We start from the raw sequence: 57,671 nt of genomic DNA, 5'->3' as shown, positions 1-57,671 counted from the left end.
ATAGAGAGAGTTGAGTCCAAGTAGGATTTGATGGTACGATTTCTATGAAAGCCAGATAGATGGCAAAGGAGAGTGGCAACCGTTGAACGTGTTAGGTGAGGCACTCCGTATGATAGGCGGGGCTTTAGGGGCGCTATTAACACAGCCTTTTTATTATATATTTTTAATCGGTGTTTTGTTGCATTACAGACGTCAAGGTATTCTTGAACGTAAATTATTTAATATTCGTATTTATGTCTATGCAGGTCGTGTATTACGTACAGTGATTACAGGAATTATTGTCGGATTACTGGTATCGATTGTGATGGCATTTATAGGTATACATATACAGACAGAAGTTATCTGGTGTATAGGAACAATTTTGATTCTATTATCCGTATTCCGTCTGCGTTATGCTCATATAACGATGGCTTTGGCTGTACTTACGCTCATTTATATGGTGTTGCTCTCTTTACCGTCATGGCAACCTATAGGTTTTATCGGACAAGTGATAGAGAGTATTCGCAATGTAGATTTGCCTGGATTGTTAGCCATCTCGGTATTATTACAATTGATTGAAGCAGTATTATTCCGTATGCAAGCCACTCGTTTTTCTTCTCCAGTTGTCATTGAAGGCAAGCGTGGTAAGCCTGTAGGGGCCTATGCAATAGAAGCATTCTGGCCGATTCCTTTATGGTTATTTATCCCTTCCACCGGTGGTCTTGTTCTGCCATGGACACCGCTTCATGGAGCAGAGTCATGGATAAATGGTGTATCTTTAACAGCATTACCGGTGATGATCGGTTGCAGTATATTAACACAGACCCATTTGCCACAAGTCAAAGTGAATGCGATAGCCAAGCGATTATTACAGAGTAGCTTTATTATGATCGTACTTGCGGCTTTGGCACTGTGGTGGGCGCCTATCGCTATCCCTGCATTAGTGATCGCTGTAATTTTACGTGAATGGATTATGTATGTGAGTAGACGAGAAGAGTCGCAGCAGAGCCCATTATTTATTCGTGGATTACGGGGACTTAAAATACTAGATGTTATCCCAGCTAGCCCGGCGGCAGAGTTAGGTATTACCGCAGGGGAAAGTGTATATAAAGTGAATGGACAGTTGATTCAAGATCCACAATCATTACATGCGGCATTACGAATCAATCCAGCTTTTTGCAAATTGGAAATATTAAATATTCAGGGCGAAAGTAAATTTCTACAACGAGCGATCTATGCAGGAGATCATCATCAGTTAGGCATGATTTTTGCACCGGATGATCAAGCTGTTATCTCTCCAGATATTCAGCGTTTATCGGTCTGGCATCTGGTCACCAAACCTCGTGTACACAAGTTAAACAACAGTTATCAGGAAGCGGATGCGACATTATTGCTAGAAAGCAATCTGGCTACGGAAACAGAAGTGCCTGAAGAGCCGATTGAACTGACTCCCGAGTATATCGAAAAGCATGGATTACCCAAGCGTCCACGACGTAAGTGAGTACTATTCAGTGCTGTAGTGTTAGGACGAGTCATTGCTTTACAACATAAGTAAGTATTTGAATATCAGCTAAAATAAATTATAAAAAAACAAAAAGCACTCAAGTGTATCTGCTCCTCTGTTGATAGAGAGTACACTCGGGTGCTTTTTTGAATTCAAAAATTGATATTCAAGTCTTACATTAAAGCCTACCTATCACATGGTATTGAAAATACGAATGCTATTACTTAATCGCTCCTATTAGTCTTGCAACTGACGTAAAACGATAATTTCTACACGGCGATTTTTTTGACGGCCTGCCGCTGTTGAATTATCTGCGGTTGGACGTGTATCTCCATAACCTGCATATTGAAACTTCGATTTGTCTAATCCTTTAGTATCAATAAAATAACGTAGAACAGACAATGCACGTGCGCCCGACAATTCCCAGTTATCTTGATAACGTGAGGCATTCACAATAGGTAAATTATCGGTATGTCCTTCAATACTGACTGTCGTATCAATAGATTGGAATAAGCTAGATAATTGTGCAAGTGTTGCTAATGAAGGTGATTTGAGATTCGCTTGACCTTCGTTAAATAAAAATTGATCACTGAGTGTAATAGAGATCCCTTGCGGTTTGTCAGCGACAACGACTTGATTGCCTAGATTATTGGTTTTGACATACTTTTGGATCACACTCATTAGATTCGCTAATTCACTTTCTTGCTTACGAAAAGCTTCTTCGCGATTGGTCAGTGTAGTTGCTCCGCTTTGTGTATCTTTACCGCCTGCATTGCCTGCTTGATTACTGGTCGAAGTAGAACCGCCGTTACTTGTATTTTTGCCAGCGGTTCCTGTGATACCTTTACCGCCATCTAGAATCGAATTATCGCTTTGGAAAGTAAGTTGTAATGAATCAGTCAGCACCTGATACTTGGCAGTATCTACATGACTTACTGAATACATCACAACAAAGAAGATCAGTAACAACGTAATTAAATCAGCATAGGTAATCAGCCAACGATCTTGCTGATTATGTCCAGTGCCTTTTTTACCTCGCCGAGAATAACGTGCCATCGTTATTCCTCCCCTGTTCTAGCTTCACGAATAAGATTTCCATTGTTCTCAGGCAAAAACGTTTCTAACTTTTTACGTACCAATTGAGGATTTTCGCCATTTTGGATCGATAACACGCCTTCTAATAACATTTCCATCGTTTGAATATCAAGCTCGCTACGAGAACGGATTTTGGAAGCGATCGGTAAAAAGATGAGGTTGGCACTAGCAACACCATACAAAGTCGCTGTAAAAGCAACAGCAATCGATCCACCTAATCCGGTAGGTTCGCTAAGACTACCTAATACTTGGATAAGACCCATAACGGTACCGATAATCCCCATTGTAGGTGCATACCCACCAGCAGAATCGAACACTTTAGCATATTGTTCATGTTCTAATTCTGTTTTGGTCATTTCCAGTTCAAGAATTTGTTGAATCACTTCACGATCTGTCCCATCGACTACTTGCTGAATACCTTCTCGTAGAAAAGGATTATCATGAGAAGAAGCTTGAGGCTCAAGAGCCAGTACACCCGCCCGGCGTGCATGTGTAGACATATTAACAATATCTTCAATCAATTGCTCATTATCAGTACCACCTGTTGAAAAGGTGAAAGCAATCGCACGCGGAATTTTTTTTAATCGTGCTAATGGAAAGCTGATTACAACAGCCGCGGCTGTTCCTCCAAATACGATCAATGCCGCAGCACCTTGAACTAGCCCGCTCGCATCGCCGCCTTCCCATAAAAAGCCCCCAATCAATGCAGCAAGCCCTGCAATAATCCCGATAATCGTTGTTAAATCCATTCATTCATCTCCTGTTCTGGGTATGGGGAATAACCGTAACTATAACGATTTACATGAAAAAAGTTAAAATTTCAGTCGTGTTTCAATTGCATAAACGCAGTAGGAGGAGTATAATATAAGAACAAACATTCCTATAGCGGTATATTTTTGCTGTGCTATAGAACTGATAATCTACAGACAACTTATTATAGAATAATTAACCAAAAATGAGATTCGTCAATTCATGGTGTGCCACCATCGTACATGTTGGGTAAAGTATAATGTATTCGGCACTTTGATTAACGGTCTCTTTTGTTATTATCGGGCATGTGTAATTTATATTTTAGACGATAGGGTGATGCAGGGCAATGAATGATATTGTTGTCAGCTCCAAGAAATTTGAAATACAGTCGGAATTCTCTCCTCAAGGCGATCAGCCTCAAGCGATAGATGAGTTGGTGAAAGGTATAGAACGAGGAGAAAAGTATCAGACTCTTCTCGGGGCAACCGGAACAGGTAAAACATTTACAATGGCACAAGTGATAGCCAAGTTGCAACGACCTACACTGGTTATTGCACATAACAAAACACTAGCGGCTCAATTAGCAGGGGAATTTAGAGACTTCTTCCCGAACAATTCAGTCGATTATTTTGTAAGTTATTATGATTATTATCAACCGGAAGCGTATATTCCGTCTTCAGATACGTATATTGAGAAAGACTCCAGTATCAATGAAGAGATTGATAAATTACGTCACTCCGCGACCAGTTCATTATTTGAACGTCGTGATGTTATTATCGTAGCGAGTGTATCTTGTATTTATGGTCTAGGTTCACCGCAAGATTACGGTGGATTGTTATTATCACTCCGTGTAGGTATGGAGAAGTCACGTAATGAAATATTATCTCGGTTAGTGGATATTCAGTATCAACGTAACGATATTAACTTTGTACGGGGTACTTTCCGTGTACGTGGTGATGTTATTGAGATATTCCCTGCTTCACGCGGAGAACAAGCAGTTCGTATCGAATTGTTTGGTGATGAGATTGAACGTATCACTGAGATTGATGTATTAACAGGCGAATTAGTCGGTGAACGTGAACATATTGCTATTTTCCCGGCATCTCACTTTGTTACCAAAGAAGAGACACTCAAAGTAGCACTTAAAAATATCGAACGTGAACTCGAAGAGCGACTCAAAGTGTTAAATGAACAAGGTAAGTTGCTAGAAGCACAGCGTTTAGAGCAACGTACTAATTATGATCTTGAAATGATGAGAGAAGTTGGTTTCTGTTCCGGGATTGAGAACTACTCTGGTCCTCTGACTTTCCGTGAACGTGGAGATACTCCTTATACATTAATGGATTATTTTCCAGACGATATGTTGATCGTTGTCGATGAATCTCATGTGACATTACCGCAGATTAGAGCGATGTATAATGGTGACCAGGCACGTAAAAATGTTCTGGTAGATCACGGATTCCGTCTGCCATCTGCGCTTGATAATCGTCCACTGAAATTTGAAGAATTTGAAGATAAAATCAATCAGATTGTGTTCGTATCTGCGACACCAGGTCCTTATGAACTGGAACACTGTCAAGAAATGACACAACAGATTATCCGTCCAACCGGACTACTTGATCCGATCATTGAAGTGCGTCCAACCAAAGGACAGATCGATGATATTATTGGAGAAATTCGGTTACGTATTGAGCGTGATGAACGGGTACTGTTAACGACCCTGACGAAGAAAATGTCAGAAGATTTAACCGATTATCTCAAAGAAATAGGAATCAAAGTCAGGTATCTGCATTCGGATATCAAAACACTGGAACGGATGTCGATCTTACGTGATCTACGTCTAGGTACATTCCATGTGCTTGTCGGAATTAACTTACTCCGGGAAGGACTTGATTTGCCTGAGGTATCTCTGGTAGCGATATTGGATGCAGACAAAGAAGGATTCTTGCGTTCAGAGCGTTCATTGATTCAGACAATTGGTCGTGCCGCACGTAACTCGGATGGTCGAGTCATTATGTATGGTGATCGTATAACTGATTCGATGCAAAAAGCGATTTTTGAAACAGAGCGTCGTCGTAGTATTCAGGTTGCTTATAATGAGGAACATGGCATTACGCCGCAAACGATCCGTAAAAAAATACGTGATGTTATCGAAGCGACCAAAGTGGCTGAAGGTAAAGCAAGTTATATGGAAGAGATCGGCAAAACAAAACTTTCCAAACGCGATCGTCAAGCATTGATTAGTCGTCTTGAACTGGAAATGAAAGAAGCAGCCAAAAATCTACAGTTTGAACGTGCTGCTGAACTTCGAGACGCAGTGCTTGAACTGAAAGCTGAATAACAAATAGTTATAGTTAATAACAGATCGATATCGTTGGCGATCATCAATTATTTAATAGATAAATAATGAAGGTTGTTAAATATCCTGTGCTTGATGCAGTGATGTTTGGCAACCTTTATCATAGCTTGTAGCTAAATTCGATACATGCTCAACTAGAGATGTTGATATACAGAAGTGTAGCAATTACTCCGGAAGCACCGGACTTGGAGGTTGGATTATTTGGCAAACAAATTTATTGAGGTTAAAGGCGCACGAGCGCATAATCTCAAAAATATTGATATTAGTATCCCTCGCGATAGCTTTGTTGTATTAACAGGGTTAAGTGGATCAGGGAAATCTTCACTTGCATTTGATACGATTTATGCAGAAGGTCAACGTCGTTATGTCGAATCATTATCTGCATATGCTCGTCAGTTTTTGGGACAAATGGAGAAACCAGATGTCGATTCGATTGAAGGACTATCCCCTGCAATATCGATTGATCAGAAAACAACCAGTCGTAACCCTCGTTCTACTGTAGGGACAGTTACCGAAATTTATGATTACTTGCGTCTTTTGTTTGCGCGTGTAGGTCATCCTCATTGTCCTGTGCATGGAGTTGAGATCACTTCACAAACGGTAGAGCAAATGGTCGATCGTATTATGGAATATCCTGAGCGTACACGTCTACAGATTTTGGCACCTGTTATTTCTGGACGTAAAGGTGAACATAAAAGCATTTTCTCTGAAATCTCCAAGCAAGGTTTTGTACGTGCTCGTGTCAATGGTGAGATTAGAGATGTATCAGAAGATATTCAACTGGAAAAAAATAAAAAACATACGATCGAAGTGGTAGTTGACCGTATCGTAGTCAAAGAAGATGTAGCAGCTCGTCTAGCAGATTCAATTGAGATGGCTTTGAAAATGTCTGGCGGTCAATTGCTAGTAGATATCATTGATAAAGAAGAACTTCGTTTTAGTTCGAATTTTGCTTGTCCGATCTGTGGATTCAGTATGGAAGAGTTATCTCCACGTATGTTTTCGTTTAACAGCCCGTTTGGAGCTTGTACCGAATGTGATGGGTTAGGTATACGTATGGTAGTCGATCCTGATTTGTTAATTCCAGATAAAAGTAAAACGATCGATCAAGGTGCTTTTCAAGCATGGAGCGGTGGATTATCGAACTATTATCCGCAATTTCTCAAATCAGTCTGTGAACATTACAAAATTCCGATCGATGTACCTGTGTCTGAGTTAACAGAACAGCAGATCAATATTATTTTAAAAGGTTCAGATGGACAAAAGATTCGTTTCCGTTATGAAAGTGACTTTGGACAGAAAAAAGAAGCTCAAGTCTTGTTCGAAGGTATTATTCATAATTTGGAACGTCGTTACAAAGATACATCTTCAGATAGTATGCGCGAATATATCGAAGGATTTATGAGTGCGAAGCCTTGTCCAGTATGTAAAGGCAATCGTTTGAAAAAAGAAATTCTTGCGGTTACTGTCAATAAGGTGAATATTTCTGAAGTAACAGCGATGCCAATTGGTGAAGCAACTACCTTTTTTGAAAATCTAGTGTTGAGCGAAAAAGAGCAAAGTATTGCTCGCTTGATTTTGAAAGAAATCGGCAGTCGTTTAGGATTCTTAGTGAATGTAGGACTAGAGTATTTAACAATGGCACGTGCAGCAGGAACGTTGTCTGGTGGTGAAGCACAGCGTATTCGTCTAGCGACGCAGATCGGTTCCAGTCTGACCGGTGTACTTTATATTCTGGATGAGCCAAGTATTGGATTACATCAACGGGATAACGATCGTCTGATTCACACATTAGAGCATATGCGTGATCTAGGGAATACGTTAATCGTGGTTGAGCATGATGAAGACACCATGATGGCGGCAGATCATATTATTGATATTGGACCAGGAGCAGGAATTCATGGAGGTCATGTGATTGCAGAAGGAACACCTGCTGAGATCATGGCACATCCTGATTCGCTGACAGGTCAATATTTAAGTGGGCGCAAATTTATTCCTGTACCTGCGAAGCGCCGCGAAGCAAGCGATCGTTGGTTAGAGATTCGCGGAGCCAAAGAAAATAACCTTAAAAATGTAAATGTTAAATTTCCAATTGGATTATTTACAGCTGTTACAGGGGTATCCGGTTCTGGTAAATCGACATTAGTAAATGAAATTCTATACAAAACACTAGCTCGCGATCTTAACAAAGCTAGAGTTCGTCCGGGTGAATACCGTGAAATTCGTGGATTAGAGCATGTGGATAAAGTAGTAGATATCGATCAATCTCCTATCGGTCGTACACCACGTTCCAACCCAGCAACGTATACAGGCGTATTTGATGATATTCGTGATCTGTTCGCTCAGACCAATGAAGCCAAAGTACGTGGTTACAAAAAAGGTCGCTTTAGCTTCAACGTTAAAGGTGGACGCTGTGAAGCTTGTCGTGGAGACGGTATTATCAAAATCGAAATGCACTTTTTACCAGACGTGTATGTTCCTTGCGAAATCTGTAAAGGCAAACGTTATAACCGCGAGACACTTGAAGTGAAATATAAAAACAAAAGTATCTCTGATGTGCTTGAAATGACCGTAGAAGACGGCGTAGACTTTTTCCAAAACATCCCGCGTATTCAGCGTAAAATGCAGACGTTGTTTGATGTAGGTCTAGGTTATGTGAAGCTAGGTCAACCGGCAACTACATTATCCGGTGGTGAAGCACAACGTGTGAAATTGGCTTCTGAACTTCATCGTCGTAGCACAGGTAAAACGATCTATATTTTAGATGAGCCAACAACAGGACTACATGTAGACGATATTGATCGTCTATTAACCGTACTTCATCGTCTGGTCGATTCCGGTGATTCCGTACTGGTGATTGAGCATAATCTGGATGTAATCAAAACAGCAGATTACTTGATCGATCTTGGTCCAGAAGGTGGTAGTGGTGGTGGTACGATTCTAGCATCAGGTAGCCCGGAACAACTGGTGAAGGTGAAGAATTCGTATACAGGTCATTATCTCAAACCTATTTTGGAAAGAGATACACAGCGTAGTCGTGAGTTAGAGAGCAGTCAGGTGTAACATTAGCAGTAGCAATAATAGCCAGTACATGTTGAATAGTTCGATGTATTCAGATGTACTGGCTTGTTTTTTGCCTAAATATCCTTATATTTACCAATGAATATGCAAAGATAGTTCTTCATGGCAATTGTGTCATACCTGTGCATATGCTACATTGGAATCAGACTATTTTTCCTACAAAATGACAATTTTACAGGAACGTATACGCAACTATAGAAAGGCTGGATGAATTTGAAATTATCCCGATCCAAATTACCTGCACTTGTATTATTAACTTCTGTGTTGATGTTACCGACACAACAATCGGTATGGGCATCGGATACAAGCGACGCTTCAAGTTATACATATTCCTCTCCAAAGTTTGCAGCTTCTACAACAAGTAATATTTCTAAAATTATTGCTCGTATTTCTCCTTCTGTAGTAGGTATTGTAGGTACCCCTACAGCTGAAGCTATCGCTTCGGAAGGTGGTTCTGAAAGCGAAGAGCCGGGCGGAACAGGCATCGCTTTCGGTTCTGGTGTTATTATTTCATCAGACGGTTGGATTGTAACGAATGCCCATGTGATTGACAGTATGGAACCTGGAGCTAAAGTAATCACATCGGAAGCCAAAGGAAACAGTAAAACGTATCTGGTGAAAGAAATTTACAGCGATACTGTCAGTGACCTAGCTATTATCAAAATCAATGCTACATCGCTAAAAGTTGCTTCTTTTGTATCCAGTAAAGAGCAACCGGTAGTCGGTGAACAAGTAGTGGCTATTGGTACACCGTTATCACTATCCCTACGTAATTCAGCAACATCTGGCATTATTAGCGGTGTGAATCGTGCTGTTGATGCTTCGTACAAATTGCTTCAAACCGATGCAGCGATCAATCCAGGGAACAGTGGCGGCCCATTGGTCAATATGGATGGCAAAGTGATCGGGATTAATACGATGAAATATGAAGCACTAGGCGTAGATAATCTCGGATTTACGATTCCAGCAGATACCGTTCAATACATTATTGGACAGTTATTCAAATATGGAGAAGTTCATCGTGCTTCCTTAGGGTTGGATTTTGAAGAAAGTGAAGATGCACTTAGCGGTATGCCTACTGATGATGCGTTGACAGTAGGGAAAGTGAATTCTAAGATTGCAACCAAAGCAGGCATTAAAAAAGGCGATATTCTATACAGTATAAATGGCAAAAAAGTACACACTGTGGTTGACCTTAACGAAATTCTCAAATCGTATGTACCAGGGCAAACGGTCAAACTGGTCATGCAATCCAATGGCGATATTATTAATCGTCAAATTAAATTAAGTAAAGAATAATCAGCTGTAAGCCTATCGTATGAGGAACATCCCGATAACAGATATAACACTATCAGTCAGAAATCGCTGTTGGAATTTCCAACAAGCTTGTATACAGAAATGAGGAGCTTGAATGAGTAAGTGGTTGCGGATTACCGCTTCAAGTCTACTGGCTATTATGCTTGTGTTGACAACCGTCTATGCAACAACAGGAACAGCATCGGCAGCAGCACTATTGGAATTGAAGATCAAAAAAGGCAGTACATCTGCAACGATCAATGGTCAAAAGCAAAGCATCGTCAAACCTTACGAAAGTAATGGAATCACGATGGTGCAATTAGGGCTATTTACACGTGCATTCAAAGCACAGGTGAAGTTGCAAGAAAATGATTCGATCAAGTTGATATACGGCAAACGTACACTTTCGATGACAATTGGTAGCAAAAAAGCATATTTAAACGGTTCTACATTCACACTTGATGCAGCTCCTGTAATGAAATCAGGTATCTTAATGGTTCCTGTTCGCTCTGTAGCGAAAAGTATCGGTGCGAAGTTCAAAGTGGTATCCGGTCAAATGATTATTACAGCCGCACCTGCAACAACGGATTCGAGTAAAGATAAATCTAGTCATGCTGGTAAAACGAAAGTCGGAAATAGTAAATATCAATGGTCGATCAATTACCCGAGCGATTTGATGTATCTGGGTTCTCAAAGTAGTGAGAGTGCCACTTTTATGGATAGTGAAGGTAACTATTATTTACAAATTTCTGTCGATCCAGAAATTGCTTCCGCAGATGAAGCGAGTGAAAGTGATCCGCAGGATTTGTTAGACGACTTGGTATTGTATGCGCAAGATGCTGGCGAAATGGTAGTTGATCAAAAAGCCGTTTCCAGTAGTAAAGGCAATTATGCTTATATCATTTCCAAAAATTCAGATGGCATTTTGTCAGAAACACGTATTTATACTGGTAATGGACATACGTATTATGTTTTCTATGCTAATTCGGAAGCTTCCAGTTATAAAGATTTTACTGATAAAAAGGTTACTTCTTTACTGAATTCGTTCCAAACTTCTTTCAATAGTGGAGATAAAGCAATCGAAGATCTAGCCAGTGAAGCAGACAGCGCAGGTTCAGAAAATACATTAGAAGCTAGTGAGTATGGCGTCTATATGGAACTTCCATCTGATTTCACAGCTAGTGAAGATACAACCGATGCTTCTGCCAAAGATGGTTCGTATGTGTCTGTTAATGTCTATAGCGCACCGTCAGGAAGCACATTAGCCGATTGGTTACAGAAGATTCAAGGCTGGTTTGTAGACAATTTCAACAGCGATGCTTATCGTGATCTGGGTAGCGAGCAAAAAGAAATTGCAGGACAAACAGCAACTGTCAACAAATTAGAATACAACTTTGGAGATGCTTGGACGACTGAATATGAAGTATTATTCCAAAAAAATGGATATCGCTATTATGTAGAATATAGCACTCCATCGGATAAAGCTTCGAAAGATGCAGATTTCAAAGTGATCACAGATTCCTTGGAACTTGATTTCCCTACATTGGAAGAAAACTTTGGATCGTTACCGATTGATTACTATTCGCAAGATCGTAGCAAAGTAACCACGCACACATCCAAACTTAATCATTACAGTATACAAGTCCCTCGTCATTGGACAAGTACTGATAATGATTATGAATCGTCTTACGTGTATTTTTCTCATACAGGTGGATCATTCAATATTTCAACCAAAACAACAAGTTCTTTGGAAAAAGCAGTGACCCAATGGAAAGCCACATTTGAAGGTTCAGGAGATAACAATGTATATGGCGTAGAATTATCTGAAGGCACACCGACTACATTTGCAGGTGTACCGGCTTATACATTTACAGCCAATTATCCAGATGCGACTCATCCTTATACAGGAACGTATACGTTATTCACTCAAGGCAAAATCACTTATATTTTAAGTGATGAAGTCAATAACGCCAATAATACACCTGTTCATCAAGCAGAGTTAGCTAAGGTATTAGCTTCTTTTCAATTAACAGCTAATTAAATCGGTCTATAAGAACAGAGCTACCTTTACCGGTAGCTTTTTCTTATGAATAAAGATGAAAAAAGATCATGATTTTCATTGAAAATTCAAGCAATAAGGTAGATAGACGCTCTTCGGTCTGTTACACTGGAATTAGAATAAATTTAAATCATCGTATCTGTTGATATACATGATCGCATGATCAATATTAAAAAGTGTTGCCAATGTTATGGCAATCTAGGAGGATATAAACTTTACATGAGTGATACAGGGTTACGAAGAGAAGACGTGGAGCTTTTAGCACCTGCGGGTGACTGGGACTGCATGCGGGCGGCGGTAGCCAATGGGGCAGACGCAGTCTTTTTTGGCGTGGAGAAGTTCAATGCACGAGCGCGTGCCAACAATTTCCGTATGGATGAATTGCCTGAGATTATGTCGTTTTTGCATAGCTATGGAGTCAAAGGGTTTTTAACCTTTAATATACTGGTATTTGAAAATGAATTATCCGATGCTCGTGAATTGATCGATGCTTGCGTTGTGGCAGGTGTAGATGCAGTTATCGTACAGGATTTGGGATTGGTTAAAATGATTCGTGAGATTTCACCAGACTTCCCGATTCATGGTTCGACACAGATGACAATTACATCACCAGAAGCAGTTGAATTTACGAAGCCATTTGATATTGAGCGTGTAGTACTTGGACGTGAAAATAACCTTAAACAAATCAAAAAAATCGGTGAGCAAGCACGTTTGCCAATGGAAGTATTTGTTCATGGAGCACTATGTGTATCGTATTCCGGTCAATGTCTAACTTCTGAAATGTGGGGCGGACGTTCTGCGAACCGCGGAGAATGTGCACAAGCTTGTCGTTTGCCATATGATCTAATGGTGGATGGAACGCAGAAGATTATGGGAGACGTAACGTATTTGCTTTCTCCTAAAGATTTGGCGGCTATCGATATTATGCCTGAGTTAATTGAAGCAGGAGTGACTTCTTTCAAAATTGAAGGTCGTCTCAAAACGCCTGAATATGTAGCCAACGTTGTGAGCAAATACCGTAAAGCGATCGATCGTTATTTTGAAGGTGATCGTGATTCGATTACACGCGAAGATATTCGTGAATTGGAACAAAGTTTTTCTCGTGGATTCACCCATGGTTTCTTAGATGGAACGAACAACAAGAAATTAGTAGACGGTACATTCCCAAAAAGCCGTGGTGTTTATATGGGACGTGTCGAGCAGGTATTACGTGATGGCGTAGTCTGCCGCTTAGAAGCACCGCTCAAACGTGGAGACGGTATTGTATTTGATGCTGGAGATCCTACGCAAAAAGAGCAAGGCGGACGTGTCTATGATCTACGTCGTAAAGGCGTGAAGATCGAAGGCGAAGCTGATGAGACATGGATGGTTGATATTGTTCCAGGTCGTAACGATGTGAATCTACATCGTGTACATGTCGGTGATAAAGTATGGAAAACCAATGATCCTGCGCTCGACAAACGAATGAGACAAAGCTTTGATACCGAGAAGCCTTATCGTGTATTCCCTGTTCATGTCAAAGCTGTAGGGCATGTAGGACAGCCTTTAGTCACATGGTGGACAGATGTACAAAAAGGTGTCACTGTACGTGTCGATTCTGAAATGGAACTAGAGATTGCTGCTAAACGTCCAATGACTTCTGAATTACTGGAAGAACAATTTGGTCGTCTGGGAGGCACTGTTTTCCAATTGGATCAATTAGAAGTGCAATTGCATGGTGATATTATTATCCCGATGCGTGAATTAAATAATATTCGTCGTCAAGCAGTAGAACAGCTTGCTGGAGAGCGTCCGAAGCCACCTGTGTATATTCAACGTGATATCGAAGTGTACGGTGATTCTGTAGCAGCCTCTGCGCCTGTTCAAGGTACAGCAGCAACATTGACAGCATTGTGCCGTAGCGTAGAGCAAGTGGAAGCAGCACTACAAGCTGGAATCGAAATGATCTATGCTGACTTTGAATTTATTAAGCAATTTCCTGCTGCTGTTGCCGCTGTACGTGCAGCCGGTAAAAAGATCGCTTTAGCGACACCGCGTATTCATATGCCTGGTGAAAATGGTTACCATGCGAACATTCTGCGTCTCCAACCGGATGCAGTGCTGGTGCGTAATACAGGAGCATTGTATTATTACTTGAGTCGTCGTCAGACACATCCAGAAGAAAATCATCCAGAATTAATCGGAGATTTCTCTTTGAATGTAGCAAATCACAAAACAGTAGATCTATTTTTAGAAGCAGGTGTTGACCGTATCACACCTTCATACGATCTCAATATTCAACAAATGGTTGATTTGCTCAGTCGTACACAGACTTCTCAGTTAGAAGTCGTTATTCATCAGCATATGCCAATGTTCCATACCGAGCATTGTGTATATTGTACTTTCCTTAGTGAAGGCACAGACTATACGAACTGTGGTCGTCCTTGTGAAGAAAAACGTGTTTCGTTGCAAGACCGGATTGGTATGTCTCATCCGGTACGTGTAGATGAAGGATGTCGTAATACTGTTTATAATGCGATTGAACAATCCGGTGCTGAATACTTAAGTGATTTCCTACAATTGGGAGTGCCTAGTTACCGTATTGAGTTCCTTGAAGAAACGCCAGAGCAAGTCACAGAAGTGATCGAATTGTATACCAAAGCATTACGTGGTGAGATCAACGGTACCCAAGTATGGCGTACTTTGAAAGCTACTAATCAGCTAGGTGTAACCCGCGGACAATTGGTCAAATAATCAGGAATGTATATAGATATAAGAAAAAGAGAATGCGCTAAGCATTCTCTTTTTTTATGTCCTAGTGGACGATCGTTCATCTACAAATAGACTGATAATTTTGCTGATTTTGCAATTATTATTTTTCCACATATATTGCGGATGAAAAGGTTCTCATAATGATTTGTGATCAGCCATGTTGAGTCGTACATATAAATTAAGGGTAATTTGCATAAGCAATGACTTTACTGTCGGTGAAGTCAAATGAAAGAAATGGTCTGATAAATTCAGGCGATTTACACATAATGAAAAGCAAGCCAATCACATAATTATTCAATTATTGTTTAGGAGAGGGGATTCAATGAGTAAAATTATTTTTGTATCCAACCGTTTACCTGTAACTGTAAAAAAAGGTGAAACAGAGATTGAATATAGTAAAAGTATAGGTGGACTGGCTACTGGTCTGAAAAGCTACCACGAACAATCGGATAGTCTATGGGCAGGATGGCCTGGAGTAGCACAAGACGATCTTAACGAAGAAGAAACACAAACGATCAATAGTGAATTGCAAGAATCATATAACTGTTTACCGATCTTTTTGTCAGAACAAGAGATTGAGCAATATTACCATGGATTCTGTAATGAAACGATCTGGCCGTTGTTCCATTATTTTAACGACAAAGCAGAGTACAATACAGAGACATGGGATGCTTACAAAAACGTCAATCAGAAGTTTTTTGATGCGTTAGAGCCTGTGATCGAACCAAATGATACGATCTGGATTCATGATTATCAATTAATGTTACTTCCACAGATGATCAGAGAAAAATATCCCGATACTCGGATTGGGTTTTTTCTGCATATTCCATTCCCTTCATTCGAAATCTATCGCCTGTTAATCTGGCGCGAAGAGATCTTGCAAGGATTATTGGGAGCTAATCTGATCGGATTCCATACTTATGATTATGTACGCCACTTTTTAAGTAGTGTACGTCGTATTTTAGGTAAAGAACATAACTTGTACAAAATCAACGGAGAAACACATACTGTGCAAGTGGATGCTTTCCCGATGGGTATTGATTACGACTACTTTGCAGCACCGAATCAATCTCAAAATTTGTCCTCAGAAGCACAAGAATTTATCGAAAGCACAAAAAGTGTACAAAATATAATCTCGGTCGATCGCTTAGATTACACCAAAGGGATTCCAGACCGTATTAAAGCGTTCAAGCAATTTCTGGCGCAATACCCGGAATACCATGAGAAAGTACGCTTAAACCTTATTGTAGCGCCTTCTCGTGTCGGTGTAGAAGCATATGATTCGCTAAAACGTGAAATCGAAGAACTGGTTAGTGAAGTGAATGGTAAATTCGGTACACTGAGCTGGATGCCAGTCTGGTTCTTTTTCCGTACATTTACGCAAGACGATCTTATCGCTTTCTACCGCAATAGTGATGTGCTCTTAGTAACTCCACTACGCGATGGTATGAACCTTGTAGCCAAAGAATATATCGCTTCTCGTACTGATTACAAAGGTATGATTGTTCTGAGTGAAACAGCAGGAGCAGCGAGTGAGTTGGGCGAAGGCGTTATCGTGAATCCGAACGATTACGGTGAAATTGCAGCAGGTATCAAAACAGCACTTGATATGCCAGATCATGAAAAAATCGAACGTAACAAAATGCTACATGTTCGTCTTTCCCGTTATAATGTGAAATTCTGGGCAGATGAATTCCTGGTAGCTCTTAAAAATACAACTGAAGAGCAGACGCCTACTCGTCCACTTCTGAATCTCAAATCTGGATATTCAGATATGGAAAAAGTGTATAGCGATTCAGAGAAACGATTACTGTTCTTAGATTATGACGGTACATTGGTAGGATTTAAGCCTACGCCAGAACAAGCGAAGCCAGACGAAGAGCTGAAGCAGTTGCTGGCTGATCTATGCAAAGACCCTCGTAATACAGTCGTTATTATTACAGGACGAGATCGCTTTGTAATGGAAAAATGGCTAGGTGATCTGGATCTTCATATTATCGCTTCTCATGGTCTGTGGTTCCGTAAGCCAGGAGCAGACGAAGAGTGGATGATGACTGTCAATGTAGACAACGATTGGAAAGATACGATCCGTCATATTTTAGAGAAGTATACAGATCGTACGCCAGGATCGTTAATTGAAGAAAAAGAATACTCGTTAGCATGGCATTACAGACAGTGCGAACCTGATATGATCGGACTCAAACGCGATGAGCTTAAAGAAGCGTTGTTGTCGATTACCAATTCGATGAGTATCGGTGTACTAGAAGGTAATAAAGTGCTAGAAGTGAAAGATAACCGTATTAACAAAGGACATGGAGCGCATTTGTTGCTTCGTGATCAAGAATATGACTTTATTTTGGGTGTAGGCGATGATACAACAGATGAAGATTTGTTCTCAGCGCTTCCAAAAGATTCATATTCCGTCAAAATCGGAACAGGCAATACACATGCTAATTACCGTTTGAAATCGGTAAAAGATATGCGTTTATTGCTCAAACGATTAGTTACACAAAACAAACAAGAAGTATAATATATAATCTATAGATGCAATCAAGCATAGAAAAAGGAGTTTGAACCATGAAAATTCGTAAAGCCATTATCCCAGCAGCAGGACTAGGAACACGTTTCTTGCCTGCAACCAAAGCAATGCCAAAAGAAATGTTACCAATTGTAGACAAACCAACGATTCAATATATTATCGAAGAAGCTGTAGCTTCTGGCATCGAAGATATTATTATCGTTACAGGTAAAGGCAAACGCGCGATCGAAGATCACTTTGATTACTCGTTTGAATTGGAACAAAATCTAGAAGAAAAAGAAAAATGGAAACTTCTGGATGCTGTACGTGAATCTTCTGAAATGGCGGATATTCATTACATTCGTCAGAAAGAACCTAAAGGGTTAGGACATGCGATCTGGTGTGCTCGTAAGTTTATCGGGGATGAGCCATTTGCAGTGCTTCTAGGCGATGATATTGTCGAATCGGATGTTCCTTGTCTGAAGCAGATGATGGATGTGTATGAGAAGCATGAGTCTTCTGTAGTCGGTGTGAAAGAAGTACCATGGGAGCATGTATCTCGTTATGGCTTGGTCGATGCTGATCCTACGACAGAATCGGATCGTCTATACAAAACCAAAGGTCTAGTAGAGAAACCACCACGCGAAGAAGCACCTTCAAACTTGGCGATCATGGGTCGTTATATTTTGACTCCTGAAATTTTCGATATTTTAGGTAATCAAGATGCTGGCGCAGGTGGCGAAATTCAATTAACCGATGCTATTTCAAAATTAGGCGAAAAACAAGATATCTTTGCTTACCAATTCGAAGGCTTACGTCATGATGTGGGTGAGAAGAGCGGATTCGTACAAACCACGATTCACTACGCATTGCAACATCCTGAATTGCGTGAATCGACATTAGAATATTTGCATGAAATTATGGCAAAAGAAGAAAATAAATAAGCTAAAAGAGGCTTTCTCATTATTAGAGAAAACCTCTTTATTTTATAAGTTGGTCTATCTATAAAGAATGAAGTATATTATATCTATGATTAGATATAGAGGAGAATGAAATTGAAAATCCGTAAAGCGATTATTCCAGCAGCAGGACTAGGAACACGTTTCTTACCTGCCACCAAAGCGATGCCGAAAGAAATGTTACCGATTGTAGACAAACCAACGATTCAATATATTATCGAAGAAGCGGTAGCTTCCGGAATTGAAGATATTATTATCGTTACAGGTAAAGGTAAGCGCGCGATCGAAGATCATTTTGATTCCTCATTTGAACTAGAACATAATCTAGCTGAAAAAGAAAAATGGGATTTACTTGATGCTGTACGCAAACCTTCTGAAATGGCAGATATTCATTATATTCGTCAGAAAGAACCGAAAGGGCTAGGACATGCGATCTGGTGTGCTCGTAAGTTTATCGGTAACGAACCTTTTGCTGTTCTTCTAGGGGATGATATTGTCGAATCCGATGTTCCTTGTCTGAAGCAAATGATGGATGTATATGAAGAATATGAATCATCTATTGTAGGTGTGAAAGAAGTCGATTGGAATGCGGTTTCTCGTTATGGGATTGTAGATTCTTTACCTATTTCAGATCGCTTGTATCAAGCTAAAGGGTTAGTAGAAAAGCCTGCTAGAGAAGATGCTCCTTCTAATCTAGCGATTATGGGCAGATATATTTTAACCCCGGAGATATTTAACATCTTAGGCAATCAGCAAGTTGGTGTAGGTGGAGAAATTCAACTTACAGATGCCATCTCACAATTAGCATTAAAAGAAAAAATTCTAGCATATCAATTTGAAGGCTTACGTCATGATGTTGGTGAGAAAAGTGGATTCGTACAGACAACCATTCACTATGCTTTGAAGCATCCTGAGTTACGTGAAGAAACATTAAGTTATTTGCGCACTATTTTAGCAGAAGAAGATAACAAAAAAACACTTTTCATTTAGAAGAGTGTTTTTTTGTTATCTTTTTTAATTTAGAGAATAATAAATCTCTATAAATATAGTATTTTTTTAGATAGTTCCAACCTCTAGATTGTAAGATTTGTTGCAAACTGTGTTGATCTTCTCTCAAAGCTGAAATCATCTTTTCTAAATGCAATATCTTCTCTTCAGTATCTTTACCTGAAATCAATGAGTTATTCAAAAAGGTATTTATTTTTTTTTGCTCATTCTGTTGTGATTTTAGTTGAGTTTGTACTTCTTGTAATTCTCCCAAATAGTGTTGAATGTTATGCCGAGTATCAATCAACTCAACTCTTTGCTGTAGCTCTATTTTGGTTAGATTAGCAATATCAAATAACGCTGCATAAGCTTTATATTCTGACGCGATTTCCTCTATTTGTGGCAGAGTATAATCAAGCTGAAAATTCATTTTTTTTAAATAAATATCGTAAAGATTAACAAAAGGTTTTAAACCTATTATTTCTTTTAATTGATCATTACTGGAGTAGCTATGACGAAATTGAGGATTTATAAATTTTTGCATTTTTTCTTTTAATTCTAATTCATTTTCTGGCCAAGGTAAGTTCAATTGTTGTGACAAATTAAATAACTGATGATGCCAGTCGTCCAAAAATTCATCATAAGAAACTAAAATACATTTACTGTTTGCAGTCCATCTTGCAACAGAAATCATGTAATTCATCCATATTCCTAATGATTTTTGTATAGGGATGTTATTTCTTTTTAATAAAGAGTTTGCAATATCTAAAGGATTACGAATAGAAATAACAAAGTTAACCTCAACACCTAATTCTTGCAATATATCTAGCCATAATGGAAGAAGTAAACATGTTCTAGGATCTTTCCAAGCCCATAAATTTTGAGAAAGCATTTGCTGACTTATAAATTGTTTGATTTCATTTCGAAAAGGGATCATTTCGGGTTTTTTCCACCATAGTTTTTCAAGTGGAACAGGAGTATCCCAAGATACTCCTAATTCCCATAATATACGATTTTGTATATCAATTATATTTAAGTGTTCCCAGAATCCATGTGGATTATCTTCCTGCGCAGAGAGTAGATTTTCTGACTCTCCTAAATAAACTCCTAATAAATTAATGGATCTAGCAATTGCAGAAGTACCACTTCTGTGCATACCCAAAATACAAATGGCTCTGGAATTTGCTTTATTTATCATCAAATTTCTCCTTATTGATATCATCTAAGGATAATAATGCAGAGAATTTTAATAAAATTTCAATCAATACGTATACATTATTGATTATATTTTGTATTTACAATGGTATCAATTTGTTCTTTTTCTTTTGCATCTATTTTAATCAACTTATCATAGATAGCTTGATCATTTTGGTTTTCTTTTTTCAAAGCAGCTAGATAATAGCGAGCGACTTCACGATTGGTTTCATCATTTAGATCATCAGCTAGACCTAATTTAAATGTTGCTGCCGCATCAGCTGTATTACCTTGCATCAATTGAATTTTACCAATATTTAAAGCGATTTTTGGTGTGACAGCAAAAGCACGACCTTGTAACTGACCAGTAGGCAATGTTTTGAGATATTCTACGCCGTCTTGTACTTCTTTATAAGCATTTAGACCGGCATTAAAATATTTCTCTTCAGATGCTTTATCTTTTTTCTCATATGCCTGGTTACCAAGAGCATAGGCTTGAGTGATTACACCCTCATACCATTCAATATCCCATTTGTATTTTGGAATACTGTTTACAAGGAGATCAAAGGCTACATCTGATTTACCACCCAATTGGTAAGCCGTTACTAACTGTTTCACAATATTTTTATTAAATGGTTCTTTTTCTTGTGTTTTAGTAAGAAGCGCAATATCTTCGTTATAATATTGTTCATCTTTAGTCTGTTGGAATACTTGAGTCAATAATGAACCCATAAACACAACAGCATCAGGGAATGTGCTCCGTATAGCCAATGCTTTATCAAGTGGAGCGCGAATATCTTCATAGCTGGGGCTTGCTACTTGAGAAGTCTTCTGAGCATCCACAACATCTTGAGAAGCGACAGAGAAACGAAGTGAAGTGAAAGCAACAATAATCGCAACAACACCGATTAAAGATACGTAAATACCTCTTATCGTTCCAGCAGGAGCTTTCAATCGCTTGAGTGGCGTTAAGTCCATTGCAGAAGCCATACCACCTAGACCTAGAAAGACTAGAATACTCATATAAGCATAACTTAAGTTGAAATCCAGCAAACTATGCATCAAGATCGATACAACGATAATAAAGTAAATAAAGTGAGATTCTTTACCTTCACGATTAGCTTTGTAATAACCACGAATATATTTATAAAAAATAAATCCGACAAACAAAATAAAGATGATAAAACCAATCACGCCAACTTCAACTAAATATTGAACAAAGAAGTTATGTGCCTGACGGCTGACATACGGGTTATTCTGGTAAGCTTCATAAGAAGCACCCCAGGCTCCACCACCTGCACCGAACAGTGGATAATCACGTAACAATTTCATCGCATCACGATAAAAAGTAAAACGTTCCAATACACTACTTTGTTGGAAGTTAATATTTTCAAAACGTACACGAATATTAGCTGGTAACAGATTACGTAGATTAGTTGCAATCAATAACACAAGCATAAGTATACCGAGTAAAGCAGAACCGATCGGAATCCAAAGGCTAGCACCACGACGTGCTGTCCATCCTTCTACACCGTGTTCAAGCTTAGGTGCAATATAACGTCCAACAAGCATAATCAGTACTCCTGCAATTAAGGAAGCGATTAATAGATAAGCCCAACCTTTTGCAGCTACAGCACCATCATACTTTGCAATCACTTGTAGTCCAATATCGGTTACTGGATTCAAGATAACAGCTGTTGCAATACCTGCGATTACCAGATTAATAAACCATAAAATCTGTTGTGCAGGACGAAGTAATAGAAGCAAAATTAATAATACAAACGGCAAAACAACCAAACCACCGCGAGACAAAGTAAGGATTAAAGCCAAAATAATAGGAACTAACATAAATCCATGGATCAATTGGTCATACCAGGTTTTGAGGCGACTGGCATTAAATAAACCTGCAAACATAATAGCCATAAGGAAAGCTGCATATGTATTCGCATATTGGAATACAGAAGTCAAACGCCAACCGTTGGAATCTTGCATGATTGCATCGGTATAGACGCCGTTGTTTACGCCACCAATAGAGAACCAGGATACTAAATGTCCACCTAGATAACCTTGACCGAACCAACTGATATATCCGAAGAATACAATCAGATAAGCAGAACCCATTAACGTAATTTGAATAATCTTATTCGAGACACGATCACGTAACAGATAGATACCAATTACGAAAATAAATGCGTACATCCATTGAATTAACACCATATTTACGGCATAATGCCAAGAGGCAGCCGAAAACATAGAGATCATATAGGAGATAGGGAGTAAAATGATTAATAATGCAACCATATCCCGCTGATCATCCAATTGTACTTTTTTGTTGAATTGAATGAGTCCTAAAATCATTAGGATACATACCAACATAATTGCCCAAAAGAGAGGCTTTTCAAAACTGATACCTAAACCATTAAATAATGCAATTTGAAACGGGGCCCATAATAAAAATAAAATCATACAAATATTAAGGACCCAAAACATACTTCCACGTTTTTCGTCCTCGGTGGACGCTTTAAACTGTTTGCCGTATACTGGATTAGCCAATGTTTTAAACTCCTTTTAAGTTAGAATTCTAAGTTATTTTAGCATATTTTAATTACAGGAACTATTATCAATTATCGATATAACTATTTTCTGATATAGTAATTCATTTTATGTTAGCTAAATAAGGAGGAAGAAAATGGACTTTACAGGCGAACGGTATGTCCCTAATAAAGTTTTTGGTGAAATCGAAGTTGAGCATAAGCAAAGATATCATGCTATTCTTGATTTGGTAAAAAACAAAAAAGTTTTGGATGCTGCCTGTGGTGAAGGATACGGTACTAACCTTATATCACAACATGCCCAATTTGTCTGGGGAATCGATATCTCAGAAGATTCAATTGAATGGGCTACTACAGCATACCATTCAACGAATATTGAATTCAAAGTTTCTGATATTCAAATATTACCTATCCCGGATCAAAGTGTTGATGTAGTGGTGAGCTTTGAGACGATTGAACATGTGGATGAAAAGGCACAAGAAAAATTTTTGGATGAAATAAGAAGAGTGCTAAAGCCTGATGGCATATTGATTATGTCTACACCTGATAAAAGATTATATTCAGATATAGTTGGTTTTACAAATACGTTCCATATTAAAGAATTTTATGAGAATGAATTTGAATTATTTTTACAAAGTAAATTCAAACACACATACATGTTTAGGCAAGGCTTTAGAACGTTTAGCTATCTTGGAGCATGTCATGTAGAAGAAAACCAAAGTGAATATTACAGAATGGATGATTTATATCCTACTGAGAATAATGGAAAGTATCTAATTGCTTTATGCTCTGATAAAGAAATTACAAATGTCGAAACACTAAATAGTATTATGCCGTTAGTAAAACCTAAAATTGTAAGTAAATTGCTTTTAGATACGGGAAACGGTTTTGATTACAATGATGCAATCACTGCAGAATTATTGGTTGAAGGAAGAGAATTTAGTACTAGTTTCAAAGACTTGGATAAAATAAATAATATTAAAAGATTAAAATGGATTCCTTTAGAAGGACATATAATCAATATTAATATATTAGATTATCCTAAAAATATTCAGATGATATCACTTAACTCTTTTGGTCATAAAGAAAGTTATACAGAATTTCAAGTACTAAGACCTGAATTTTTAATAAATATTACTGAAGGTACTTTGCAAAATTTATCACTTAAAGGTCATATAGAAATATTGAATGCAGAACATGTTTTCCAAAAATTAGACACTAGAATAGAAGGTTTACAATCCGAAATCGAAGATTTGCAATCTACATTAAAAGATTATGAGCAACTTAAAGAACGTTTACAATCAATAGAGAAAGAACGCGACAATGTTTTATCTATCAATCAAAGCATAAGTAATGAAAATAATTTGTTGTTAAATTCTACATCTTGGAAAATAACAAAGCCATTACGAACGATTGGCAGAGTATTAAAAAGGAGCAACTAATAGATATAAAAAGTCTTAATATCGCATTATAGGTGAAGTAGACGCTCTATAACTTTTAACGTATACTAGACAAGTTAGTGACTTTTTTTGTTTTAGAGCATGCAGTAATTTTTATAAAATGTATTAGAAAATGAATACTTGAAGTTGAAAATCAAGTCAACTAGGTGGCGATACGCAAATGTTGGAGCTAAAACGATATTTTTTGAACTTCTATAAATATAAAGATTTATTGAAGTTGCTTGTGGCAAAAGATATAAAAATTAAATACAAGCGGTCTGTACTCGGTATTGTTTGGAGTGTTCTTAATCCACTATTAACGATGATTATTATTACGTTAGTATTTCAGGAACTTTTCAAATTCAATGTTGAGAATTTTGCAGCTTATGTGATTAGTGGACAGGTATTATTCTCTTTTTTCTCGGATTCCACATCTTTAGCAATGAGTTCTATTTATTCATCAGGCCAGATTATAAAAAAAGTATATATTCCTAAATATATATTTCCATTATCCAAAGTTTTGTATTCATTAGTAAATATGTTGTTCTCATTAATTGCAGTTTTAATTGTATGTTTTATTACAGGAGTAGATCTTAAATATACTTTTATTTTTAGTTTTTTGTCGATTTTTTATGTATTTGTATTTAGTGTAGGTGTAGGTCTTATTTTATGTAGTATTGTTGTGTTCTTTAGAGATGTTGAACATATTTATGGTGTTTTTATTACAGCATGGATGTATGCTACACCAATCATTTACCCAGTAAGTATTATGCCAGATAAATATATGCCGCTTCTTCTTGGAAATCCAATGTTTTATTTTTTGACTCATTTTAGAGAATCTTTACTGTATGGACATATTCCTCCGTTAGAATTAAATATTCAATGTGCAAGTTACGCCCTTGTAACTTTATTAATAGGAGTTTATCTTTTCAAACAACGTCAGGATAAATTTATCCTTTATATTTAAGGAGTTTGATGATGGAGAATAGTAATGTAATTATTGATGTTCAAAATGTTTCGATGTGTTTTAATATGACTACTGAAAAAATAAGTGGATTGAAAGAATTTTTGATTAAACGCTTAAAAAATCAAATATCGTATACTAAATTTTGGGCATTAAAAGATGTAACATTTAACGTTAGACAAGGTGAATTATTTGGAGTGCTAGGACTTAACGGAGCAGGGAAAAGCACGCTTCTCAAAACAGTAGCAGGCGTCTTAAAGCCAACAAATGGTACATTAAATATTTCAGGTCGCATGGCCCCTTTAATTGAATTGGGAGCAGGCTTTGACACAGAGTTAACAGCAAGAGAAAATATTTATTTGAATGGAGCTATTTTAGGCTACTCCAAAAAAGAAATGAATGCTAAGTTTGATGAAATTGTTGATTTTTCTGAATTAGCAGAATTTATTGATGTTCCTGTAAAGAACTTCTCATCAGGTATGTATGCTCGATTAGGGTTTGCAATTGCTACTTCAACTAGACCGGATATTCTAATCGTAGATGAGATTCTAGGTGTAGGAGATTTTAAGTTTCAACAGAAATGTGAAGCAAAAATCAACGAAATGGTCAAAGAAGGTACAAGTGTATTACTTGTTTCTCACTCTATTGATCAGATAAGAAGTCTTTGTAACAGAGGTATTATTTTAGAAAAAGGTCAATTGATTAAAGAAGGAAATATCGAAGAATTGTGTGATTTTTATTATTCTAAGTACACGTAAGGAAGGAGATAGAAGCTTATGTTCTCTTTACTGTACTATACTTTTATTAAATATATGATTCGATTTCAAATTAAATTTCATCCTTTCCGATTATGGCGTGGTAAAAATTGGTACCAAAAATGGATCGAAAATCATGAAAAATACGATATTAATGTCGTTATGAATGAATGCAAACACTTTCGTCATAAACCACTAATGTCTATTATTCTTCCTGTATATAACGTACAGGAAGATTATTTGAAAGAATGTATAGAGTCTGTTGAAAGACAATATTATACGAACTGGCAACTTTGTATTGCAGATGATTGTTCCAATATGCCTCATATCAAAAAGGTTTTAGATGAATATCAAACCCAAAATTCTAAAATTCTTGTGACTTATCGTAGTGAAAATGGACATATATCAGCGTGTAGTAATACTGCACTAGAAATGGCAACAGGAGAATATATAGTTTTACTTGATAATGATGATATTCTTTCTGATTTTGCTTTATATGAAGTGGTAAAAGTGATTAATGAACATTCTGATGTTGATCTTATTTTTAGCAATGAAGATAAATGGCTAGATAATAAACGAGTACAGCCCTTTTTCAAAAAAAATTGGGGTATCCAGTTGCTTATGCATATGAATTATATTTGTCACTTATCAGTGTATCGAACCTCTTTATTAAAACAAATCAAAGGGTTCAGAATAGGATACGAAGGTGTTCAAGACTGGGACTTAGCTCTACGAGCGATTCAAAATAATGCTAACGTTTGGCATATCCCAAAAATTTTGTATCATTGGAGAATTTCTCCTACTTCTACAGCCGGTGGAGAAAAGAAAAAAAATTATATAAAAGAAAAGCAAAAAATGTTAATTGAAGATTCTAAAAAATATACTATGTGAAGGTGATACAGTTGGGTATTAATACACTCATGAAAAAAACGGTCTCTACGATGAAATATGAAGGTAGCAAAGCTCTAATGAGAAAAGCGTATGGATATACAAAAAAAAGAATTCTAAAAAAACATATACCCTCTAAATATCACTTCAAAGACATTCTTTTTATAAATGGGTGTTCTCTTCCACATCCACCTCGTTATCGTGTAGATCATCAAATTGAACAGCTTCATTTTAATGGATATTCCTGCGACAGTGTATATTACGAAGAACTTGATATTGAAATGGTTCGTTATTACAGAGCATTTGTTTTCTTTCGTTGTCCGCATACAGAAGTCGTTGAAGAATTAATTGCAAAAGCAAAATATTTTAATAAAACTGTATTTTTTGATATTGACGATCTAGTAATTGATCATAAATATGTTAAAGAAATTGATTATTTAAATACTATGAGCAAAGATGAGCTTGATCAGTATATGGATGGCGTTAATCGTACTCAAAAAACATTAAGAATGTGTGATTATGCGATTACTACCACAGGAGCATTGGCTACAGAATTAAATAATTATGTAGACGAAGTATTTGTTAATCGAAATGTAGCTTCTGAAAAAATGCTAGACTTGTCATTAAAGGCACTCAAAGAAAAAGAATTAAAAGCTAGCGAAAATACTGGAGCAGTAGATGATCGTATTATTATGGGGTACTTTAGCGGTAGCATAACACATAATGAAGATTTTAATTTGATTATCAATGTAGTTAAAGAAATGTTCGAAAAACATAGCAATGTTTATCTTAAAGTAGTAGGTATTTTAGATATTCCTACAGAATTAAGTGACTATAAAGATCGTATTATTTTCGAGAAATTTACAGATTGGACAAATTTGCCAGATTTAATAGCAAATATTCATATCAATTTAGCGCCGTTAGTTCAGTCTATTTTTAACGAAGCTAAATCTGAGAATAAATGGACAGAAGCTGCTCTTGTAAAAATTCCTACTGTAGCTAGCAGTATTGGTGCTTTTAAAGAAGTGGTTACACATGAACAAGATGGTATATTGTGTAATTCAATAGAAGATTGGAAATTCTATTTAGATAAGTTGATTACTGATTCGGCATATCGTGAAGCTTTGGGTAAACAAGCATATTCTAGTGTTATAAGTGGATGGACAACGTTAAGTAGCGGGTACAAATTATTTGAATTTATTGAATCTAAATTGCATGATAATATTGCATTTGTTCTTCCGTCTACTCAGATTAGTGGTGGTGTGAATGTAGTTATTAAACATTGTAATATTTTAAGAGATCAAGGCAAGGATGTTACAATTATTTCGATGAGTGAAGACGATAAAAATATTGTTAATAAAGATGGAGAAATTGTTGTGATTTCTTACCATCGTCACACTTTTCATGGTCTTTTTAGAAAATGCGTGGCTACTCTGTGGTCAACGACTGAATTTCTTAATATGTATTCTAAGATCAGAGAAAAGTATTATTTAGTACAAAATTTTGAAACTAATTTTTATGAGCCTGGTAATCATATGCGTGCTTGGGCCAATCTAACTTACAATTTCTTCTCTGATATTAAATATATAACCATATCTAAATGGTGTGAACAGTGGTTATTGGATAAATATAATAAAAAGTCAGGTTATGTAGAAAACGGAATAGATTTATCAGTGTTTCAGTATAAAGAACGGTCATTTGAAGGAAAAATTAAAATATTAATTGAAGGTAATTCTAATGATTACTATAAAAATGTTGATGAGAGTTTTAAAATTACCAATCAATTAGATCGAGATCAATTTGAAATCTGGTATCTTTCTTACAGTGGCAAACCTAAAGAATGGTATAAAGTGGATCATTTCTTAAACAAAGTGCCACACGATGAAGTAGGAAAAGTATACGCAAGCTGCGATATTTTATTAAAGTCTAGTCTTTTAGAAAGTTTCTCTTATCCACCTCTTGAGATGATGGCTACTGGCGGTGTAGCAGTGGTTGCACCAAATGAAGGGAATATAGAATATCTGGTTCATGAAGATAATTGTTTGTTATATGAACAAGGCAATCCTGAAAGTGCACTTCAGATGATTAAAGAAGTTTGTAACAACTCTACATTAAGAGAACGAATTATAGAAAATGGTTTGAAAACAGCACAGCGAAAAGAATGGAAGAATCTTGAAGGGGAAGTGTTGGCTTTGTACGGCTATCAACTGAAATCTACTGAACACAATGGTGAAAATTATGAAGCAAAATTGGTTTAGACGTTCAATTATTCCTATCATTTTAGTGCTTCTTTTTATTTACGTATATGGTGGGAATATAGGCAAAATGACAGAAGTCATTTCAGTTGAAGGTGACCAAAATATAGGAGAAATTGCAAATAACAAAGAAGTAGGTCAATCATTTTATTCTGACCTTAATAATCTAAGTGGTTTCTCTATTAAGCTTGCTACTTATGGTAGAGTAAATGCAGGGCGTATCACTTTAGGAATTCGAAACTATGGTGAATCGAATGATATTTACTCAACTACTATAAAAGCTGAAAGCTTAGCTGATAATGCATTTTACGATGTTAGGTTTCCGCCTATAAAATATTCAAAAAATAAACAGTATTATATATATATAAAAGCTACGGATGGAATGGCTGGAAAGTTTATAACTGCGTATAAATCAAAGAACGATGCTTATCCTAAAGGGAATCTTACAATTAACGGAGTAAAGCAAGACGGAGATTTATCATTTAAAGTATATTTTAATAAAACCTTATTCTAAATGGTTTAAGGAAAAGGGAGAATTTATTAAGAAATGGAGAACGAAGACAAGCAAATAAAACAAAAATTTAGTATTGAACTTAAACTATTGAGTATCTTATTATTTTTTGGATTACTTTATATTTTTGTTACCCCGCCTTTTCAAATGGCCGATGAGGATAGTCACTTTAAGAGAGCATTTTTAGTTTCACAATTTGATCTTATTCCACAAGCGAATGAAAAGAATGAGTTAGGTTTTTATCTTCCTAAAGCTGTTCTTGATTTTGAGGCGGATAATCGCTATATGATGGGTGATGCTAGCCAGAAGTTTAATTACCAAAAGTATTATTCAACTATAACTACATCAACAGATTATACAGAAAAAGTATTCAGTCAATTTAGTACTGTTGAAACAAATCCTTTATTATATATTCCTCAAGCATTGAGTATGCTCTTGTTTAGAATCTTTATTTATATTTTTTCGTTAGGTAAATCTGAGTTGATCAATCCTATGAGTTATATGTATGCAGGAAGAATAGGAAATTTATTGTTTTTTATTTTTTGTGCATATAAGGCAATTAAATGGATTCCTTTTTACAAGAGAGTACTATTTTTAATTTTGTGTATGCCTATGACTTTAGGATTGGTGTCTTCCTTAAGCTATGATAGTATGGTTATTAGTATATGTCTGTTATTTATTAGTCTTATTCTCAAGCTCTCTTTTGATAAAAAGCATGAGAAAATAAATCGAAAACATATCATTATACTATGTATACTTTCTTTTGTTTTAATTGAGTTAAAGCAAGTATATTTTCCAATTATCTTTTTATTCTTTTTAATACCTACAAGCAAGTTTTATAGTACAAAAAAGAAATATCTTTATTTTAGTTTAATAACATTAGCTGGAATTGTGAATTATCTTTTGTGGGCAGTAATAAGTACTATACATGGACATTTTGGTCCGGATCAAAGTGATAGCACAAATCAGCTTATATTCATATTGAGTAATCCTTTTGAATATTTCTTGATTATTGCTAGAACTTTTTATCATTTAAGTTTCTTCTATACAAATAGTTTTATTGGAAATTTAGGTTGGTTAGATGCTAATTTCCCTCCAACTTTTATTTATCTTTATTGCTTGCTTATTTTATTAACAGCAATTATAGACAGTAATAAAAACATATCGTTTAATATACTGCGGAGATTATTTATATTCGTTATTTTTGCAGTTGTTGTTGTACTAATAGAAACCGGATTATATTTGACATGGACTTCTATACCTTCAATTGGTGGAGTAGGGTATGCACAAGTTTCTGGAGTACAAGGAAGATATTTTATTCCTATTATCTTACTTGCGCTTATTCTGTTATATAACAATAAACTTTCTAAATATTTGAAATTTGGGCATAATGAAATCATTAACACAATGCTTATAGCATTTTGCAGTTTTAGTTGTATGTTAATGTTTTTCTTGCTTATTATACGATATTGGATTCCTGCTGTTTAAATATCATATATTTGAAATGAGGGGATTAGAATTAATAAAAAGATTTTAGTTATTATTCCTGCGTATAACGAGGAAAATAATTTAGAAGGTTTGATTAAATCTATTAAATCATTAGGTAATCCAAATTTGGAATTTATCGTAATTAATGACTGTTCTTCAGATAGAACAGCATTTGTGTGTAAAAGTTTGGATATACCTGTTGTAAATCTGCCTTGTAATCTTGGTATTGGAGGAGCTGTCCAAACGGGATATAAATATGCATATCATCATCATTTTGATATTGCTATCCAAGTAGACGGTGATGGTCAACATAAGCCTCAATATATAGAGGATATTATCCAACCTCTTTTAGAAGATAATGCAGATTTAGTTATTGGCTCTAGATATATAAAAAAAGAAGGGTTTCAATCTACATTTTTAAGAAGAGTTGGTATTAGTTACTTTTCTAAGTTGTTGTTATTCCTTACTGGCCAATTAATTACAGATCCTACTTCTGGATTTAGAGCATGTAACCGAAAAGTAATTGAGCTTTTTGCAAAAAGATATCCTGTTGATTATCCAGAACCAGAATCAATTATGTATTTAAAAAGAAATTCTTTAAGAGTATTTGAAATCCCAGTCACTATGGAACATAGAGCGAATGGAGTATCTTCTATTACTTCTTTAAAATCTGTTTATTATATGATTAAAGTTTCAGCAGCTATATTAATTGATAAATTTAGAAAAGAATTGGTATAGGAGAATTTATGGTATCCCTAAAACTTCAAATCATTTTGTTACTAGGCTCATTAGTAGGTTTTTTTATTTTAATTAACTTGATTCGAAAATATACGCTTGAACTAAAGTACTCTATTTTGTGGTTCATAGTTACAATTTTGAGTATTATTTTAGCAATATTCCCTAAATTATTCACATATATTTCGCACATTATGGGCATTGAACTTCCTGTTAATGCCTTATTTTTATTAACTTTACTAGGAACCATCATGATCATGTTTTCTTTAACATTAGAAGTCTCTAAATCAACAATCAAAATTAAAGAATTATCTCAGGAAATTGGAATTTTGAGATATGAATTAGAGAAAATGAAAGAAAAAGATCATAGTAAAAAGGAGAGTTAATTCGTTGAAAATTGATTCTATGGTAAGCTATGTATTGTTGTTATTGAATATTTTGATGCTAGTAAGTGGACAAGCCTTTTTTAAATTAGGTTTGGAAAAAATAGGTGGAGTAACATTAGCTACTGCTTGGAAAGCATTATTTTCCCCTACTATCATTATAGGGTTGTTTTTGTATGTAGTAGCTACTTTAATTTGGTTTGTAGTATTATCCAGATTGCCTCTTTCTATAGCATATCCAATTCAAAGTCTTGCATACGTTTTAGGAATATTTTTAGCTGTATTAATGTTTCACGAATCAGTATCACCAATGAAGTGGATTGGTGCAATTATTATTGTAATAGGCGTATTATTCATTGCAGTCGATAAATAAACTGGAGGTTTTATTTATGAAAGGCATAATTTTAGCAGGTGGTACAGGTTCACGCCTTTATCCATTAACCAAAGTAACCAATAAACATCTTTTACCTGTTGGCAAATATCCTATGATTTTTCATTCCGTATATAAATTAAAACAAGCTGATATTACAGATATCTTAATCGTTACAGGTAAAGACCATATGGGCGATGTAGTTAACTTATTAGGTAGCGGTAGCGATATGGGTGTTACATTTACATACAAAGTGCAGGATGAAGCAGGTGGTATTGCACAAGCTTTGGATCTAGCAGAACACTTTGTAGCGGATGATCAAATGGTTGTTATTCTAGGCGATAATGTATTTGCTGATGATATTGCTCCATTTGTACAAAATTTCCGTGAGCAAAAACAAGGTGCTAAATTGTTGCTACAACAGGTTCATGATCCACAGCGTTATGGTGTAGCTGAAATGGACGGCGAACGGATTATTTCGATCGAAGAAAAACCAAAAACACCTAAAAGCGATTTCGCTGTAACAGGTATTTATATGTTTGATAACAATGTATTTGATATTGTTAAAACGTTAAAACCATCTGACCGTGGTGAATTAGAAATTACAGATGTAAACAATGCTTATATTGAACGTGGTGAGCTAACATTTGATATTCTTACAGGTTGGTGGACAGACGCGGGTACGCACGCATCGCTTGCAAAAGCAAATGAACTAGCACAAGAAATCGTATTTGGCGAAGAGTTCGGTAAGCTCAAACTGTAAGGAGGATCATCATGAAAGTCACATCTTTAACATTAGAGGGTGCCAAGCTCATCGAACCTGTTGTTCATGGCGACCATCGTGGATTTTTTATGGAAAGTTATAATGAAAAATTAATGCACGAAAATGGAATTAAACATAATTTTATTCAGGATAATCATTCCCTTTCTGCTGAACCTGGAGTACTGAGAGGAATGCATTACCAATTGAATCCTAAAGCACAAACAAAATTGATTCGTGTTATATCTGGTTCGATTTATGATGTGATTGTGGATATTCGTAAAGATTCACCTACATTTGGACAATGGCAAGGATTTATTTTAAGCGATGCGAATAAACGTCAATTGTTAGTTCCACAAGGATTTGCACATGGCTTCTGTACGTTAGCAGCGAATACTCAAGTTATTTATAAAGTAGATGAGTATTATTCGCCTGAGCATGATCGCGGTATTGCTTGGGATGATCCATCTCTAAATATCGATTGGCCTGTATCGAATCCAGTATTATCTGACAAAGATACACGTCATCCTTTATTAAAAGACGCAGAACTTAACTTTTAATACTCCACTGCTTACTAGTTACTAGGTGAGCATAATAAATAAAATAGTTAGAATCTAAATATGATTCTTACAGGAGGCAAATTATGAAATTGCTTGTTACTGGCGGAGCCGGTTTTATTGGCAGTAATTTTGTTCTATATATGTTACGTGAACATCCCGAGTACCAGATTATCAATGTAGATGCTCTTACGTATGCAGGGAATTTAGAAAATTTAAAAGCGATCGAAGGCAATCTTAATCATACCTTTGTAAAAGCAGATATTGCAGATACAGCTACAATGGATCGCTTGGTTGCAGATGGTGTAGATGTTATTGTTAACTTTGCAGCAGAATCGCATGTAGACCGTAGTATTTTGGAGCCGGAGATTTTTGTGAAAACAAACGTCGTTGGTACTCAAGTACTTCTGGATGTTGCTAAAAAGTATAACATTACAAAATTTGTACAAGTATCTACAGATGAAGTATACGGTTCTTTAGGCGAAACAGGGCTGTTTACCGAAGAGACTCCGATTACACCGAATAGCCCGTATTCTGCTAGTAAAGCAGGCGGAGATTTGTTAGTACGTGCTTACCATGAGACTTTTGGTTTGCCGGTTAATATTACACGTTGTTCTAACAATTATGGGCCATTCCAATTTCCAGAGAAATTAATTCCATTGATTATTTCTCGTTCTTTGGCTGATGAAGCTTTACCTGTATATGGTGATGGACTCAATATCCGTGATTGGTTGTATGTAGAAGACCATTGTAGCGCGATCGATCTAGTTATTCATGAAGGTAAAAACGGTGAAGTTTATAATATTGGTGGTAACAATGAACGTACCAATATCCATATCGTTAAAACAATTTTGGAACAACTAGGTAAGCCAGAATCTTTGATCAAATATGTAGAAGATCGTTTAGGTCATGATCGTCGTTATGGTATTGACCCTACGAAGATCATGAGTGAACTTGGATGGAAGCCTAAGCATAATTTCGAAACAGGAATTAAAGAAACGATTCAATGGTACTTGGATAACAAAGACTGGTGGACTCGTATTGCTTCAGGAGCTTACCAAGAATATTACCAACAGCAATATGGAGATCGTCTAGGAGCTAATCAATGAAAGTATTAGTTACAGGTGCTTCCGGCCAACTTGGAATAGATACAGTCAAAGTTATCCAAGCGAAAGGTCATGAAGTATTAGGCTGCGATCGTGAGACATTAGATATTACAAATCTAGAGCAATGCCAGCAAGTCATCACTTCTTTTCAACCGGAAGTGATTATTCATTGTGCGGCTTATACAGCGGTCGATGCGGCTGAAACTGATATCGATGGAGCTTATCTGGTCAATGCTGTAGGAACACGTAATATTGCTGTAGCAGCAGAATCTGTACAAGCGAAAGTGATCTATATTAGTACAGATTATGTATTTGATGGACAAGGTGTACAACCTTACCATGAGTATGACAACACAGATCCTCAAAGTATTTATGGTAAATCGAAGCGTGCCGGTGAAGTATTGATTCAATCTTTATCTTCTCGATACTTTATTGTGCGCACTTCTTGGGTATACGGACTTCACGGTAACAACTTTGTGAAAACCATGCTGAAGTTAGGTCAGGAAAAACCACAACTTAAAGTGGTACATGATCAAAAAGGTTCGCCAACCTATACAGTAGACTTAGCAGAGTTTTTGGCAGAATTGATGGTGACAGAAAAATACGGTGTTTATCATGCTTCTAATAGTGACTCATGCACCTGGTATGAATTTACACAAGAAATATTCAGACAGGCTACTGATATTTTAGATGTAGATATACAATCTGTACTGGAACCATGCGCAACGAGTGAGTTTCCAAGACCTGCTCCAAGACCTGCTAATTCGGTGATGGAGCATTTATCGATACGAACTAATGGATTTACAGATATTCGTTCTTGGCAAGAAGGATTAAATGCTTTTTTGCAAGAGTATAAAAATAATTAATCATTAAGATGAACAGATAAGAGAATTTGGTTTCAAAACCATATAAACTCTTATCTGTTTTTTTGTAATTATAGTATTGGTTCTGCTACAATAAAGTGAATTATAGGGATGATAATAAAACAAATGAGGTTATTATGACTGGAAAAGTGCAGGTACTTCTTTCTACTTACAATGGAGCTCAATACATAGCAGAACAATTGGACAGTATTTTAAAACAAACGTATACGAATATCCATATTCTAATTAGGGATGACGGTTCAACAGATACAACACTTAGTATTCTTGAATCTTATGCTCAAAGATACCCGGAACAAATAACATATCTACAAACAGAAAATGTTGGTGTAATACGTAGTTTCTGGAGTTTGATCAAGGAAGCAGATACTACAGCCCAATATTTTTGTTTTTGTGATCAAGATGATATATGGTTACCTCATAAAATTGCAGCAGAGGTGAGTACACTTGATTCTGCGATATCTGACTCTCCTTATCAACCGCATATGGTCTGTACAGCTACTCAGATTACCGATGAAAACCTTAATCTGAAAGTAGTCTGGCCGCAAAATCTGAGAAAAGAACCTTCATTTTATAATGCTTTATTCCAAAATATAGCGGTTGGAACGACGATTATGTTAAGCTATGATGCGTTTAAATTATTTTATGATAAAGAGATTGATCTAAATCGAATTCAAATGCATGACTGGTGGATATATCTTACTATTTCTTGTTTTGGTAAAGTTTATTTTGATCCCACACCTTCTGTATACTATAGACAACACAATAACAACGTAGTAGGCGGAGAATCTACCTTACTGCAAAAAGTGAAAAAAAAATGGAATAGTTTTCGCAAACATAAAGATAAAAAATTATTAGTGCAACAAGCTAAAGAATTTCAGCGTATATATGGTAAAGAGATAACTGATCCTCAAATGAAGCAACAATTGGAAGCATTTATCGCTCCACGCTCCACATTCATACAACGTATTCGTTTTTTACGTCAATGCCAGCTTTACCGACAATCTACAACAGAACAATGGCTTTTTCGATTTTTAATTATGATTGGTTATATCTAAGAACAATAATGGAATCTGAGCGGATTTATCTTTTTGATATATAGATATGCTATAATGCCAGTAGATTTATATTTTAGTCAGGAGCGTTACCATGGACGTTAGCATTTTAATTTTAAATTATAATACTTGTCAGCTTACACTTGATTGTATTGAGTCTGTTTATCAATCACGCACTCAATACGCTTATGAGATTATTGCAGTGGACAATGCTTCTAGCGACGGTTCAGCTACAGTGATCCCATCGACTTATCCAGACATTACTTTTATTGCAAATAAAGATAATGTCGGATTTGCCAAAGGCAACAATCAAGCAATGAAGATTGCGCAAGGACGATATATACTACTACTTAATTCCGACACCATCGTTCAGTCAGATACTTTAGAGACGATGGTGTCTTTTATGGATGCTCACCCTCAAGTAGGAGCGTCAGGTTGCAAAATTGTCTTGCCAGATGGATCACTTGATAAAGCATGCAAGCGTGGGTTTCCTACACCGTCCGCATCTTTTTATTATGCTTTTGGATTTTCCAAATGGTTTCCAGACAATCCACGCTTTAATGGCTACCAGTTAGGTTATTTGAACCCAGACGAGTCGTATCCGATTGATTCATTAGTCGGTGCATTTATGTTAGTTCGGCGTGAAGTTATTGAGCAGATTGGCGGACTAGACGAAGAGTTTTTTATGTATGGAGAAGATATTGACTGGTGCTACAGGATCAAAGAAGCAGGCTGGGAGATCCATTATCGTGGAGATACACAAATTGTGCATTACAAAGGCGCTAGCAGTCGTCGTAAACCATTTAAAATCATTTATGAGTTCCACCGGGCAATGTGGTTATTTCACCGGAAACATTATCGTCAAAAATATTCGTTTGTTACCAATAGTATTGTTTTTACCGGAATTGGAGTCAAATTAATGTTATCCCTACTTAAAAATAAATTATTACCTGCCAAATCGGTTACAACAGCAGAAAGGAGAGCTTAAACATGATTCGTAAAAATCAACGCTTTTTAACTCGTTTGTATATTTTAGCTGATTTTATGATCATTCAACTCTCCTTTTTACTTGCATGGTTTGTGAAATTTGAAAGTGGTTGGTTTGCTTATGATACACCGATCGAATTTGGAGCACTACCGATTGAGACGTATGCGCTATGGAGTCTAGTATACGGTGGTATAGCGATCTTAATCGGTGGGATGAGTACACTGTATTCACCGAAGCGTAAAAAACGTTTTGCAGATGAATTGATGAAAATTTTCCAAACTCATCTTGTCAGTATTTTTGTTTTATTAGGTGCTTTATTTTTTGTGAAAGAAGTAAATATCTCTCGTTCATATCTGTTTATTTATGTGATCCTTACCTTGATGCTTATCATGGCTTATCGGTATGTGATCAAAAAAGGATTGAAACGTGCGAGACAACGTGGATTTAATAAGCAGTTTGTTTTGATTCTTGGTGCAGGTTCACTGGGGAAACGTTTTTGCAATAATTTAGACCAGTATCCTGAGATGGGTTATGAAATTGTTGGTTTTTTAGATGATTATTTAGAAGACAATGAACAGGAACCTAATAAATACAAACCTATTTTAGGCAAAATCGATAAGCTTGGTGATATTCTGCATACGATGATGATTGATGAAGTGATTTTGGCGTTACCGCTAGATGCCCATCATAAATATCCAAGTATTATTGCAGAATGTGAAAAAGCCGGTGTACGAACATTAATCATCCCGGATTTCTTTGATTATCTGCCAGCTCGTCCATACTTTGATAACTTTGCGGGAATGCCAATGATCAATGTACGAGATATTCCACTAGATATCGCTGCGAATCGGATGTTCAAACGATTATTTGATATTGTATTTGCATTAATAGCTATTATTATTACATCTCCTATTATGATTATTGTAGCGATTGGCGTACGAATGACATCTCCAGGATCTGTGATCTTTAAGCAGGAACGTGTAGGACTCAATCGTCGTAACTTTACGATGTACAAATTCCGTTCTATGCGAATTATTCCTGAAGGACAGGTCGATACAGGTTGGACGACAGCCGATGATCCACGTAAAACCAAGTTCGGAGCTTTTATACGTAAAACCAGTTTAGATGAGCTACCTCAATTTTTTAATGTATTATTTGGAGACATGAGTGTAGTGGGACCTCGTCCTGAACGTCCTTATTTTGTAGAACAGTTCCGTGATGAGATTCCAAAATATATGATTAAGCACCATGTACGGCCTGGAATTACGGGTTGGGCACAAAGCAATGGTCTACGTGGAGACACGTCTATTGAAGATCGTATCAATCACGATATTTTTTATATCGAAAATTGGTCATTATTATTCGATATCAAAATCATTTTCAAAACGATCCATAATGGATTTGTAAATAAAAATGCTTATTAAAAGTTAGGTGATGCTAAATATTTCGTCACTAAATATAACTAAAAAGTATTCTGTTCCTCGGATGTAGGAGCAGGATACTTTTCTTTTTTGATGAGTAATAAGGCAAAATATAAATTTGTTCCCCTAAAATACGAACAAAAAATTGACACTGTGCATCCCCTATCATAGACTTAATTTGAAGGTTGTCCGAAGACGGAGGAATGAAGGTTGAGAGAACAAATCAAAACATGGCAACATGTATTTAAACTGGACCCGGATCGAACGATTTCGGACGATGTATTAGCAAAAGTATGTAGTTCTGGGACAGATGCGATTATGGTAGGTGGATCATCAGGCGTAACTTACAACAATACAGAAGATCTAATCAAACGTATCAGCCTATATGATATTCCTTGTGTTCTTGAAGTATCCGATTTGGAAATGGTTGTACCTGGATTCGATCTATACATGATTCCATTGATATTAAATACCAATGATAGTCAGTGGATGATAGGACAGCATGTCTCTGCTATCGAACAGTATAGCCATTTGATGCCCTGGGACAAACTTGTTCCTGAAGGTTATATCGTACTGAATGCGGATTCTACAGTCGCTCAGCGTACCGAAGCATTAACAGAAATCGATCTTGATCGGGCAGTCGCTTATGCTCAAGCCGGTGACCGTTTGTTTCGTCTTCCTATTATTTATATAGAATATAGTGGACGTTTTGGAGATATGGAACTAACAGGTGAGATTCGCCGATCAACGCATCAAGCGCAATTATTTTATGGCGGTGGAATTAGAGATTATCATTCTGCTCGTCAAGCCAAGCAAGTATGTGATACCATTGTCGTCGGCAATATAATTTATGAAAATCTGCAAGCCGCATTAGATACTGTACAAGTTATCTCCAGATAACGAGAAGTATCCTAACTTGATCATAGATGATTTTCAACTATCATTTTTCTATTAAGAAAGGAGCATGACTTCCCTATGAATACTGTAAATATACAGGAGGCAATCAATCGATTGAATCCTAGACAAAAAGAAGCCGCGCTCGCCACAGATGGACCGCTACTCATTATGGCAGGAGCAGGTAGTGGTAAGACGCGCGTACTGACACATCGTATCGCGCATATTATCGATGCACGCAAATCAGCACCGTGGGGCGTTCTAGCCATCACATTTACCAATAAAGCAGCACGCGAGATGCAAGAACGTGTTTCCCGTCTGGTAGGACCAGCAGGTCGTGAAATTTGGGTATCTACTTTTCACTCTATGTGTGTACGTATACTGCGTAAAGATATTGAACGTATCGGATTTACTTCCAACTTTTCTATTTTAGATTCATCTGACCAATTATCTGTTATTCGTTCTTGTATGAAAGACTTAAACATCGATACCAAAAAGTTCGAACCCAAAGCAGTGCAAGGAATGATGGGTACTGCTAAAAATGAATTGGTTTCTCCGGCTCAATACGAGCAAAAGATTGGTGACTATTTCGAAGGTATTGTAGCCAAAGTCTACACCAAATATCAACAACGTCTACGTGCTAATAACTCATTAGACTTTGATGATCTGATTATGAAGACGATCCAATTGTTTAACGAAGTTCCTGAAGTTTTAGAATTTTATCAGAAAAAATTCCGCTATATTCATGTCGATGAGTATCAAGATACAAATAAAGCACAATATATGCTTTGTAAAATGTTAGCAGAAGCTCATCATAATATCTGTGTTGTTGGGGATAGTGATCAATCGATCTATCGCTGGCGTGGAGCAGATATCAGTAATATCTTGAATTTTGAAGAAGATTATCCAGAAGCGAAAACAATTCTTTTGGAGCAAAATTATCGTTCGACTTCCAATATACTGAGTGCAGCGAATGAAGTGATTGGAAACAATACAGGTCGCAAACCGAAAAAACTGTGGACAGACAAAGAAGGCGGAGCCAAAATCAAAGTGTATCGTGCGGATTCTGAGCATGATGAAGGATACTTTGTGACTTCTGAGATTCATAAAAGTGTAAAAACAGGACAGCCTTATCGTAATCATGCAATATTGTATCGTACCAATGCTCAATCACGGGTTATTGAGGAAATTTTGATCAAATCAGATATTCCTTATCAAATCGTAGGCGGTATCAAGTTCTATGATCGTAAAGAGATCAAAGACTTGCTCGGGTATTTACGATTGCTTTCGAATCCAGATGATGATATCAGTTTGACTCGAATTATCAATGTGCCTAAGCGTGGTATTGGTGATACGACTGTAGCCAAATTGGCAGTAGCAGCGGCGGAAAAAGGCGTGTCTATTTTTAAAGTATTAGAAATAGTAGATGATCTAGGTTTTGCAGGTCGTACTCGTAATATGTTGGTTGAATTTTACGATATGATTGCTTCACTGCATCAAATGGTCGAGTATTTATCAGTTACTGAATTAACCGAAAAGATTTTAGAGTTATCTGAATATCGGGTAGAACTACAACGGGAGAATACTCTTGAATCCAAAGCTCGTTTAGAAAATATAGAAGAGTTTTTATCTGTAACGATGGAATTTGAGAAAAATAATGAAGATCGTTCATTGATTTCATTTTTGACGGATCTAGCGTTAATTGCTGATATCGATACTGTAGGCGATGAACCTGAAGAAGATGACGATGCAGTTGTATTGATGACGATGCATAGTGCCAAAGGTTTGGAATTTCCAACTGTATTTATTATTGGTATGGAAGAAGGCGTGTTCCCGCATAGTCGAGCTTTTCAAGACAATGAAGAATTGGAAGAAGAGCGCCGCTTAGCTTATGTAGGGATTACACGTGCAGAAAAAAATCTATTTTTATCTTGTGCACAGATGCGTACGTTGTTTGGACGAACTACAGCGAATCCACCTTCACGCTTTTTAGAAGAAATTCCAGAAGAGTTCAAAGAAGATACAGCAGTAGCGCCTAACTATCGTCGTGGTGGGGCAGGTCGCGGCACTAGCAGTTATGGATCAGGTAATCGTAGCTTTGGAGGAAGTACAAGTAGCTTTGGTGGCAAACGTGAAAATACAGCTGCGTTTGGCAGTGGATCTTCTGCGCGTGCAGTACCAGGATCTACAAATGCAAGAGTAACGGTAACGACAGGAGCTACACCTAAGCCTGTAGCTGCTGGTGGAGGATCAGATAGCTTCCAGGCAGGCGATAAAGTCTCTCATGGCAAATGGGGTATCGGAACGATTGTAGCCGTCAAAGGTACAGGCAATGATATGGAATTACAAATTGCTTTCCCTGCACCGACAGGACTCAAACGCTTATTAGCAGGGTTTGCTCCGATTACTAAAGTAGAATAAAGAATCTGATCGTGCAAGCAAGAAAGCTCTTGTTATCACTTGATGAGTACAAGTTGTATGTTCAAAACAGAACCGAATTACTTACTGTTCGGTTCTGTTTTTTCATTGAAAATAATAATCATATGCGACAAAATGCTAACGATAAGCAGTACTACAGTTTGGCTTAAAGCAATAGTTTATCTTATTGAATCCGGGAGGGGATACTACACATGGATCCGATGCATGAAATGGAACAATTAATTACAGAGCTTAATAAATACAGCTACCATTACTATACGTTAGATGAACCTCTAGTCGATGATAAAGAATATGATGTTCTATATGATCGATTAATCCAACTGGAAGAAGTCAGTGGAATCGTACTGCCTGATTCGCCTACTCAGCGTGTAGGTGGAGAATTGTTAAAAGGATTTTTACCTCATCGCCATCTTTCTCCATTATGGAGTCTAGACAAAGCTCAAAATTTAGAAAAGCTAGCAAGTTGGCATACACGTGCTCGTAAATTAATTGCTGATTATAATACCAAAAATCCTGATCAACCATTGCCAGAACCCTCTTATGCGATTGAACTCAAGTTCGATGGATTAACACTTAATCTCACCTATGAAAATGGGAAGTTAATTCAAGCGGCAACCCGAGGTAATGGAGTAACAGGAGAAGGAATTTTAGAACAAGTCAAAACGATTCGTTCGATTCCATTATCTATTCCTTTCAAAGAAGGCAAAATTGAAGTACAAGGCGAAGGCATTATGAATCTATCTGTACTAGCAGCTTATAATGAAAATGCTACAGATAAAGACAAACTTAAAAATGCACGTAATGCTGCTGCGGGTGCTTTGCGTAATTTGAATCCTAAAGTAACAGCTACTCGTCGTTTAAGTGCTTTCTTTTATAACATAGGATATATGGACGGTATTACATTTGAAAGTCATCAAGAGATGATGCAATTTCTTAAAGACAATCATTTCAAAGTCAATCCGTATATTTTTTACTTTGAGAATTTTGATGATGTGATTGCTCAATTGGAAGACATTCAAGCACAACGTACAGGATTAGATTACTTAATCGATGGTGCTGTGGTCAAAATTACAGATATGCGTACTCGCGAAGTACTGGGATATACCGATAAATTCCCGCGTTGGGCAATTGCTTACAAATTCGAAGCAGAAGAAACAAGCACGATTTTAGAATCGGTGTCTTGGAATGTAGGTCGTACAGGTAAAATCACACCATTAGCTCGTGTAGAAGCTGTTGAACTTGCAGGTGTGACCGTACAAAATTGCACGCTAAACAATATTGGAGACATTGAACGCAAAAATTTAAAATATGCGATCGGAACACGTGTCTTTATTCGTCGTTCGAATGAAGTTATACCGGAGATTCTTGGTAAAGTCACTGAAGAAAGCGATGGAGAAGAAATCATTTTTCCAGAGAAATGCCCTGCTTGTGGATTTCCATTAGAACAACGTGGAGCACATCTATTCTGTAACAATACACTAGAGTGTACACCACAGATTATAGCTAAGATTACACATTTCGCCTCTAGAGATGCTATGGATATCGAGACATTTAGCATAATGACAGCTCAACAATTGCATAGTGAGTTAGGGGTCAAAGAACCAGCAGACCTGTATGCTTTAGAATTTGAGAAGTTAGTAGAACTAGAACGATTTGGTGAGCGCAAAGCAAATAATCTATTGCAGGCTATCGAAGAAAGTAAAACAAGAGATTTAGCATCATTCCTATATGCTTTAGGTATTCCGAATACAGGTAAATCTACAACTCGTATGTTAGCCGAGCATTATCGTGATTTACACAAAGTCATGAATGCAACAGTAGAAGAGTTAGTCGAATTACCAGATATCGGCAATATTGTAGCTGAAAGCATCGTTGCTTTTTTTGCAGATCCTTTTATGCAGACCAGTATTCAGAAAATGTTAGACCGAGGTGTACAACCGCAATCTCCTGCTGAACCTGTTGTTATCAATACAGATTCTTATTTTGCAGGCAAAACGGTTGTACTTACAGGTACATTACAGACGATGACTCGTGATGATGCCGCTGCGCGCCTAGAGTCTCTAGGCGCCAAAGTGACAGGTAGTGTATCCAAAAAGACAGATATCGTGATCGCTGGTGAAAAAGCAGGTAGCAAACTCACCAAAGCTCAAGAGCTCGGTATTGAAGTCATTGAAGACGAAGAAGAATTAAAGCGATTATTGGAATTATAAAAAATAATTGAATCTACATGAAAACAGAAAAATTCATACTATTAAGCTTCTACCATCTATTCCTTACCAACAAAAAAGCAGTGTGTTTCTCTTTAGCTAAGAGTAAACACACTGCTTTTTTGTGTATGATTATGAAACTTGATTTAAGCTTTAGGCAACCAGGCATCTTTATCATAACCACGTTGTTCCCAGTAACCTACATGATCTTCAGCAATCAGTTCAATCCGGTTCAACCATTTTACCGATTTGTAAGCATACATCTGAGGAATAACCAATCGTACTGGCCCACCTAGATCAGCAGGAATGATATTACCATCATGCAATACCGCTACAATAATATCTTTCATCTGCGCTTGATCAAGTGTAAGAGAATCCGTATAGACATTATCCCCTGAATAAAATTTGACCATGGTCGCAGAAGATTGAACACCTGCTGCTTTTAAAAAGTCACTTAAAGGAATACCTTCCCATGTGTTTTTATACACCGACCATCCAGTAACACAATGAAAGTCACTTACTTGCACATCACGTTTTAATTTCAAAAATTGTTCCCAGTTCCATGTTTGAGGTTTATCTACTAATCCATCTATTTTGAAATCCCAGTTACTATTATCAAAATTAGGAATAGGTGTCACCGTATACACACGAAACTCACCTTGAGCACCACCCCCTATAGGCGGGGCAGATGATTTCAGTGGTGTAGGATCAGGAATCATCTTATTACCATTACTGGCAGCAACCTGTTCCCATGTACCTCCACTAGTCAAAGAACTTCCTAACCATCTTACAAATGTAGGTCCGATCGATACAGCGAGTCCAACACCTATAGCGGAGCGCAAAAAGGTACGTCGTGTATAAAAAGGAGAAGGGGCCGTTGGTGATGATGCGGCTACTACAGTGCCACTTTTATCCGTAATCGTTTTTTCTACAGTGACAGGTTGTTTGATTGTACGTTTTTTCGGATCTTTTAACCAAGCGGTACGTGTTAGAGAATGATAGATAATATAAGGAAGTCCCACCCAAGTCAGTAGATCATGAACAAATAAAGCCGAGTTAGCCACAGCCGGTCCTACTTGGCGTAATAACCATAATAAAATCCCTGATATAATCCAGCCTACCAATAAGACCATAACTACAATAACATTGAATTTTTGCCCGGGTTTATCAGACAGCCTTTTCCAGTGCTTCGCCGCCAGAAATAAGTAATAGACTACAGGGACCAATAAAGCTAATCCTCCTATAATATGAAGCCAACGTACCCAGACTCTAACCTCACCCAGTATTTCTCGCCAAAAGCCCCCGACAAGTACCAGACCTGTAACAGCTAGAAGAGCAACGAGCCAAGCATTCCAAGCATGCAACCGAATAAGCTTTTTACCAAATCCTTTTTGAACTGCTGCAATCCAGCGTCCCATGAATCTTCCTCCTTCGAAATGGATCTGCAGCGAATGAATACTATGCAGATCAACACCCTGTATTTATTTTCAGCGATCTCATTACGTCCTATCTGCATATTCGTAATAACAAGCAAAATAGTTCAAAATTCCGACTGGACGACGTCTTGCTCGTGATAGATGAACTGTATGAGAAAGGAAAGAAGAAAAAATGATATGACCGACATATTCAACAACTTTAAATACTAGATATACAAAGTTAAGCTAATATATAAAATTAATTATAAACCTTTCTAGTGGAATAAGGCGAGAAGTGACATAAAGCATAAATAGATATCAGTTCGCTAACTTTCTTTTTTGAGCATATAGAGTCAGTCAATTATTACATTGGCATTCAGTAGCGATTGACTTCGATACTCTCTAGGCGACATCCCTTTAATTTTTTTGAAAATTTTGGAGAACAGTAAAGGATCGATATAGCCTACTGAACGGGCAATATTACCAATCGATAGATCTGTACGGATCAGCATACTGGATGCTGTATCCATTCTGTAACGAATAAGATAATCTTGAATACTGAGCTTGGTTGTTTTTGTAAATAAGGAACATAAGTAACTTCGATTCAATCCGATAAAATGGGCAATATCTTCTACTGTAATCTTTTGAGAAAAATTCATTTCAATAAAATCTTTGACCTGCTCCACATAGATATCAGCGTTACTTCTTGTTTGCGCCATTAGCGTTTTCGGCGCATTTTCCATTAGTAGCGAAAAAATCATATACAACAATCCAGTCAATCGTGTTTCTCGTGCTGCTGGATATTCATTCGATTGAATCATCCACTGTAAATACTGATGTATTCGATCTTTGTGCTCGTAATAGATTATTGGAGAAGCAAGAGTCATTCCTGCTTGTTCCAGCAGCGATTCGGCGAGCGTACCATTGAATCCGATCCAGCCGTAGGACCATGGTTCTGCTTCGTCTGCTACATAATAGGTAACCACATGGGGACAGATTAGAAAGCCTTGTCCTGAACCAATCGAATGTTGTACTCCATTCACCTCAAAAGTCCCTTTTCCCTCAAATACATAATGGAGCAGATAATGAGTTCTGACTGCTGGTCCAAACTCATGACCAAATATACAATCTTCGATCCCAAATTGGGTGAGATACAATTCGGTGTGTTGTTTGCTTCTTGGTAAATACTCGATCATTAGCGGTTCTCCTTATTTTTATAATATCTATCAAAATAACATATTTTCGAATCATCATGCCATATACGATATAGTCCGTTTCATATAACATTTTTATAGAATAATCATATTCATTGTTACATACCGGAAAATCATTAATCCATATTTTATGAACGAGGGTATTACAGGTAGCATGAATATACATAATGGAATGAACAAGAAAGGGTGTTGGTCATGAGTGTAATCGTTCAGGAAGAATCTGGATTGTTTCATCTACAATCGTCCGGTATGAGTTATATGATCCAAATCGTAAATGGATATTCAGTGCATGTATACTGGGGAGCGCCATTGAAGCATCGGTCAGTGATGGAGAACCTGCTTATCCATACGTCTTCGACAACAGGGTTGGATAGACTTCCACAGGAATACCCACAGTATGGAAGTGGAGATTTTCGCAATCCAGCGTATCAGGTCGAATTAGCAGACGGAACTCGTATCACTGAGCTTCAGTACGACAGTTACCGACTGATCCAAGGAAAACCATCACTGAGCGGACTTCCAGCAGTATATACGGAGAATGAATCGGAAGCACAGACATTAGAACTTCTTTTGAAAGATCAGTATTCGGGTCTTACAGTTGTGTTACAGTACACTATTTTTGAACAGCGAAATGCAATCATACGTGCTGCACGCTTCATCAATGAAGGAAAGGAGACACTGCGACTTCGTCGTGCTTTGAGTGCAAGTGTAGATATGTATGGTCAGGATGAACTGGAGATGATTTACTTATCGGGTGCATGGGCAAGGGAAGGCAATATACAGAGAAGATCGCTTCGGCAAGGCGAAATTCGAATCGACAGCAAGCGTGGGATGAGCAGCCATCAGTTTAATCCGTTTGCTGCGCTTGTCACCCCGGAGACGACAGAGAATCATGGTGAAGCTTTTGGTTTCAGTCTGGTGTACAGCGGGGGATTTGAAGCCGTTGCAGAAGTCGATTCGTTTGGCTCTACAAGGTTAGGTATTGGAGTAAATTCGTTTGATTTTGGATGGCAGCTAAATGCCGGAGAAGATTTTCAGACTCCTGAAACAGTGATGGTATATTCCAACCAAGGAATTGGAGAAATGTCGCGGATCTACCATCGTCTGTACCGCAGTCGATTATGTCGGGGAACATACCGTGATCGGGAACGACCAATTCTGGTCAACAACTGGGAAGCGACCTATTTTGATTTCAATGCCGAAAAGCTAGTCTCCATTGCGGAGGAGGGGGCTAGACTCGGTATTGAGTTATTTGTGCTAGATGACGGTTGGTTTGGTAGACGTGACGCTGATAACTCGTCTTTGGGGGATTGGTACGAGGATCGTCGCAAACTACCTGAAGGGCTAGCTGATGTAGCGCAGCGTATTCGTGAAACAGGTCTACAATTTGGACTCTGGTTCGAGCCAGAAATGATTTCGCCGGAAAGCGAGCTGTATCGTGAACATCCTGACTGGTGCCTGCATGTTCCGGGAAGAAGACGTAGTGAAGCGAGATGGCAATTGGTACTGGATTATACACGCCCGGAAGTACGAGATTATATTTATAATTCACTCTCTACGATTTTCTCTACGGTTCCAATCTCTTATGTGAAATGGGACATGAATCGGGCTTTGACAGAGATGGGATCGGCAACATTGCCACCAGAGCGACAAGCTGAGACTGCGCATCGTTATGTACTTGGATTATATGAGCTACTAGAGCGGATAACGGTACAGTTCCCGAACATATTGTTTGAAAGTTGCGCTAGTGGAGGTGGACGTTTTGATCCCGGAATGCTCTATTATATGCCGCAAACGTGGACTAGCGATAATACTGATGCGGTAGAACGACTCAAGATTCAATATGGCACCAGTCTTGTTTATCCAGTGAGTGCGATCGGTGCACATGTATCAGCTGTACCCAATCATCAGGTCGGACGCAGTACACCACTTGATTTTCGAGGTAGTGTCGCTATGTCTGGCAATTTCGGGTATGAACTGGATCTCACAGCATTTACTGATAAAGAAAAGAATATCGTTCAGCGGCAGGTTGCCAACTACAAAGAGATTCGCAATCTGGTGCAAGAGGGAGATTTATATCGATTGAAGAGTCCATTTACAGGGAACCAATCTGGGTGGATGTTCGTCTCGGAAGATAAAATGCAAGCTCTCGTCTATGCTTTTCAGGTTATGGCAATATCTAACGGACCTCAACAAATTCTGCGGTTGGATGGACTGAATCCAGAACTGGAATATGAAGTGAAATCTGATATCAATGAAGAAAGTATTATATATGGAGGAGACCAATTGATACAGCTCGGTTTGGCTCTTCATTACGAGTCCAAAGACTATCAGAGTCGCTCTTTCACACTTCGAGCCATAGATAGGGTGCTTGAATAAGCAAGAATTGATCCAAAACAGAAAGCCCCTTTTTGTAGAAGGGGCTTTTTTAAATATAAAGCAGGCTGGTTACTGGAGGTTAAATCATGTTTTTCGTTCGAATAATGAATGATATGAAAATAAGAAAGAAGTTAGCTATTACGTTTATAACAGCAGCAGGCATTCCTCTACTATTATGCGGTCTTTTTTTGACTGCAAGATTGCGTGAAGTTGTAGTGCAAAGTACTTTGGTGCAGGTATCCAATAATGTGGATCGTGTTCAAAAGCGTACCGCAGAATTAATCAAAGTTCCATTAGATATTTCGAATCGGCTTATGAATGATAATCAGATGAAAAAAACAGCCAGTCAGACGTACAACAGTTATACCGAAGTCATTCAGCAATATCACAATTACACGAATATTCGAGAATATATACAGCTCTATAAAGAGATTTCTGGCATTCGAATATATGCGATCAATCCGGGAGCACTGAATAACTGGGAATTTATGCAGCCGACTCAAAAGTTACTGGATCAGATCTGGTATCAACAAGCAATAGCACAAAAAGGAGTGGTAGGTTGGAATATGATCCAAGATGAACGAACAAATGCTATGGAATTAAGTTTGATTCGCTCATTTCCCTTAGCCGCTTCAGAGCAAAAAGGAGTAATGGTGATTAATGTAAACAAACAACGATTAAGTGCCATTCTGGAACAAGAGTCTTTTCCTACATTTATCGTGGACAGTGAGAATCAACTGGTTGCTTCTAATTCTATAAAAGGGTCGGAACGAGAAGCATCGACTCTGTATAATAGTAGCGATATTTTGAGTCTTGCTGAGGGCAGTTATAATATATCACTCGATGGAAAAGACTCCAAAGTTGTAGTCGCTACCTTACAACCGAATGATAGCTGGAATAGTCTGCGGATGATCTCCGTTTTTTCAATTGCTGAGATTACTCGTGATGCCAATCATGTGATCTTTCTTGGAGCTATAGTGATTGCCTCGAGTCTAATTGTTGCCACTTTTCTTACGTATGCTTCTGCTTTATTACTTTCCAGAAGACTACAACGACTCAGCCATCATGTAGAAAATGTTCGTTCTGGTTCGTGGGAAACCTTTTTACATATAGATGGCAATGATGAAATCGGAGTGCTGTCTCGCCAGTTCAATGCACTGGTGAAAGACATTGATAGATTATTTCATGAAGTCCAGACAACCAATCGAGAGAAAAGCCTGATAGAACAAAGACAAAATGAAATGAAATTTAAAATGCTAGCAAGTCAGATTAATCCTCACTTTCTATTCAATGCGCTGGAGTCGATTCGGATGGAAGCCCATATTCGTCAGCAGGATGATATTGCCCAAGTCGTATGGTTACTCAGTACGTTGTTGCGTAGTAGTCTTGAGACCAATAGCGATATGATCTTGCTGGAAACAGAACTGAAGTATGTTCAAGGTTATTTAGATATTCAAAAGTTCAGATATGAAGATCGTTTGCAGTATCAGCTAACGATAGAACCCGAAATCCAAAAGATCCGTGTGCCTCCCTTAATTATTCAGCCATTAGTGGAAAATGCGATTATTCATGGTTTGGATCATCGTGCAGAAGGTGGACAGATTAGAGTAGAGGTCACGCAGATCATAGGAGGAGCTCAAATTCAGGTGAGCGATAATGGTACCGGCTTTTCAGCCGAGCGACTGGAAAGTGTACAACAAGAGCTTGCTTCTCCGGCCAATGATTCAAAAGAACAGCGGATTGGTCTTCGTAATGTAAATGATCGGCTTGTGTTGTTGTATGGTCAAGCAAGCATTTTGCATATTGAGAGTAGCTACGGAAGCGGAACGACTATCACATTTATTGTACCGGGAGGCGATGATATTGATTAAAGTTCTTATTGTAGATGATGAACCGAAGTTGCGACAGGGACTTCAAACATTAATTCCATGGAAGAAATTAGGCTTTGAAGTGATTGCAGTAGCGGCCAATGGAGAAGAAGCACTTAGTATCATTGCTGAAAAGCAGCCGGATATTGCACTTGTTGATATTCGAATGCCACTTATGGATGGGCTACAGTTACTTCAAGCTGTATCTTCAGAGGGATATCGTCTACACGTTATCATCTTGAGTGGCTATGCCGATTTTGAGTATGCCAAACAGGCGATCAAATACGGTGTTGATGGTTATCTTCTCAAGCCAGTAGATATTCAGGAGATGACCCATACGCTGGAATGCATTCGTGAACAGATAGAGCAGGAACAACGTCAGAAAGAACAGGAACAAATAACAAAGGCAGATCAGACTTGGCTGCTTCAGCGTTTGCTTGTTCCGCAACATACAGAAGATTCTATAGTTTTGCGAAATATAGCAGAGGATGCCGGAATGTTTTGGGAGAGTTACGAGATTGTTATTGTACGTCCACAAAATGCCAATGTGGATTTTTCGGATAAATTACATACATTCCTAAATAAGTTAAAGCCATGTCTAGAATATGACGGTAAGGGAGTAGTTACTGTCTTTTCATCCTATATCGTTATATTTCTCAATCAACCGCTACGTGGTACAAAGTCTCGCCAGAAATATTATCAATGGCTTAAACAGACACTCGGGAGCAGTGAATTTATTGCTGCCACAGGTGGAGCTGTATCAACACCCGAGAAGATACATATGTCTTTTGCAGAAGCTGAATCTGCTTTAAAACAGGCATTTTTTCATGAAAAAGAAGAATCAGTAAGAGTGAGGTCTGTAAATTGTCTGGTACCGAATGCTATGGATACAAGGGAAAACATTCCGGACGAAATGATGGGAGAGTTTACTCTGCGCTTATATTACAGTTTGGACACAGGCAATCATAAGATGATCCGACCGCTATTGGAGCAAGCTTTTTCTTTTTTTCTTGCTCAAAAGTATGACGAAACCCATATTAAAGAATCTTTTTTCTATCTATGCCATGCAGTGCTACACAAATTGAACATACATTCCTATACACACTGGAAAGAGACAGAGAAGATTTCGCATTTTTTAAAAGGAATTTTTGCATATGAGTATCTGACTGACCTTTTAGCAGAAATCCACTCTTTTCTGACGATGCTTGCCAAAGATACAGCACCAGAAGGTAAAGAAAAAGAATTAAAAATGATGATTAGCATTATTCATAATCATTACAGTGACCCGCTGAAGTTGGAGACACTGGCAGGAACACTGAATTACAGTACAGCTCATTTGGGTCAGATCTTCAAGAATAAAACAGGGGAATACTTTAATACTTATCTAGACAGAATCCGCATTCAAAAAGCCAAGGAATTATTAAATCAAGGAATGAGAGTCTATGAAGTCTCGGAAAAGGTCGGCTATACAAGTGTTAATTATTTTTATAGCAAATTCAAAAAGTATGAAGGATGCTCACCTTCGGATTTTAAAATCCATAATTTGTAGATGATTTTCACCGAAATTCGTTGTATGTCGGCTTGCTGTTCTCTGATTTAAGATAAAAGTCAGAGAGGAGGGGGAATATGAGCAAACGGATATTAGAAAAGGAAAGCGTATACAAAAAAGCAAGCCCAATCAGAAAAGGTAAATGGAAAGAATGGCATAATCAAAGATATTTGTACTACATGTCTATTCCATTTGTACTTTGGGTGTTTGTGTTTCAGTATTTTCCTTTGTGGGGTTGGACGATGGCTTTTCAAAAATATAGACCAGGGTTAGGTTTTTTTGAACAGAAGTGGGTAGGTTTGGAACACTTTCGCACTTTGTTTCAAGATGACCACTTCTATCAGGTTCTTCGTAACACACTGGCAATGAGTTTTATGGGGCTGGTGGCAGGATTTGTAGTGCCAGTTATTTTTGCCTTAATACTTAATGAAGTCCGCATTGGGGTAATGAAGCGATTTGTACAGACCGTATCTTATCTGCCTCACTTTGTATCATGGGTAGTTGCAGCAGGGATTGTTACCAAAATGCTGTCCACAGATGGTGGTGTTGTAAACAGTATATTACTAGGTCTCAATCTGGTCGATCAGCCGATTCCGTTTATGTCTCAAGGACATTGGTTTTGGTATATCGTCACCAGTGCAGATATTTGGAAAGAAACGGGCTGGAACGCCATCATTTATCTAGCTGCTATTTCAAGCATTGGTCCCGAACTATATGAAGCTGCACGAGTAGATGGTGCCAGCCGCCTAAAACAAATGTGGCATATTACACTACCGGGCATCCGACCAACCATTATTGTGCTTCTCATTATGTCTATTGGTCACCTGCTAGGTAATGGCTTTGAAAAGCAATTTCTGCTAGGTAATCATATGGTCATTGATTATTCTGAAGTTCTTGATTTGTATGCGCTTAATTATGGACTGTCCATGGGTCGCTACTCATTCGGTACAGCGATCAATATTTTTAACTCGGTGATTAGTCTGTTCTTGTTGTTTGCAGCGAATGGCATTTTTAAACGTGTTACTAAAGAAAGCATTATGTAAGGAGGAAGAAATGGGAACTGCCAACAGTACGACATCGGCTAGCCGTTCTAAAAATAAACTACATACCAAATCAATACAGGATCGCATTTTGGAAGTGATCGTTTATGTATCCATGATTCTGGTAACTGTGCTAACACTATATCCATTTCTTAATGTACTGGCCATTTCTCTGAATGATTCGGTTGATACCGTCAGAGGGGGAATCACAATCTGGCCAAGAGAATTTACATTGAAAAATTACGATTTGATTTTTACGTACAAAGGTTTGATTACTGGATTTCAAAACTCTGTGTTGCGAACAGTTATCGGAACCGTATTGGGGTTGTTAAGTGGATCGATGCTGGCGTTTGTACTTGCCCGTAACGATTTTGGAGGAAGAAGATGGATATCCATGTTTTTAGCAATCACTATGTATGTATCAGGTGGAATGATCCCCGGATTTATTCTGATGAAGGATCTGCATTTGATTAATACGTTTGCGGTATATGTTTTACCGGGTCTAGTTAGTGCATTTAATATTTTTGTTATTCGTTCTTTTATAGATGGGTTGCCTTACGCTCTACAGGAATCTGCCAAACTGGATGGAGCCAATGACTTTGTCATCTACTGGCGTGTTATTCTTCCACTTTGCAAACCAGCACTGGCAACTGTAGCGCTCTTTTTGGCAGTAGGACAATGGAATTCTTGGTTTGATACGTATTTGTTTAACGGGTCTAATGAAACGTTGACTACTCTACAGTATGAATTAATGAAGATTTTACAGAGTACGACAACCAGTGCAACCAATTCTCAGGATGCTTCCAATATGGCTGAACGGATGGCACAGGTATCACCCGAGTCTGTCAAAATGGCAATTACTATCATCGTAACTGTACCTATTCTGATTGTTTATCCTTTCTTGCAGAAATATTTTGTAAAAGGAATGACGCTTGGAGCTGTTAAAAGTTAAACCATTTATATCTGACTGATATAGTCTCAGATCTATGATTTATCATAATGAAGGAGGAAGCTTCATGAAGTCAGGCAACAAAAAAATAGTAGCTTCTGCACTGTCGCTGGTCATGATCACAGCGCTTGTAGGATGTAGCAATCCTTTCGCTACAGATTCGTCTGGAGATCATCTACCTGATAGCGGAGATGGAAAACAACCAATCACCTTTACTTATTTTTCTGAAGATTCCAGTACCAATTGGAATAATATGAACGATGAAGTCGGCAAAGTAATCAAGGCGAAAACCGGTGTTACCTTAAGCGCAGAATTTGCTGTAGGCGATCCAGTTCAAAAGCTCTCATTAATCGCAGCAACTGGTAATTATCCAGATTTGATCGCAGCTAAAGCAGATGTGGGCAAACTGGTCGATGCAGGAGCTATTCTCGATCTTACCGATCTGATCAATGAGCATGCACCCAATATCAAAAAAATGCTAGGAGACAAAATCGTTCGCACCAAATACAGTCTGGATGATCAAGCAATCTATGCTGTTCCTACCTGGTCAGCTGTAGATGAGAAAAAAATCAGAGCAGACGCAGGATTTGAACTACAGCATCGTGTTGTTAAGGAAGCAGGGTATCCTGAAATCCGTACGGTACAGGATTATGAAAAAGTGATCCAGTCTTATTTATCCAAGCATCCTGTAGATGAGAACGGTAATAAGCATATCGGAATGTCACTGAATGCGGATGATTGGCATATGTATCAGGTAACCAATCTTGGATTCCAGACAACTGGAGGCCCTGATGACGGAGAATATTATATCGATCAGAAAACACATCAAGCCACCTATCATTTTCGTCGTCCGGAAGAAAAGGAATTTTTTCGCTGGTTGAACCATATGAATGCGATCGGGTTATTAGATCCAGAAAGTTTTGTTCAAAAAACGGATCAATTCAAAGCTAAAGTGGCTTCAGGACGAATTCTGGGTCTTGCTGATCCGGAATGGGATTATGGAGATGGCCAAAATGCGCTTAGAGCAGCAAGTAAGTTTGACCAAACATATGGTCATTATCCTGTTACTATGAGCAAGGAGTATAAAGATACCAGTTTCTGGCTAGCCGGATTTGATGGTGGTTATGGTATTTCGATCTCCAGTACATGCAAAGATCCAGTACGTGCAATCAAGTTTCTTGACTTTTTAGCTTCAGAAGAAGGTCAGGTTCTAAATAACTGGGGAATTGAAGGCAAGCATTATACTGTCAAAAACGGCAAACGCTCATTTATACCAGAAGTGCAGGAGAGAGCTAATAACGATAGTGCTGCATTTCAGAAAGAAGCGGGTCTTGGTCTGTACTGGAATATGATGGTTCATTATGGAGATGGGATTAAAGATTCGACAGGCAACTATTTTACTCGCAATTATCCAGAATTACTAAGTCTCAATTACAGTAATGCTGAGAAAGAGACACTCAAAGCATACAAAGCTAAACACTGGAAAGATCTTTTTCCAACCGAAGAAGACTTCCAGCCACGAGCTTATGGAGCAGCTTACACTATATCGCTTCCTAATGATGATCCATCTATGATTTTGGGAGCGAAGATGAAAGATATTACATGGAAGTATATCCCGGAAGCTGTGATGTCCAAACCGGAAGATTTTGACCGAATTTGGGATGCCTACATGGCGGAATTAGAAAAAGATGGCGTTCAAGAAATGGAAAAAATATATACACAGCATATTCAGGATCGTATTAAGTTATGGTCAACACAATGATTAGCATAATAGAGTAAGTGATTTTTCTCAAAAAGATGTATAGCTAGATATAAGTTAAATGGACGGCTTGTTCAATATTCGATTATACAAGCCGTCCATTTTCATCACTTTATTGTAAACGATTACAAAATGATTCTTTCTACTACATCCAAATCAAAAATGAGAGTGAGGAAGATTAAGTGAAAAAAACAGGCATTGTCTTGATGGTTATTATCATGTTTGTTTCTCTAATTCCATTATCATCAGCAAAGGGAAAAGCAGAAATCTATGAAGCAGAGAATGGATTATTGCAGGGAGTCGATGAAGCTTCTACCG

Annotated in this window: 42 protein-coding genes (1 of these 42 cut by a window edge); 36 read left to right on the top strand and 6 right to left on the bottom strand. The window is 37.5% G+C overall.

Going from position 1 to position 57,671, the window contains the following annotated elements:
• Positions 1-88 precede the first annotated feature (88 nt).
• Positions 89-1,480, top strand: a complete 1,392-nt coding sequence (locus QE450_RS16805; protein ID WP_373462050.1) for a PDZ domain-containing protein — start codon at positions 89-91, stop codon at positions 1,478-1,480.
• A gap of 240 nt (positions 1,481-1,720) precedes the next feature.
• Here the strand turns inward: QE450_RS16805 and QE450_RS16800 are convergent, their stop codons facing one another.
• Together QE450_RS16800 and QE450_RS16795 are read right to left on the bottom strand one after the other, a co-directional pair.
• Complete coding sequence (locus QE450_RS16800) at positions 1,721-2,539, bottom strand: flagellar motor protein MotB (protein WP_273613713.1); 819 nt, start codon at positions 2,537-2,539, stop codon at positions 1,721-1,723.
• 2 nt (positions 2,540-2,541) lie between these two features.
• Complete coding sequence (locus QE450_RS16795; RefSeq protein WP_273613712.1) at positions 2,542-3,327, bottom strand: flagellar motor protein; 786 nt, start codon at positions 3,325-3,327, stop codon at positions 2,542-2,544.
• A gap of 347 nt (positions 3,328-3,674) precedes the next feature.
• On the opposite strand from QE450_RS16795, the gene uvrB reads away from it, so the two are divergent.
• From uvrB to galU (QE450_RS16755), 8 genes are all read left to right on the top strand, one after another.
• Positions 3,675-5,669: an excinuclease ABC subunit UvrB gene (gene uvrB / locus QE450_RS16790; RefSeq protein WP_273613711.1), complete on the top strand. Its 1,995-nt coding sequence runs from the start codon at positions 3,675-3,677 to the stop codon at positions 5,667-5,669.
• 219 nt (positions 5,670-5,888) lie between these two features.
• Positions 5,889-8,750 carry an excinuclease ABC subunit UvrA gene (gene uvrA / locus QE450_RS16785; RefSeq protein ID WP_273613710.1) on the top strand — a complete coding sequence of 954 codons (2,862 nt, stop codon included), beginning with the start codon at positions 5,889-5,891 and terminating at the stop codon, positions 8,748-8,750.
• Between the two features lie 231 nt (positions 8,751-8,981).
• Positions 8,982-10,067 carry a S1C family serine protease gene (locus QE450_RS16780; protein WP_307300721.1) on the top strand — a complete coding sequence of 362 codons (1,086 nt, stop codon included), beginning with the start codon at positions 8,982-8,984 and terminating at the stop codon, positions 10,065-10,067.
• 112 nt (positions 10,068-10,179) lie between these two features.
• The gene (locus tag QE450_RS16775; protein WP_307300719.1) at positions 10,180-12,105 is read left to right on the top strand and encodes a stalk domain-containing protein; all 1,926 of its coding nucleotides are present in this window, start codon (positions 10,180-10,182) and stop codon (positions 12,103-12,105) included.
• Positions 12,106-12,342: 237 nt separating this feature from the next.
• Positions 12,343-14,856 (top strand): U32 family peptidase, encoded by a 2,514-nt coding sequence (locus tag QE450_RS16770; protein ID WP_301263833.1) that lies wholly within the window; start codon positions 12,343-12,345, stop codon positions 14,854-14,856.
• 340 nt (positions 14,857-15,196) lie between these two features.
• A complete protein-coding gene (locus QE450_RS16765) occupies positions 15,197-17,404 on the top strand; it encodes a bifunctional alpha,alpha-trehalose-phosphate synthase (UDP-forming)/trehalose-phosphatase (protein ID WP_273613706.1) in 2,208 nt (735 codons plus the stop codon).
• A gap of 47 nt (positions 17,405-17,451) precedes the next feature.
• A complete protein-coding gene (galU, locus tag QE450_RS16760) occupies positions 17,452-18,336 on the top strand; it encodes a UTP--glucose-1-phosphate uridylyltransferase GalU (RefSeq protein ID WP_273613705.1) in 885 nt (294 codons plus the stop codon).
• A gap of 111 nt (positions 18,337-18,447) precedes the next feature.
• Positions 18,448-19,341, top strand: a complete 894-nt coding sequence (gene galU / locus QE450_RS16755; protein WP_307300717.1) for a UTP--glucose-1-phosphate uridylyltransferase GalU — start codon at positions 18,448-18,450, stop codon at positions 19,339-19,341.
• On the opposite strand, the gene QE450_RS16750 is transcribed toward galU (QE450_RS16755), so the two are convergent.
• Both QE450_RS16750 and QE450_RS16745 read right to left on the bottom strand, forming a co-directional pair.
• A complete protein-coding gene (locus QE450_RS16750) occupies positions 19,334-20,536 on the bottom strand; it encodes a sulfotransferase family protein (protein WP_307300715.1) in 1,203 nt (400 codons plus the stop codon). The genes galU (QE450_RS16755) and QE450_RS16750 overlap by 8 nt on opposite strands.
• Positions 20,537-20,613: 77 nt before the next feature.
• Positions 20,614-23,085, bottom strand: a complete 2,472-nt coding sequence (locus QE450_RS16745; protein WP_307300713.1) for an O-antigen ligase family protein — start codon at positions 23,083-23,085, stop codon at positions 20,614-20,616.
• Positions 23,086-23,221: 136 nt separating this feature from the next.
• On the opposite strand from QE450_RS16745, the gene QE450_RS16740 reads away from it, so the two are divergent.
• The 20 genes from QE450_RS16740 to ligA all read left to right on the top strand — a co-directional run bounded on the left by QE450_RS16740 (position 23,222) and on the right by ligA (position 45,183).
• Positions 23,222-24,526 carry a class I SAM-dependent methyltransferase gene (locus QE450_RS16740; RefSeq protein WP_307300710.1) on the top strand — a complete coding sequence of 435 codons (1,305 nt, stop codon included), beginning with the start codon at positions 23,222-23,224 and terminating at the stop codon, positions 24,524-24,526.
• 178 nt (positions 24,527-24,704) lie between these two features.
• The gene (locus QE450_RS16735; protein ID WP_273613700.1) at positions 24,705-25,490 is read left to right on the top strand and encodes an ABC transporter permease; all 786 of its coding nucleotides are present in this window, start codon (positions 24,705-24,707) and stop codon (positions 25,488-25,490) included.
• 11 nt (positions 25,491-25,501) lie between these two features.
• Complete coding sequence (locus tag QE450_RS16730; RefSeq protein WP_273613699.1) at positions 25,502-26,245, top strand: ABC transporter ATP-binding protein; 744 nt, start codon at positions 25,502-25,504, stop codon at positions 26,243-26,245.
• Between the two features lie 18 nt (positions 26,246-26,263).
• Positions 26,264-27,133 carry a glycosyltransferase family 2 protein gene (locus tag QE450_RS16725; RefSeq protein ID WP_273613698.1) on the top strand — a complete coding sequence of 290 codons (870 nt, stop codon included), beginning with the start codon at positions 26,264-26,266 and terminating at the stop codon, positions 27,131-27,133.
• Positions 27,134-27,144: 11 nt separating this feature from the next.
• The gene (locus QE450_RS16720) at positions 27,145-29,388 is read left to right on the top strand and encodes a glycosyltransferase (RefSeq protein ID WP_307300706.1); all 2,244 of its coding nucleotides are present in this window, start codon (positions 27,145-27,147) and stop codon (positions 29,386-29,388) included.
• Positions 29,369-29,899, top strand: a complete 531-nt coding sequence (locus tag QE450_RS16715; protein WP_307300704.1) for a hypothetical protein — start codon at positions 29,369-29,371, stop codon at positions 29,897-29,899. Before QE450_RS16720 ends, QE450_RS16715 begins: the two co-directional genes overlap by 20 nt.
• A gap of 33 nt (positions 29,900-29,932) precedes the next feature.
• A complete protein-coding gene (locus QE450_RS16710) occupies positions 29,933-31,384 on the top strand; it encodes a DUF2142 domain-containing protein (RefSeq protein ID WP_307300701.1) in 1,452 nt (483 codons plus the stop codon).
• A gap of 30 nt (positions 31,385-31,414) precedes the next feature.
• Positions 31,415-32,122 (top strand): glycosyltransferase family 2 protein, encoded by a 708-nt coding sequence (locus tag QE450_RS16705; protein ID WP_273616363.1) that lies wholly within the window; start codon positions 31,415-31,417, stop codon positions 32,120-32,122.
• Positions 32,123-32,130: 8 nt separating this feature from the next.
• Complete coding sequence (locus tag QE450_RS16700) at positions 32,131-32,505, top strand: DUF2304 domain-containing protein (RefSeq protein ID WP_273613694.1); 375 nt, start codon at positions 32,131-32,133, stop codon at positions 32,503-32,505.
• Between the two features lie 4 nt (positions 32,506-32,509).
• The gene (locus QE450_RS16695; RefSeq protein WP_307300698.1) at positions 32,510-32,875 is read left to right on the top strand and encodes an EamA family transporter; all 366 of its coding nucleotides are present in this window, start codon (positions 32,510-32,512) and stop codon (positions 32,873-32,875) included.
• 16 nt (positions 32,876-32,891) lie between these two features.
• Positions 32,892-33,635, top strand: a complete 744-nt coding sequence (locus QE450_RS16690) for a sugar phosphate nucleotidyltransferase (protein WP_307300696.1) — start codon at positions 32,892-32,894, stop codon at positions 33,633-33,635.
• Positions 33,636-33,646: 11 nt separating this feature from the next.
• Positions 33,647-34,192, top strand: coding sequence for a dTDP-4-dehydrorhamnose 3,5-epimerase (rfbC, locus tag QE450_RS16685; protein WP_273613693.1), 546 nt, complete (start codon positions 33,647-33,649; stop codon positions 34,190-34,192).
• An 83-nt stretch (positions 34,193-34,275) separates the two neighbouring features.
• Positions 34,276-35,298 (top strand): dTDP-glucose 4,6-dehydratase, encoded by a 1,023-nt coding sequence (gene rfbB, locus QE450_RS16680; RefSeq protein WP_307300694.1) that lies wholly within the window; start codon positions 34,276-34,278, stop codon positions 35,296-35,298.
• Positions 35,295-36,161, top strand: coding sequence for a dTDP-4-dehydrorhamnose reductase (gene rfbD / locus QE450_RS16675; protein ID WP_307300692.1), 867 nt, complete (start codon positions 35,295-35,297; stop codon positions 36,159-36,161). Before rfbB ends, rfbD begins: the two co-directional genes overlap by 4 nt.
• A 134-nt stretch (positions 36,162-36,295) precedes the next feature.
• The gene (locus QE450_RS16670) at positions 36,296-37,234 is read left to right on the top strand and encodes a glycosyltransferase family 2 protein (protein ID WP_307300690.1); all 939 of its coding nucleotides are present in this window, start codon (positions 36,296-36,298) and stop codon (positions 37,232-37,234) included.
• 91 nt (positions 37,235-37,325) lie between these two features.
• Complete coding sequence (locus QE450_RS16665; protein ID WP_307300688.1) at positions 37,326-38,219, top strand: glycosyltransferase family 2 protein; 894 nt, start codon at positions 37,326-37,328, stop codon at positions 38,217-38,219.
• A gap of 2 nt (positions 38,220-38,221) precedes the next feature.
• Positions 38,222-39,643: an undecaprenyl-phosphate glucose phosphotransferase gene (locus QE450_RS16660; protein WP_273613688.1), complete on the top strand. Its 1,422-nt coding sequence runs from the start codon at positions 38,222-38,224 to the stop codon at positions 39,641-39,643.
• A 207-nt stretch (positions 39,644-39,850) separates the two neighbouring features.
• A complete protein-coding gene (gene pcrB, locus QE450_RS16655; RefSeq protein WP_307300685.1) occupies positions 39,851-40,540 on the top strand; it encodes a heptaprenylglyceryl phosphate synthase in 690 nt (229 codons plus the stop codon).
• Positions 40,541-40,615: 75 nt separating this feature from the next.
• A complete protein-coding gene (pcrA, locus tag QE450_RS16650) occupies positions 40,616-42,955 on the top strand; it encodes a DNA helicase PcrA (RefSeq protein WP_301263865.1) in 2,340 nt (779 codons plus the stop codon).
• 209 nt (positions 42,956-43,164) lie between these two features.
• A complete protein-coding gene (gene ligA / locus QE450_RS16645; protein WP_273613685.1) occupies positions 43,165-45,183 on the top strand; it encodes an NAD-dependent DNA ligase LigA in 2,019 nt (672 codons plus the stop codon).
• A gap of 143 nt (positions 45,184-45,326) precedes the next feature.
• Here the strand turns inward: ligA and QE450_RS16640 are convergent, their stop codons facing one another.
• Together QE450_RS16640 and QE450_RS16635 are read right to left on the bottom strand one after the other, a co-directional pair.
• Positions 45,327-46,598, bottom strand: a complete 1,272-nt coding sequence (locus tag QE450_RS16640; RefSeq protein WP_273592474.1) for a molybdopterin-dependent oxidoreductase — start codon at positions 46,596-46,598, stop codon at positions 45,327-45,329.
• A 350-nt stretch (positions 46,599-46,948) separates the two neighbouring features.
• Positions 46,949-47,791: an AraC family transcriptional regulator gene (locus tag QE450_RS16635; RefSeq protein WP_273613684.1), complete on the bottom strand. Its 843-nt coding sequence runs from the start codon at positions 47,789-47,791 to the stop codon at positions 46,949-46,951.
• 213 nt (positions 47,792-48,004) lie between these two features.
• Here QE450_RS16635 and QE450_RS16630 point away from each other — a divergent pair, with 213 nt between their 5' ends.
• The 7 genes from QE450_RS16630 to QE450_RS16600 all read left to right on the top strand — a co-directional run.
• Positions 48,005-50,188 (top strand): alpha-galactosidase, encoded by a 2,184-nt coding sequence (locus QE450_RS16630; protein WP_307300680.1) that lies wholly within the window; start codon positions 48,005-48,007, stop codon positions 50,186-50,188.
• Positions 50,189-50,274: 86 nt separating this feature from the next.
• Entirely contained in the window at positions 50,275-52,059 is a 1,785-nt protein-coding gene (locus QE450_RS16625) for a sensor histidine kinase (RefSeq protein ID WP_273613682.1), read from the top strand.
• Positions 52,052-53,605: a response regulator transcription factor gene (locus QE450_RS16620; RefSeq protein WP_273613681.1), complete on the top strand. Its 1,554-nt coding sequence runs from the start codon at positions 52,052-52,054 to the stop codon at positions 53,603-53,605. The genes QE450_RS16625 and QE450_RS16620 overlap by 8 nt, the downstream gene beginning before the upstream one ends.
• A gap of 77 nt (positions 53,606-53,682) precedes the next feature.
• Entirely contained in the window at positions 53,683-54,648 is a 966-nt protein-coding gene (locus QE450_RS16615) for an ABC transporter permease (RefSeq protein WP_137226225.1), read from the top strand.
• A gap of 10 nt (positions 54,649-54,658) precedes the next feature.
• Positions 54,659-55,597 (top strand): carbohydrate ABC transporter permease, encoded by a 939-nt coding sequence (locus tag QE450_RS16610; protein ID WP_069328577.1) that lies wholly within the window; start codon positions 54,659-54,661, stop codon positions 55,595-55,597.
• 64 nt (positions 55,598-55,661) lie between these two features.
• The gene (locus QE450_RS16605) at positions 55,662-57,356 is read left to right on the top strand and encodes an ABC transporter substrate-binding protein (protein ID WP_273613680.1); all 1,695 of its coding nucleotides are present in this window, start codon (positions 55,662-55,664) and stop codon (positions 57,354-57,356) included.
• A gap of 179 nt (positions 57,357-57,535) precedes the next feature.
• A protein-coding gene (locus QE450_RS16600) for a glycosyl hydrolase (protein ID WP_307300672.1) crosses the window boundary here: on the top strand, positions 57,536-57,671 show its 5' portion. 1,565 nt of this gene lie beyond the right edge of the window; 136 of the gene's 1,701 nt are visible here — the first part of the coding sequence; it begins with the start codon at positions 57,536-57,538; its stop codon lies off the right edge, out of view.

It is taken from the genome of Paenibacillus sp. SORGH_AS_0306 (assembly GCF_030819345.1).
Lineage (GTDB): Bacteria > Bacillota > Bacilli > Paenibacillales > Paenibacillaceae > Saccharibacillus > Saccharibacillus kyungheensis.
This window is presented reverse-complemented; position numbering and strand designations above follow the sequence as displayed.

What these genes read in the sequence shown, in the direction of transcription:
- QE450_RS16800 (WP_273613713.1), bottom strand. Translation starts at nt 2,539, where the DNA reads ATGGCACGTTATTCTCGGCGAGGTAAAAAAGGCACTGGACATAATCAG.
- QE450_RS16795 (WP_273613712.1), bottom strand. Translation starts at nt 3,327, where the DNA reads ATGGATTTAACAACGATTATCGGGATTATTGCAGGGCTTGCTGCATTG.
- uvrB (WP_273613711.1), top strand. Translation starts at nt 3,675, where the DNA reads ATGAATGATATTGTTGTCAGCTCCAAGAAATTTGAAATACAGTCGGAA.
- QE450_RS16775 (WP_307300719.1), top strand. Translation starts at nt 10,180, where the DNA reads ATGAGTAAGTGGTTGCGGATTACCGCTTCAAGTCTACTGGCTATTATG.
- QE450_RS16770 (WP_301263833.1), top strand. Translation starts at nt 12,343, where the DNA reads ATGAGTGATACAGGGTTACGAAGAGAAGACGTGGAGCTTTTAGCACCT.
- QE450_RS16765 (WP_273613706.1), top strand. Translation starts at nt 15,197, where the DNA reads ATGAGTAAAATTATTTTTGTATCCAACCGTTTACCTGTAACTGTAAAA.
- galU (WP_273613705.1), top strand. Translation starts at nt 17,452, where the DNA reads ATGAAAATTCGTAAAGCCATTATCCCAGCAGCAGGACTAGGAACACGT.
- QE450_RS16750 (WP_307300715.1), bottom strand. Translation starts at nt 20,536, where the DNA reads ATGATAAATAAAGCAAATTCCAGAGCCATTTGTATTTTGGGTATGCAC.
- QE450_RS16740 (WP_307300710.1), top strand. Translation starts at nt 23,222, where the DNA reads ATGGACTTTACAGGCGAACGGTATGTCCCTAATAAAGTTTTTGGTGAA.
- QE450_RS16735 (WP_273613700.1), top strand. Translation starts at nt 24,705, where the DNA reads ATGTTGGAGCTAAAACGATATTTTTTGAACTTCTATAAATATAAAGAT.
- QE450_RS16730 (WP_273613699.1), top strand. Translation starts at nt 25,502, where the DNA reads ATGGAGAATAGTAATGTAATTATTGATGTTCAAAATGTTTCGATGTGT.
- QE450_RS16725 (WP_273613698.1), top strand. Translation starts at nt 26,264, where the DNA reads ATGTTCTCTTTACTGTACTATACTTTTATTAAATATATGATTCGATTT.
- QE450_RS16715 (WP_307300704.1), top strand. Translation starts at nt 29,369, where the DNA reads ATGAAGCAAAATTGGTTTAGACGTTCAATTATTCCTATCATTTTAGTG.
- QE450_RS16710 (WP_307300701.1), top strand. Translation starts at nt 29,933, where the DNA reads ATGGAGAACGAAGACAAGCAAATAAAACAAAAATTTAGTATTGAACTT.
- QE450_RS16700 (WP_273613694.1), top strand. Translation starts at nt 32,131, where the DNA reads ATGGTATCCCTAAAACTTCAAATCATTTTGTTACTAGGCTCATTAGTA.
- QE450_RS16690 (WP_307300696.1), top strand. Translation starts at nt 32,892, where the DNA reads ATGAAAGGCATAATTTTAGCAGGTGGTACAGGTTCACGCCTTTATCCA.
- rfbC (WP_273613693.1), top strand. Translation starts at nt 33,647, where the DNA reads ATGAAAGTCACATCTTTAACATTAGAGGGTGCCAAGCTCATCGAACCT.
- rfbB (WP_307300694.1), top strand. Translation starts at nt 34,276, where the DNA reads ATGAAATTGCTTGTTACTGGCGGAGCCGGTTTTATTGGCAGTAATTTT.
- rfbD (WP_307300692.1), top strand. Translation starts at nt 35,295, where the DNA reads ATGAAAGTATTAGTTACAGGTGCTTCCGGCCAACTTGGAATAGATACA.
- QE450_RS16670 (WP_307300690.1), top strand. Translation starts at nt 36,296, where the DNA reads ATGACTGGAAAAGTGCAGGTACTTCTTTCTACTTACAATGGAGCTCAA.
- QE450_RS16665 (WP_307300688.1), top strand. Translation starts at nt 37,326, where the DNA reads ATGGACGTTAGCATTTTAATTTTAAATTATAATACTTGTCAGCTTACA.
- QE450_RS16660 (WP_273613688.1), top strand. Translation starts at nt 38,222, where the DNA reads ATGATTCGTAAAAATCAACGCTTTTTAACTCGTTTGTATATTTTAGCT.
- pcrA (WP_301263865.1), top strand. Translation starts at nt 40,616, where the DNA reads ATGAATACTGTAAATATACAGGAGGCAATCAATCGATTGAATCCTAGA.
- ligA (WP_273613685.1), top strand. Translation starts at nt 43,165, where the DNA reads ATGGATCCGATGCATGAAATGGAACAATTAATTACAGAGCTTAATAAA.
- QE450_RS16640 (WP_273592474.1), bottom strand. Translation starts at nt 46,598, where the DNA reads ATGGGACGCTGGATTGCAGCAGTTCAAAAAGGATTTGGTAAAAAGCTT.
- QE450_RS16635 (WP_273613684.1), bottom strand. Translation starts at nt 47,791, where the DNA reads ATGATCGAGTATTTACCAAGAAGCAAACAACACACCGAATTGTATCTC.
- QE450_RS16630 (WP_307300680.1), top strand. Translation starts at nt 48,005, where the DNA reads ATGAGTGTAATCGTTCAGGAAGAATCTGGATTGTTTCATCTACAATCG.
- QE450_RS16625 (WP_273613682.1), top strand. Translation starts at nt 50,275, where the DNA reads ATGTTTTTCGTTCGAATAATGAATGATATGAAAATAAGAAAGAAGTTA.
- QE450_RS16615 (WP_137226225.1), top strand. Translation starts at nt 53,683, where the DNA reads ATGAGCAAACGGATATTAGAAAAGGAAAGCGTATACAAAAAAGCAAGC.
- QE450_RS16610 (WP_069328577.1), top strand. Translation starts at nt 54,659, where the DNA reads ATGGGAACTGCCAACAGTACGACATCGGCTAGCCGTTCTAAAAATAAA.
- QE450_RS16605 (WP_273613680.1), top strand. Translation starts at nt 55,662, where the DNA reads ATGAAGTCAGGCAACAAAAAAATAGTAGCTTCTGCACTGTCGCTGGTC.